Annotated in this window: 60 protein-coding genes and 3 pseudogenes (1 of these 63 cut by a window edge); 27 read left to right on the top strand and 36 right to left on the bottom strand. The window is 68.4% G+C overall.

The window, feature by feature from the left end:
- Together ACZ69M_RS47965 and ACZ69M_RS47960 are read right to left on the bottom strand one after the other, a co-directional pair.
- Window positions 1-1,021, bottom strand: the 5' portion of a protein-coding gene (locus ACZ69M_RS47965) for a SpoIIE family protein phosphatase (protein ID WP_470060012.1). The gene continues 992 nt to the left of window position 1, outside the view; only the first 1,021 of its 2,013 coding nucleotides appear in the window; the start codon lies at window positions 1,019-1,021; the stop codon falls past the left edge of the window.
- A 40-nt stretch (window positions 1,022-1,061) separates the two neighbouring features.
- On the bottom strand, window positions 1,062-1,190 hold the full coding sequence (locus ACZ69M_RS47960; protein WP_470060011.1) for a hypothetical protein: 129 nt from the start codon (window positions 1,188-1,190) through the stop codon (window positions 1,062-1,064).
- Window positions 1,191-1,416: 226 nt separating this feature from the next.
- On the opposite strand from ACZ69M_RS47960, the gene ACZ69M_RS47955 reads away from it, so the two are divergent.
- The 3 genes and pseudogenes from ACZ69M_RS47955 to ACZ69M_RS47945 all read left to right on the top strand — a co-directional run.
- Window positions 1,417-2,088: a TetR/AcrR family transcriptional regulator gene (locus tag ACZ69M_RS47955; RefSeq protein WP_470060010.1), complete on the top strand. Its 672-nt coding sequence runs from the start codon at window positions 1,417-1,419 to the stop codon at window positions 2,086-2,088.
- Window positions 2,089-2,926: 838 nt separating this feature from the next.
- Window positions 2,927-3,310, top strand: coding sequence for an MmcQ/YjbR family DNA-binding protein (locus ACZ69M_RS47950; protein ID WP_470060009.1), 384 nt, complete (start codon window positions 2,927-2,929; stop codon window positions 3,308-3,310).
- Between the two features lie 80 nt (window positions 3,311-3,390).
- Window positions 3,391-3,612, top strand: a pseudogene (locus ACZ69M_RS47945) (GntR family transcriptional regulator); the annotation flags it as partial.
- A gap of 374 nt (window positions 3,613-3,986) precedes the next feature.
- On the opposite strand, the gene ACZ69M_RS47940 reads toward ACZ69M_RS47945, so the two are convergent.
- The 6 genes from ACZ69M_RS47940 to ACZ69M_RS47915 all read right to left on the bottom strand — a co-directional run bounded on the left by ACZ69M_RS47940 (window position 3,987) and on the right by ACZ69M_RS47915 (window position 6,960).
- A complete protein-coding gene (locus ACZ69M_RS47940; RefSeq protein ID WP_470060008.1) occupies window positions 3,987-4,505 on the bottom strand; it encodes a hypothetical protein in 519 nt (172 codons plus the stop codon).
- Between the two features lie 111 nt (window positions 4,506-4,616).
- Window positions 4,617-4,754 carry a hypothetical protein gene (locus ACZ69M_RS47935; protein WP_470060007.1) on the bottom strand — a complete coding sequence of 46 codons (138 nt, stop codon included), beginning with the start codon at window positions 4,752-4,754 and terminating at the stop codon, window positions 4,617-4,619.
- A gap of 20 nt (window positions 4,755-4,774) precedes the next feature.
- Window positions 4,775-5,062 carry a hypothetical protein gene (locus ACZ69M_RS47930; protein WP_470060006.1) on the bottom strand — a complete coding sequence of 96 codons (288 nt, stop codon included), beginning with the start codon at window positions 5,060-5,062 and terminating at the stop codon, window positions 4,775-4,777.
- A 30-nt stretch (window positions 5,063-5,092) separates the two neighbouring features.
- Window positions 5,093-5,473 carry a hypothetical protein gene (locus tag ACZ69M_RS47925; protein ID WP_470060005.1) on the bottom strand — a complete coding sequence of 127 codons (381 nt, stop codon included), beginning with the start codon at window positions 5,471-5,473 and terminating at the stop codon, window positions 5,093-5,095.
- 30 nt (window positions 5,474-5,503) lie between these two features.
- Window positions 5,504-6,100 carry an NADPH-dependent F420 reductase gene (locus ACZ69M_RS47920; RefSeq protein WP_470060004.1) on the bottom strand — a complete coding sequence of 199 codons (597 nt, stop codon included), beginning with the start codon at window positions 6,098-6,100 and terminating at the stop codon, window positions 5,504-5,506.
- A 41-nt stretch (window positions 6,101-6,141) separates the two neighbouring features.
- Window positions 6,142-6,960: a 3'(2'),5'-bisphosphate nucleotidase CysQ gene (locus tag ACZ69M_RS47915; protein WP_470060003.1), complete on the bottom strand. Its 819-nt coding sequence runs from the start codon at window positions 6,958-6,960 to the stop codon at window positions 6,142-6,144.
- A gap of 137 nt (window positions 6,961-7,097) precedes the next feature.
- Here ACZ69M_RS47915 and ACZ69M_RS47910 point away from each other — a divergent pair, with 137 nt between their 5' ends.
- On the top strand, window positions 7,098-8,006 hold the full coding sequence (locus ACZ69M_RS47910; RefSeq protein WP_470060002.1) for a LysR family transcriptional regulator: 909 nt from the start codon (window positions 7,098-7,100) through the stop codon (window positions 8,004-8,006).
- A gap of 85 nt (window positions 8,007-8,091) precedes the next feature.
- Here ACZ69M_RS47910 and ACZ69M_RS47905 read toward each other — a convergent pair.
- The 3 genes and pseudogenes from ACZ69M_RS47905 to ACZ69M_RS47895 form a co-directional block, all read right to left on the bottom strand.
- A pseudogene (locus tag ACZ69M_RS47905) lies at window positions 8,092-8,200 on the bottom strand (LuxR C-terminal-related transcriptional regulator); the annotation flags it as partial.
- Between the two features lie 77 nt (window positions 8,201-8,277).
- Window positions 8,278-8,679, bottom strand: coding sequence for a nuclear transport factor 2 family protein (locus ACZ69M_RS47900; RefSeq protein ID WP_470060001.1), 402 nt, complete (start codon window positions 8,677-8,679; stop codon window positions 8,278-8,280).
- A complete protein-coding gene (locus ACZ69M_RS47895; protein WP_470060038.1) occupies window positions 8,676-9,674 on the bottom strand; it encodes an NADP-dependent oxidoreductase in 999 nt (332 codons plus the stop codon). The genes ACZ69M_RS47900 and ACZ69M_RS47895 overlap by 4 nt, the downstream gene beginning before the upstream one ends.
- 122 nt (window positions 9,675-9,796) lie before the next feature.
- Here ACZ69M_RS47895 and ACZ69M_RS47890 point away from each other — a divergent pair, with 122 nt between their 5' ends.
- Window positions 9,797-10,672, top strand: coding sequence for a LysR family transcriptional regulator (locus ACZ69M_RS47890; RefSeq protein ID WP_470060000.1), 876 nt, complete (start codon window positions 9,797-9,799; stop codon window positions 10,670-10,672).
- A gap of 820 nt (window positions 10,673-11,492) precedes the next feature.
- A complete protein-coding gene (locus tag ACZ69M_RS47885; RefSeq protein WP_470060037.1) occupies window positions 11,493-12,629 on the top strand; it encodes an IS30 family transposase in 1,137 nt (378 codons plus the stop codon).
- A 172-nt stretch (window positions 12,630-12,801) separates the two neighbouring features.
- On the opposite strand, the gene ACZ69M_RS47880 is transcribed toward ACZ69M_RS47885, so the two are convergent.
- Window positions 12,802-13,812 carry an RNA-binding protein gene (locus tag ACZ69M_RS47880; RefSeq protein ID WP_470059999.1) on the bottom strand — a complete coding sequence of 337 codons (1,011 nt, stop codon included), beginning with the start codon at window positions 13,810-13,812 and terminating at the stop codon, window positions 12,802-12,804.
- A 900-nt stretch (window positions 13,813-14,712) separates the two neighbouring features.
- Between ACZ69M_RS47880 and ACZ69M_RS47875 the strand changes: the two genes are divergently transcribed.
- Window positions 14,713-15,345, top strand: a complete 633-nt coding sequence (locus ACZ69M_RS47875; protein WP_470059998.1) for an SMI1/KNR4 family protein — start codon at window positions 14,713-14,715, stop codon at window positions 15,343-15,345.
- Between the two features lie 320 nt (window positions 15,346-15,665).
- On the opposite strand, the gene ACZ69M_RS47870 is transcribed toward ACZ69M_RS47875, so the two are convergent.
- From ACZ69M_RS47870 to ACZ69M_RS47855, 4 genes are all read right to left on the bottom strand, one after another.
- Window positions 15,666-16,382, bottom strand: a complete 717-nt coding sequence (locus ACZ69M_RS47870) for a hypothetical protein (protein ID WP_470059997.1) — start codon at window positions 16,380-16,382, stop codon at window positions 15,666-15,668.
- Between the two features lie 380 nt (window positions 16,383-16,762).
- Window positions 16,763-17,137, bottom strand: a complete 375-nt coding sequence (locus ACZ69M_RS47865; RefSeq protein WP_470060036.1) for a transposase — start codon at window positions 17,135-17,137, stop codon at window positions 16,763-16,765.
- A gap of 36 nt (window positions 17,138-17,173) precedes the next feature.
- On the bottom strand, window positions 17,174-17,758 hold the full coding sequence (locus ACZ69M_RS47860; protein ID WP_470059996.1) for a DinB family protein: 585 nt from the start codon (window positions 17,756-17,758) through the stop codon (window positions 17,174-17,176).
- Window positions 17,759-17,993: 235 nt separating this feature from the next.
- Window positions 17,994-18,584, bottom strand: a complete 591-nt coding sequence (locus tag ACZ69M_RS47855) for a TIGR03086 family metal-binding protein (RefSeq protein ID WP_470059995.1) — start codon at window positions 18,582-18,584, stop codon at window positions 17,994-17,996.
- A 47-nt stretch (window positions 18,585-18,631) separates the two neighbouring features.
- Between ACZ69M_RS47855 and ACZ69M_RS47850 the strand changes: the two genes are divergently transcribed.
- Entirely contained in the window at window positions 18,632-19,471 is an 840-nt protein-coding gene (locus tag ACZ69M_RS47850) for a DUF6597 domain-containing transcriptional factor (RefSeq protein ID WP_470059994.1), read from the top strand.
- Between the two features lie 265 nt (window positions 19,472-19,736).
- Here the strand turns inward: ACZ69M_RS47850 and ACZ69M_RS47845 are convergent, their stop codons facing one another.
- Window positions 19,737-19,877: a hypothetical protein gene (locus ACZ69M_RS47845; RefSeq protein WP_470059993.1), complete on the bottom strand. Its 141-nt coding sequence runs from the start codon at window positions 19,875-19,877 to the stop codon at window positions 19,737-19,739.
- Window positions 19,878-20,255: 378 nt separating this feature from the next.
- Between ACZ69M_RS47845 and ACZ69M_RS47840 the strand changes: the two genes are divergently transcribed.
- On the top strand, window positions 20,256-20,927 hold the full coding sequence (locus ACZ69M_RS47840; RefSeq protein ID WP_470059992.1) for a hypothetical protein: 672 nt from the start codon (window positions 20,256-20,258) through the stop codon (window positions 20,925-20,927).
- Window positions 20,928-21,229: 302 nt separating this feature from the next.
- On the opposite strand, the gene ACZ69M_RS47835 is transcribed toward ACZ69M_RS47840, so the two are convergent.
- The 3 genes from ACZ69M_RS47835 to ACZ69M_RS47825 form a co-directional block, all read right to left on the bottom strand.
- Window positions 21,230-21,967, bottom strand: coding sequence for a transposase family protein (locus ACZ69M_RS47835; protein ID WP_470059991.1), 738 nt, complete (start codon window positions 21,965-21,967; stop codon window positions 21,230-21,232).
- A gap of 69 nt (window positions 21,968-22,036) precedes the next feature.
- Window positions 22,037-22,570 (bottom strand): dihydrofolate reductase family protein, encoded by a 534-nt coding sequence (locus ACZ69M_RS47830; RefSeq protein ID WP_470059990.1) that lies wholly within the window; start codon window positions 22,568-22,570, stop codon window positions 22,037-22,039.
- Window positions 22,571-22,702: 132 nt separating this feature from the next.
- Window positions 22,703-24,199 carry an MFS transporter gene (locus tag ACZ69M_RS47825; RefSeq protein WP_470059989.1) on the bottom strand — a complete coding sequence of 499 codons (1,497 nt, stop codon included), beginning with the start codon at window positions 24,197-24,199 and terminating at the stop codon, window positions 22,703-22,705.
- A 176-nt stretch (window positions 24,200-24,375) separates the two neighbouring features.
- On the opposite strand from ACZ69M_RS47825, the gene ACZ69M_RS47820 reads away from it, so the two are divergent.
- Window positions 24,376-25,362, top strand: a complete 987-nt coding sequence (locus ACZ69M_RS47820; RefSeq protein ID WP_470059988.1) for an RNA polymerase subunit sigma-70 — start codon at window positions 24,376-24,378, stop codon at window positions 25,360-25,362.
- Here the strand turns inward: ACZ69M_RS47820 and ACZ69M_RS47815 are convergent.
- From ACZ69M_RS47815 to ACZ69M_RS47805, 3 genes are all read right to left on the bottom strand, one after another.
- Entirely contained in the window at window positions 25,295-25,690 is a 396-nt protein-coding gene (locus ACZ69M_RS47815) for an MMPL family transporter (RefSeq protein WP_470059987.1), read from the bottom strand. The genes ACZ69M_RS47820 and ACZ69M_RS47815 overlap by 68 nt on opposite strands.
- Complete coding sequence (locus tag ACZ69M_RS47810; RefSeq protein ID WP_470059986.1) at window positions 25,660-26,148, bottom strand: MMPL family transporter; 489 nt, start codon at window positions 26,146-26,148, stop codon at window positions 25,660-25,662. Before ACZ69M_RS47810 ends, ACZ69M_RS47815 begins: the two co-directional genes overlap by 31 nt.
- Window positions 26,149-26,232: 84 nt before the next feature.
- Complete coding sequence (locus ACZ69M_RS47805; protein WP_470059985.1) at window positions 26,233-27,102, bottom strand: SDR family NAD(P)-dependent oxidoreductase; 870 nt, start codon at window positions 27,100-27,102, stop codon at window positions 26,233-26,235.
- Between the two features lie 57 nt (window positions 27,103-27,159).
- On the opposite strand from ACZ69M_RS47805, the gene ACZ69M_RS47800 reads away from it, so the two are divergent.
- The 7 genes from ACZ69M_RS47800 to ACZ69M_RS47770 all read left to right on the top strand — a co-directional run bounded on the left by ACZ69M_RS47800 (window position 27,160) and on the right by ACZ69M_RS47770 (window position 33,290).
- Window positions 27,160-27,624, top strand: coding sequence for a MarR family winged helix-turn-helix transcriptional regulator (locus tag ACZ69M_RS47800; protein WP_470059984.1), 465 nt, complete (start codon window positions 27,160-27,162; stop codon window positions 27,622-27,624).
- Between the two features lie 386 nt (window positions 27,625-28,010).
- Window positions 28,011-28,286 (top strand): hypothetical protein, encoded by a 276-nt coding sequence (locus tag ACZ69M_RS47795; protein ID WP_470059983.1) that lies wholly within the window; start codon window positions 28,011-28,013, stop codon window positions 28,284-28,286.
- A gap of 12 nt (window positions 28,287-28,298) precedes the next feature.
- Window positions 28,299-28,865, top strand: coding sequence for a CYTH domain-containing protein (locus tag ACZ69M_RS47790; RefSeq protein WP_470059982.1), 567 nt, complete (start codon window positions 28,299-28,301; stop codon window positions 28,863-28,865).
- A 459-nt stretch (window positions 28,866-29,324) separates the two neighbouring features.
- Window positions 29,325-30,263: a tyrosine-type recombinase/integrase gene (locus ACZ69M_RS47785; protein ID WP_470060035.1), complete on the top strand. Its 939-nt coding sequence runs from the start codon at window positions 29,325-29,327 to the stop codon at window positions 30,261-30,263.
- Window positions 30,263-31,255, top strand: coding sequence for a hypothetical protein (locus ACZ69M_RS47780; RefSeq protein ID WP_470059981.1), 993 nt, complete (start codon window positions 30,263-30,265; stop codon window positions 31,253-31,255). Before ACZ69M_RS47785 ends, ACZ69M_RS47780 begins: the two co-directional genes overlap by 1 nt.
- A complete protein-coding gene (locus ACZ69M_RS47775) occupies window positions 31,183-32,772 on the top strand; it encodes a hypothetical protein (RefSeq protein WP_470059980.1) in 1,590 nt (529 codons plus the stop codon). The genes ACZ69M_RS47780 and ACZ69M_RS47775 overlap by 73 nt, the downstream gene beginning before the upstream one ends.
- Complete coding sequence (locus ACZ69M_RS47770) at window positions 32,769-33,290, top strand: DUF6262 family protein (RefSeq protein ID WP_470059979.1); 522 nt, start codon at window positions 32,769-32,771, stop codon at window positions 33,288-33,290. The genes ACZ69M_RS47775 and ACZ69M_RS47770 overlap by 4 nt, the downstream gene beginning before the upstream one ends.
- 8 nt (window positions 33,291-33,298) lie before the next feature.
- On the opposite strand, the gene ACZ69M_RS47765 is transcribed toward ACZ69M_RS47770, so the two are convergent.
- Genes ACZ69M_RS47765 through ACZ69M_RS47755 form a run of 3 tightly spaced genes read right to left on the bottom strand, consistent with a single transcriptional unit; the run spans window position 33,299 to window position 34,852 of the window.
- The gene (locus tag ACZ69M_RS47765; RefSeq protein WP_470059978.1) at window positions 33,299-33,715 is read right to left on the bottom strand and encodes an arsenate reductase ArsC; all 417 of its coding nucleotides are present in this window, start codon (window positions 33,713-33,715) and stop codon (window positions 33,299-33,301) included.
- A gap of 31 nt (window positions 33,716-33,746) precedes the next feature.
- Window positions 33,747-34,481 (bottom strand): aquaporin, encoded by a 735-nt coding sequence (locus tag ACZ69M_RS47760; RefSeq protein ID WP_470059977.1) that lies wholly within the window; start codon window positions 34,479-34,481, stop codon window positions 33,747-33,749.
- Window positions 34,478-34,852: an ArsR/SmtB family transcription factor gene (locus ACZ69M_RS47755; protein WP_470059976.1), complete on the bottom strand. Its 375-nt coding sequence runs from the start codon at window positions 34,850-34,852 to the stop codon at window positions 34,478-34,480. Before ACZ69M_RS47755 ends, ACZ69M_RS47760 begins: the two co-directional genes overlap by 4 nt.
- 104 nt (window positions 34,853-34,956) lie before the next feature.
- On the opposite strand from ACZ69M_RS47755, the gene arsM reads away from it, so the two are divergent.
- On the top strand, window positions 34,957-35,871 hold the full coding sequence (gene arsM, locus ACZ69M_RS47750; RefSeq protein WP_470059975.1) for an arsenite methyltransferase: 915 nt from the start codon (window positions 34,957-34,959) through the stop codon (window positions 35,869-35,871).
- Between the two features lie 19 nt (window positions 35,872-35,890).
- Here the strand turns inward: arsM and ACZ69M_RS47745 are convergent, their stop codons facing one another.
- The 8 genes and pseudogenes from ACZ69M_RS47745 to ACZ69M_RS47710 form a co-directional block, all read right to left on the bottom strand.
- A complete protein-coding gene (locus tag ACZ69M_RS47745; protein WP_470059974.1) occupies window positions 35,891-36,472 on the bottom strand; it encodes a recombinase family protein in 582 nt (193 codons plus the stop codon).
- 240 nt (window positions 36,473-36,712) lie between these two features.
- Window positions 36,713-38,365: a glycine-rich protein gene (locus ACZ69M_RS47740; RefSeq protein ID WP_470060034.1), complete on the bottom strand. Its 1,653-nt coding sequence runs from the start codon at window positions 38,363-38,365 to the stop codon at window positions 36,713-36,715.
- Between the two features lie 1,004 nt (window positions 38,366-39,369).
- The gene (locus tag ACZ69M_RS47735; protein WP_470060033.1) at window positions 39,370-40,596 is read right to left on the bottom strand and encodes a PP2C family protein-serine/threonine phosphatase; all 1,227 of its coding nucleotides are present in this window, start codon (window positions 40,594-40,596) and stop codon (window positions 39,370-39,372) included.
- Between the two features lie 405 nt (window positions 40,597-41,001).
- Window positions 41,002-41,169, bottom strand: coding sequence for a hypothetical protein (locus ACZ69M_RS47730; RefSeq protein ID WP_470059973.1), 168 nt, complete (start codon window positions 41,167-41,169; stop codon window positions 41,002-41,004).
- Between the two features lie 41 nt (window positions 41,170-41,210).
- On the bottom strand, window positions 41,211-41,684 hold the full coding sequence (locus ACZ69M_RS47725; protein ID WP_470059972.1) for a DinB/UmuC family translesion DNA polymerase: 474 nt from the start codon (window positions 41,682-41,684) through the stop codon (window positions 41,211-41,213).
- A gap of 116 nt (window positions 41,685-41,800) precedes the next feature.
- On the bottom strand, window positions 41,801-42,457 hold the full coding sequence (locus tag ACZ69M_RS47720) for a hypothetical protein (RefSeq protein WP_470059971.1): 657 nt from the start codon (window positions 42,455-42,457) through the stop codon (window positions 41,801-41,803).
- A gap of 263 nt (window positions 42,458-42,720) precedes the next feature.
- Window positions 42,721-43,212 (bottom strand): aldo-keto reductase family protein, encoded by a 492-nt coding sequence (locus ACZ69M_RS47715; protein WP_470059970.1) that lies wholly within the window; start codon window positions 43,210-43,212, stop codon window positions 42,721-42,723.
- 334 nt (window positions 43,213-43,546) lie between these two features.
- Window positions 43,547-43,774 (bottom strand): annotated as a pseudogene (locus ACZ69M_RS47710) (hypothetical protein); the annotation flags it as partial.
- A 162-nt stretch (window positions 43,775-43,936) separates the two neighbouring features.
- On the opposite strand from ACZ69M_RS47710, the gene ACZ69M_RS47705 reads away from it, so the two are divergent.
- From ACZ69M_RS47705 to ACZ69M_RS47685, 5 genes are read left to right on the top strand one after another with little or no spacing between them, the layout of a single operon-like run.
- A complete protein-coding gene (locus tag ACZ69M_RS47705; RefSeq protein ID WP_470059969.1) occupies window positions 43,937-45,100 on the top strand; it encodes a tyrosine-type recombinase/integrase in 1,164 nt (387 codons plus the stop codon).
- Window positions 45,097-45,366 (top strand): hypothetical protein, encoded by a 270-nt coding sequence (locus tag ACZ69M_RS47700; protein WP_470059968.1) that lies wholly within the window; start codon window positions 45,097-45,099, stop codon window positions 45,364-45,366. The genes ACZ69M_RS47705 and ACZ69M_RS47700 overlap by 4 nt, the downstream gene beginning before the upstream one ends.
- A 26-nt stretch (window positions 45,367-45,392) precedes the next feature.
- On the top strand, window positions 45,393-45,638 hold the full coding sequence (locus ACZ69M_RS47695; RefSeq protein ID WP_470059967.1) for a hypothetical protein: 246 nt from the start codon (window positions 45,393-45,395) through the stop codon (window positions 45,636-45,638).
- 24 nt (window positions 45,639-45,662) lie between these two features.
- Entirely contained in the window at window positions 45,663-47,270 is a 1,608-nt protein-coding gene (locus tag ACZ69M_RS47690; protein ID WP_470059966.1) for a tyrosine-type recombinase/integrase, read from the top strand.
- Window positions 47,267-47,680, top strand: coding sequence for a DUF6262 family protein (locus ACZ69M_RS47685; RefSeq protein WP_470059965.1), 414 nt, complete (start codon window positions 47,267-47,269; stop codon window positions 47,678-47,680). Before ACZ69M_RS47690 ends, ACZ69M_RS47685 begins: the two co-directional genes overlap by 4 nt.
- Window positions 47,681-47,789: 109 nt before the next feature.
- On the opposite strand, the gene ACZ69M_RS47680 is transcribed toward ACZ69M_RS47685, so the two are convergent.
- Together ACZ69M_RS47680 and ACZ69M_RS47675 are read right to left on the bottom strand one after the other, a co-directional pair.
- Window positions 47,790-48,746: a WD40 repeat domain-containing protein gene (locus ACZ69M_RS47680; RefSeq protein WP_470059964.1), complete on the bottom strand. Its 957-nt coding sequence runs from the start codon at window positions 48,744-48,746 to the stop codon at window positions 47,790-47,792.
- Between the two features lie 88 nt (window positions 48,747-48,834).
- Complete coding sequence (locus ACZ69M_RS47675; protein ID WP_470059963.1) at window positions 48,835-49,032, bottom strand: hypothetical protein; 198 nt, start codon at window positions 49,030-49,032, stop codon at window positions 48,835-48,837.
- 476 nt (window positions 49,033-49,508) lie between these two features.
- Between ACZ69M_RS47675 and ACZ69M_RS47670 the strand changes: the two genes are divergently transcribed.
- The 4 genes from ACZ69M_RS47670 (at window position 49,509) to ACZ69M_RS47655 (ending at window position 53,873) form a co-directional block, all read left to right on the top strand.
- Entirely contained in the window at window positions 49,509-49,676 is a 168-nt protein-coding gene (locus tag ACZ69M_RS47670; protein ID WP_470059962.1) for a hypothetical protein, read from the top strand.
- 77 nt (window positions 49,677-49,753) lie between these two features.
- A complete protein-coding gene (locus ACZ69M_RS47665) occupies window positions 49,754-51,793 on the top strand; it encodes a sensor histidine kinase (protein ID WP_470059961.1) in 2,040 nt (679 codons plus the stop codon).
- Complete coding sequence (locus ACZ69M_RS47660; protein ID WP_470059960.1) at window positions 51,778-52,434, top strand: response regulator; 657 nt, start codon at window positions 51,778-51,780, stop codon at window positions 52,432-52,434. Before ACZ69M_RS47665 ends, ACZ69M_RS47660 begins: the two co-directional genes overlap by 16 nt.
- 179 nt (window positions 52,435-52,613) lie before the next feature.
- Window positions 52,614-53,873 carry an alpha/beta hydrolase gene (locus tag ACZ69M_RS47655; RefSeq protein ID WP_470059959.1) on the top strand — a complete coding sequence of 420 codons (1,260 nt, stop codon included), beginning with the start codon at window positions 52,614-52,616 and terminating at the stop codon, window positions 53,871-53,873.
- Window positions 53,874-54,253: the final 380 nt, after the last annotated feature.

The following is a 54,253-nucleotide window of genomic DNA, read 5'->3' as shown; positions in this document are numbered from 1 at the left end:
GCAGCGCGCTGGGGGCGTCCAGCGGCAGGCCTTGCAGGTCGGCCACCGGTATCGGGATCCCGGCATCGGAGGAAACGCGTAGACGGCCTTGCCTGATGAACGCCAGCGCGGCGCCGGTACCACCGAATGTGGCGGCGAGCCGGGTCAGGACGACCTGCCGTACTTCTTGCTCCGTGACTGCAGTCATCACGGCGGAAGAGAAGGCTACGATCTCGTCGGCACGCTGACGCTCAGCACTCAGCGCGTCCTTCGCTCTGCGTCTGCGCGCTTCCCTCTTGGTGTCATCGCGGATCACTCCGAAGACCCGCTCAGGGCCGCCAGACCCCAGAATGAGCCGACGGGCCCGGCAGACCAGAAGGTGCCAGCCATCGCGCTCTGTAAGGAACCGCAACCTGATCCAGGGGGACCGGGTGGCCGTCGAACGCACGAGCCGCCGCAGCGCCCCGCGGTCATCGGGGTGGACTCGCCGAACCACCTCGGACAACGACATGGAGGCCTCCGGGAACAGCGCCGCCAAGGCGGGTGCACCACCCAGCCACTCCAGCTCGCGCTCCTGGGGTGAATACATGCACAGACCGAGGTTGGCGGCCTTGGCTGCCAGACGGAACGGGATCAGCAGGGCGCCCAAGTCGTTTCCCGCGTTCAATGAGTGCACCCACACCAGCGACTCGCCACCTACGGGATCACTCACTGGTCGTGCCTCGACAAGGCAGACGACAGATGCTGTACCTGGCCCGGGGAACTCCAGCACCCGCATCGCAACCGTCTTCGTCGTGGCGGCGTGGGCCACGAGACTCTTGACCGCAGTCAGCTGGCTTGCGGGCAACAGATCACCGAAGCCACGACCCACGCACTGCTCCACGGACCTGCCCAGTGTTCTGGCCATTGCCGCGTTGAGGCTGCGGATCGCTCCGTCCAGGGTCAAAAGAGCCGACGGTGTAGCCATCTGAAGAAGTTCGTCCGAGGCGTCCATTTGCCGCTCACCCTCATCGTCGAGCGATATGACCTCGTCGTCCTTCATCAACTATCTGCCGCAGAGCAGGCTTCGTCCACGCGGCCGGTCACTCTGGGGCGGCACCGGCCGACTGCGTGTATCGACGAACGCCGACGATCGTCCTCCCGGCGATCCGCTCGGTCGGATCGAAGGCGACAGCGGCGTCATCGCGGATCGGGACGTTGCCGATGGTCACGTGCGCCTGGTCAATGGGGAGGGGACAAACAGAGGGGCGGGGACCGCTTCGGCCTCAGAGGCGGCGCCGGGGGCCTGGATCGTCCCGTGGTACTGCCGGCCGGAACCCAGGCGCACTCGGCCGGGTGCGGCTCCGGCCGGTCCCACCGCCCAGGAGGTGCGCAGAAAAAAGGACCTTGAGGTCCCTTTTCAATCCTGCTAGCCTACGCAGCGGTAATCTGGCCTATGTGGCGGAACAGGCGCGCGACAGAAACGACTCCCGGCTGACTGAGCGCGGGCGGGCGACTCGGGAGCGCATTTTGAGGGCTGCCGCCGACATGATGTACGTCAGGGGCGTGTCCGCCACGACCCTCGACGAGGTCAGGGCGGCCAGCGGAACGAGCAAATCCCAGCTCTACCGCCACTACCCCGACAAGGATGCACTGGTGCGGGACGTTGTCGCCTTGCAAGCTGCCGAACTGCTCAAACGTCAGCACCAGCTACTTCAGCGGCTCAACTCCCTCCGCGGGCTGGAGCGCTGGCGGGACGTGCTGATCGAACACAACGCGCTCCGAAACGGGGCGTACGGCTGCCCGCTCGGATCCCTTGCAAGCGAGTTGGCCGATCAGGACGAAGAGGCACGCGAGGCGCTCGCCCGGCACTTCGACAGCTGGGAGGGACTACTCAAGGCCGGGCTCGAGCGAATGAAGGACTCGGGAGTCCTCAGGACCGACGCAGATGCCGAAGAGCTGGCCACCGGCCTCATGGCCGCCCTTCAGGGTGGCTACCTCCTTGCCCAGACAGCCCAGGACGTCAAACCCATGAGGATCGCCCTGAACATGGCGATCGGCCACGTCAAGGCCTATGCCGTGCCCGCCGAGGACACCAGTCCACCGGCGGAAGGCCCTTCAGGGCACTAAGCCGTCTGCGGCAGAGCGGCGCCAAGAAATCCTGGTGCCGCACCGCAGGCGGTCGCGTCGCAGCCTCCGGCACCGGACCTTCACCGCCTCCCGACATCCATAGCCGGGCCGAACGGGGGTTTGCCGGCAGAAGGAGGCGTCCGTCCTCACATTCCGTGCCCGGCGTAGCCCCTTCTGCGCCTGTGCGTAGCCCAGCCTCAAGTCAAAAGCGGAGGCCCTCTCTGCAAGAGAGGACCATTTGGTCCTGAAAAATGGCCGACTTGCGGTACGTTTGGAGAGAGCGGTCTCCTGCGGACAGCTGAGCGGTCAAGCCTCACAAGGATCTCCAGGGCGGTAAGCAAAATGCACGTGGACGTCCAGTGCTCAATGGTCGGTCCCGTCCGGCTACGCAAACAGGGGGTCGAGGCCGGAGCCGGCCGGCCGGGGCAGCGCGCTGTCCTGGCTGCGCTGTTGCTCAGGCCGGGCAAACCGGTGAGCGCCTCGAAACCGGCGGAGCACGTGCCGGCGGCGACGCCCCTCCGGCCGTCGCCGGTTACGTTCGCGCGTACGTCTACCGCCCCAGGTAGGCACTGAGGGAGCAGAGCAACAGTTCCGTGGGCCTGACAGACGGGGGCTGCCCGCGGCGGAGTCAACGGGACGCTCTAGACCTGAACAGGTTCGCGGAGGTGACGGCAAGAGCGTGGAAGGGCCGCAGCGCCGACGGCCTGGCATCCGTGGCGGGCCTTCTCGCCCAGGACCTCGGGAGCGCCGATGCCGCGCCGTCAGGCGGTCACCGGAACCCACCTTGGGGCCTTGGCCGGTCGGCCGGGGCACTCGATTGATAGAGGAGTTGATCACTATGGACGGACAGGAGCTGCAGAAGATCGCGGGCGACTGCACCGTGGAACTGCCCGGCACCGACCTGGAGCATCGTTTCGGCCCCGACTGGGACCTCTACAAGGTGCGCGGCAAGGTTTTCATGCTCATGACCGACATGCCGGGGCACCCTGTCGTGATCCTGAAAGCTAATCCGGACGACGCCGCAGCCCTACGGGAGCGGCACACAGACATCACCCCCGGCTATCACATGAACAAGAGGCACTGGATCACAGTGGAAGGCGGGGGCACCGTCGACGAGGAGCTGGTGAAGGAACTCGTGATCGACTCCTACCGTCTCGTGGTCGGCGGACTTCCCAAATCCGAGCAGCCTGTGGATCCGCACACCTATGGCCACCGGGCCTGACCTCCGCCATGCCCGTCGAGCCCCTCGCCGCCCGCGGTACGACCAGTCCAGCGCGGCTACGGCAGGCCTTTGAGAGTGATCTGATTCGAGCTGGACAGGGTGTGCGCCGCGCGCTGGCCGCAGCCCTGCGCGACGCTGTCCGCAGCGGCCGCCTGGCACCCGGCACACGGCTGCCCTCCTCCCGCCAACTCGCCGCCGACCTCGGGCTTGCCCGCAACACCGTGGCTGACGCCTATGGCGACCTCGTCACCGAGGGATGGCTTACCGCCCGCAGAGGCTCGGGCACACTCGTGGCAGACAGAACGATCCCCGGGTCATTCGTGATGCCGAACTTCCCCACACGGCCGACAGCGCCGAGCGCGGTTTCCAACTGGGACTCGAACGACTCCTCGACGGATGGGAGGCCAACCTCCCCATCCGGCCCTGACGATTCGGCAGCGCCAACTGGAGGTTCCTCGGCGAACTCCGCACTCCGACGTCGGCCTCCGCGCGCGCCGAACCCCCGACGCAGCACGATTCCCAGAAGCGCCCTCTGCCCGGGCAAGATCAAGAACGTGACGCCGGACTGGCAGGCGATGGTGCGCAGGACGGTCGACTTGCCGCCGCCGGTGCCTGCGGAGATCAGGACATGTCGGCGTACACCTTGGGTTGCTCCATGGAGTACAGGTGAACGTGCTCAGGGGTGAATGGGTTGGCCGGGAGGCCGGGTGGGGTCGTAGTGCGTGCGGGCGAAGGCGTCGTTTGCGCGGTGGACTGTGTCAGGTTGCGGCGGTGCCGGCCAGATGCTCAGAAGGTGCTCCTCCACAGGGGTGTCGCCTTCATGCGCATCGCCTTCATCGCGTCCGCGTGCTTGGACGCGGACGCGATACCAGCCCGCCCCGGCCGTGGCGAAGTTCCCGGCATCCTCCTCGACATCCCCGCCCCACCGGAACAGCCGAAGGATGCCACTCGTGCTGCAGATGCTCACGTCCACCACGGTCTCCCACTCCTGCCCTGGCAGGAGTGGTTCATCCCCGCAGTGCTGGGTGGTCAGGCGTATCCAGCCGGTGTGCGTGCCCGCGAGCACCGTGAGGTGTTCTGGGCCCCCGGCTGCCAGGCCGTTTCCCGTGAAGATCCGGTCGACCGTGTCTGTGTCGTCGTACTTGCTGAGGAAGTCGTCGCCTTGCAGGTAGTACTGCCGGTAGGAGACGAACATGCGATCTGAAGTCCACGTTGTGCAGCGCATCCACCGGATCATCCCCTGTCCCACTGACAGCGCTGAAACAGCCCCGCACCTAACTTGGTGGCCTTGGGTGGCTGCGCACGTTCATCTGTACTCGGCCGTGCATATTGAGCCGTACGCCGACAGGACATGCGGGGAGCCGGCGTCCAGGTCGACGGAGACCGCCTTGCCGCCGGATCCGACGCCGACGACAGGTGCGGACTCTTTGGCCTTGGCCATCATCTCCCGGATCTTAGGGCCCTTCAGCAGGGCCTTCGCCGGGGACTTGCGGTCTTCTTCACCATCACGTACGTCTCGCGGCCGGCCACGTGCCAGGAGAACGTCACGCCCTCCAGTGCGAGCTTCTGCGTGATGAGGTCGGCGATCAGATCCTTGGAGAAGTCCAGGCGCCCCGGCACGTCGACGCGTATCTCTGCGGCCTCGTCGGAGAAGTTCTTCGGGATGTGGAGGTAGCGGCGCGGGTCGGTCTGCTCCGGCAGCCTGAGCGGCAGCGCGAGCGCCTCATGCAGCGGAAGGACCCACTCACGCATCAGTTCCCGGCGCTTGCGGGTCAGCAGCCCCTACGTGACACCGCCGACGGTCAACGCGGAGGCCGCGTCGACGCCGCTGGTCTCCAGCGGGGCGAGGGCCTGGTCCCGGTTCTCCCACGGATCCTGGGCCATCTGCCAGCTGGTGTCCGGGTGCCTGCCGACCAGGTAGGCACCCTCCCCCGCCGCTGCGAGCCAGGTGATCCGGAAGGCCAGGCGCTGCCACCCGGCCCGGTACGAGGAACGCCCCACGCGGCCTTCGACCTTCGCCAAGACCCGGGTACCCGAGCGCCAGAACGTGGCGTCGGTCCGCTTCACCCCGTCCATGGGGCGCCCGGCCAGGAGCCGGCCGATACCGAACGTGAGGGATTCGGCGGTCTCTTCCACCTGCCTGTCGAACTTCGTCTGCGCCATGCCGTGCCCCGGCGGTGCACTGTGTGCGGATCAGCGGGCGACCGAGATCGCGAAGGGCGCGAATCCGCTGGACCGGATGACGTGCGGGACGAAGAGGATCGCGGCCTCTGTGGCGCGGGCGGTTTGGATCCCGCCGAGGTCGGTGATCCACTCCTTGCGCCAGCCGAGGTTGATGAGCAGTTCACGGACGGTCTGCTTGGCCTGCAGGTCGTCGCCGGAGAGGAACGCGGTTGGTGTCTGGGTGAGCGTGGCCGGTGCGGTCATCACCGGGAAGAGCATGGTGTTGAGTGTCTTGACGACGCGCGTTTCGGGGAGCGCTTCCTGGAGCTGTTCGGCGAGGCTTGAGCCGGGGTAGATCAGGTGGGCAGGCAGTCCGTCCGGTCCGTCGGTGGTGGAGTTGGAGACGTCGACGAGGATCTTGTCGCGCAGTTCCTCGCGCAGGACGACGAGCCGGTCCAGCGAGCCGGCTCCCGGGGTGGCGTTGATGACGATCTGGGCTGTCCGGGCAGCGTCAGCGGCGGCGCCCGGCGCGCGGTCCGCCACGGTCACCTCATGCCCTGCCCGGGTGAGGGCTGCGGCCAGGTTGCCGCCGACGCGGCCGTTTCCGAGAACTGCGATCGTGGTCATGATGATCTGGTCCTTCCGTGCGTGCAGGTAGTGGTGCGCGGTCAGCGTGAGAGCGTGGCGACGGCCTCGGCGTGGACGCCGGGCGCGGCGGCCAGGAGGCTCTCGCTCTGCGGGGTCCAGGGGCGGCCCTCGGCGTCGGAGATCTGTCCGCCGGCCTCGGTGACGAGCAGCGCCCCGGGCAGCAGGTCCGCGCGGGCGCCGGCGAACTGCCAGAAGGCGTCGATCCGGCCGGCGGCCACGTTCAGCAGGTGCAGGGTTGCGGGCACGGCGGTGCGGACGACGAGCGCGTCGAAGAGCATCGCGGTGATCGAGGAGCCGACGCGCCGCACGACCTTCTCGTCCTCGTCCGGCCGGGCCTGGCTGGTGGCCACGATGCTCAGGCCGAGGTCCGCGGTCTGGGAGACGTGCAGCGGTCGGCCGTCGAGGTAGGCGCCCGCGCCGGTGAGCGCGGTGTAGGTCTCGCCGGTCAACGGCAGGTGGACCGCAGTGAGCACCGGCTGGTTCTCACGCACGAGGGTGGCGGTCACCGCCCACTCCGGCAGGGCGTGCAGGTGGTTGACGTTGCCTTCGGCCGGATCCACGACCCACCATTCGCCAGGCGGCAGCGCCCCGCCGTCCAGCTCGTCCTCCACCCAGCCGGCGTCCGGGCGCAGGCGCGTGAGGCCGGGGCGCAGGATGTCGAGGGCCGTGTCGTCGTTGGCGGCGAGCGCGCGCATCAGCTCTTCACGGTTCCGGTAGCGGACCACCTCGCCGAAGCGCTCGCGCAGCGCCGAACCCGCCTCACGCACGGCGATCGCGGTCTGGGCGAGCACGTCGGCGTCGGAGGCGGCGACGTCAGTGGTCTGAAGCGTTTCGGACATGGTGGTACTCCCGTCTGAGGAGGGGTGCTGAGGCCGGTCGGGCCAAGCTGTGCGTTCCGTCTTGCGCTCTCGTCTCGAAGGTAGCCAGCCCTTTAATTAACTTCAAATGCATGTAAAGCACGGCTAGGATTACTCCCATGCAATTGGATTTGAACCTGCTCGCCGCGCTCGACGCGCTGCTGGAGGAGGGAAGTGTGGCCGGGGCGGCCGCGCGCCTGCACGTCACCGCCCCCGCGATGAGCCGGAGTCTGGGCCGGATTCGGCGCACGACCGGGGATCAGATCCTGGTGCGCACCGGCCGCACGATGACCCCGACGCCGTATGCGATCGCCGTCCGGGAGCAGGTGCACGAGCTGCTGCACCAGGTCCAGGGGGTGCTGGCACCGAGCCGTGAACTCGATCTGGCAACATTGGAGCGCACCTTCACACTCCGCTGGCACGATTCCCTGGTCGCCTTGAGCGGCCCCACACTGCTCTCGGCCGTGCGCGGACAGGCGCCGGGCGTGCGATTGCGCTTCGTCGCGGAATCGAGCATCGACACCCCCGAGTTGCGGCGCGGCGAGGTCGACCTGGAAGCGAACGCCAACCGCCCGAGCGCACCGGACATCCGTGCCGAGAACGTGGGCGAGACCCGCCTCGTCATCGTCGTGAGGCAGGGGCACCCCCTCACCTGCGTCAGGACCGTCACCGCAAAGCGGTACGCCGCCGCTGAGCACGTCACCGTCTCGCGACGTGGAAACCTCAGCAATGCCCTCGACGATGCCCTCGCGCGGCTCGGCCTCACCCGCCGCGTGGTGGCGACCGCGCCCACGGAAGCAGCCGCGATGGAGTTCGCGCGCGGCTCCGATCTCCTGATCACCGTCCCCGAAGCCACCACGCGGTCAGCGGTCGCCGACCTCGGCCTGCTCGTGCTCCCCCTCCCGCTCGAACTGCCGTCGGCACCGATATACCTGTCATGGCATCAGCGCTACGACACCGACCACGCCCACGCCTGGCTGCGCGGTCTGGCGCGAACCGCGCTGGCCATGGGCGGAGCGTCGTCGTAGTCGGCGCCGTCCGGCCGCTTCACCCATACGTCCACGCGACCACCTTGATGCCGGACGGCCGACCGCTGTGCGGACCGGCATCAGATCACCAGCCCCGGCGGGGGGCGTACACGACCAGCCTGAACACGGTCGCGAAGCCCGAGTTTGCCGAGAATGCAGGACACGAACGTCTTGACGGTCTCCTGACTGCTGACGTTGAAGCAGATCGCCGCCGCGTTCGGCGACGTGCCGAGCGACCGCGCCGCTGCGGGTCAATACACCTAGCCCCGCCCTAAAGGGCGTTGTCCAGCGTCAGGGTGAGCTCGGCGATCCGCCAGCCACCGTCGGACCGGCACAGGCCGAACGTGTAGACCCCGGTCGAGATCATCTGGATGCTCTCGCCGGTGTTCCTCGTCTGCACCAGACAGGCCCGCACCTCAGCGGTGGCGGCGTCCGTCGTCGTGACCACGACATTGCCCAGGTGGTGCCGCACCCTTCCGGTCTGGGCCGTGTACCCGTCACGGATAAGGTCGAGCACCGCCGCGCGTCCGGCGACCGGGCCGAGCACTCCCCGTCCGGGCATCGTGAAGGTCCAGGTGGTGTCTTCGGTCAGGACCGCTTCCAACTCGGGCACATTCAGCTCGTCCAGGGCGTAGGCGTAGTTCGCCACCGCCTGCTGGAGTTCGGCGATCACGAGACCACCGTCAGCACGATCTTGCCTTGGAGGTGGCCCTGCGCGGCTCGCGTGTGTGCGCTGCCCACCTCGGGCAGCGGGTAGGTGCTGTCCACCCCGACCTGGAGCTTGCCCTCGTCGAACAGGCGCCCGATCTCGGCGAGCTGGGGGCCGTTGGAACGCACCTGAATGTTCGAGACTGTGATGCCCAGACTCGCCGTCTCTTCCGGGTCGTACTGGGCAAAGAACACCGGAAGCATGGTGCCGCCGCGCTTGAGCACGGTCAGGAAGCGTGAGCTGTCCGGGCCACCGACGGTGTCGATCACCAGGTCGACGCCGCTGACCACGTCCGCGGCCTGCGTCCTGGTGTAGTCGATGAACTCATCGGCGCCGAGCTTGCGCAGGAACTGCTCGTGCCGGCCCGAGGCCACCGCGATTACCTGTGCCCCCTTCCATTTCGCCAGCTGCACCGCGAAGTGGCCCACTCCACCAGCGGCCCCGTTGACCAGCACGGTCATCCCTGGCGTGATCGGCACCGGCTGGTGCACCTGGCCGGTGAAAGGAGACGGCACGTCGTGGCCGAGATCAACCAGGTACTGCCAGGCCGTAAGCACGGCCATCGGCGCCCCAGCCGCCTGCACGTGGTCGATACCGGCAGGCTTGTGAGCCAGATCCGAAGCCGGCGCGGCCACATACTCGGCGTATGTCCGGCCGTCGAATCCGGGGAACCGCAGCATGCCGAAGACCTCGTCACCGACGGCGAACCCCAGCACGTCCGGAGCGACCGCCTGGACCACGCCCGACATGTCCGTTCCGGGGATCAGAGGGAACTCCAGCGCCGGCCTCACCGCGGCCGGCATGACCTTCATCCCCTCACGCAGGTACCAGTCCGGCGGGTTGATGCCCGCCGCGTGCACCCGGACGAGCACCTCGCCCGGGCCGATCTCGGGAACCGGCACCTCGTCATACTGCAAAACTTCCGGCCCGCCCGCTTCGTGGAACTGGATCGCCTTCATCACGCCTGTCGCTTTCTTGGGAGAACGTTGCTCCTTCAGTCAAGGCCCAGGACGGCACGGCCGTCCAAGACCGGTTCGGCAACCCAGTCATTCCGAAACAGCATGGCGCGTACCCTGCAAGGGTGAACGATCTCGGACAGGACCTGGAACTGCGGCTGGTGCGCTACTTCACCGTGGTGGCGGCGCACCAGCACTTCGGCCGGGCCGCCGCCGACTTGCACGTGGCCCAGCCGGCGCTGAGCCGCCAGATCCAACGGCTCGAGAAGTATCTCGGCACACGACTGCTGGACCGCGAACCCAAGGGCACCCGGCTCACTCCGGCTGGCCAGAGGTTCCTCCCCCGTGCCCAAGCCCTGCTGCAGGCCGCCCGCCAGGCCGAGCTGGCCGTGCGTGCACAAGCCGAGACCGAACGAATCGCCATCGGCTACGTTGAAGACTTGGTGATCACTGCCGCCGTACGGGAACTGCGCCGCCGTTACCCGGACGCCGAGATCGCCACCCGGTACCTGAGCTGCCGCGACGTCGGGGCGCTGTCCGACAAGCACGTCGACGTCCTGATCGCGCGGGCCCCGCTGCCGCTCGCCGCCGACGACGTGTTCACCACGCCGCTGTACGAGGAGCCCCGGATGCTCGTGGTCCCGCGCGGCCATCCCTTGGCCGACCGCACGTCGGTGACCGCGGAAGAACTGGCCGGCGAGGAGGCGGCGCCGTGCGCGTTCGAGACCGCGGACTGGACTTCCTACCGAATCCTCGGGGCCGGCGTGCCGCCGATCGAAAGCTACGAGGACAAGCTCGAACTCGTCGCGAGCGGCAGGGCGATCGCCGTGCTACCGGTCGGCGATCGGCGTAGCTCACTGCGTCCCGACCTCGTCACCGTCCCGGTCGAGGGCGCTCCCCCGAGCCAGGTCGTCCTGGTCAGCCGCAAGGACGACCCGAATCCGATGATCAGGAATCTCCGGCTGGCGGCCAAGGCCGTCCTGACCGCCCCGGCAGCCTGACCGGGCCCCGCTTGGCACTGAACTGCCCCCCTTTTCCACGAGGATGGAGGGCTGATGCCTCCGTTCAAAGTAACTGAACGCGTCAGTGGGGCCGAATGTATTGCCGGGGCCCAGGGAAGCGGCGACCCCACCTCTTGGCGCTGCTTTAACCCCAATGGTCAAATTCTGGATCCCTGCTGGTACAAGCCCTGGAATGCGCCAGGAAGCCGCGACATGGCGTGTATCGACTCGCCTTGGGACCACGCGGCGCTCCGCTTGGTGTCGCCCAAACTGTCCGGCACGCCAGCACAGTCCCCTCTGCCTTACCGCAGAAAAGCCCCCTGGGCTCTGCAGCTGCGAGACCCCGTTAAACACAACCGATCACTGCACTGCGTGTGGGTACAAGGGGCCGGCGTGCAAGAGATCTACGGTATGCGCCAAAACTACTACTGCTGGCCCAACGGACATGAGTGGCAGACTTCGCACCTGGTTGCCAACGCCTGGGGTGAACCTGACATGTCGCATCCACTTAACACTGTGGCCTTCACCGAAGCCGGAAGCAGTGAGGTTCACCAAGCGAACGTCACAGACGTGTGGCCCTGCGAGAACCGCGGTTCGAACTGTCGTTGAGGCGATCACGGTGTCGCCTGCTGGTTTGAGCCCTGGCTGGCCTCGAACACGTTTGTTGGCCCCAGGGGAACGACTTGGGTTCTAAAGGTGGTTGCAACACCTGACCCTGTGGGGTGTTGCGATGGCCAAGCCGCGTCGAACATCGAAGAAGCGCGGACCTGCTCCGTTGGCGGACAAGCGTGATCATTACCTTCGCCTCATGGCGCAAGGGATGAGCAACTCGGCGGCGTGCCGCGAGGTGGGGATCAACCGCAGGACCGGGACTCGCTGGCGGTACGGACGCAAGGAAGTCGACCGGACCGGGCACGAGCGCGTCTACGCGCCGATCACCGAGGACCGGCATCGCGACGGGATTTCAGACCGGTTCCTTGCCGAGGACGAGCGGCTCGTCATCGCCGATTTGCTCCGGTCTGGGAACTCGCTGCGAGCGATCGCCCGGGAACTCGGCCGGAGCCCGGCCACGATCAGCCGGGAGGTGCGGCGCAACAGCGACCCGCGCACCGGCAAGTACCACCCCTTCCAGGCGCAGCGCCGGGCGGCCGTACGCCGCGCCCGCTCGAAGGAGGGCAAGATACGACGTGACCCGGAGCTGAAGGAGTTCATCCAGCAGCGTCTGGACCGGCGGTGGAGCCCGGAGCAGATCTGCCAGGCCCTGCGCACCGCTTTCCCGGACGAGTCCGAGCGGCACCTCGCGCACGAGACCGTCTACCAGGCCGTCTATCTGCCGCACCGCGGCGGTCTGGAGCGCGCCTCCGACGTCCTGCGCAGCGGCCGGCCCGCTCGCCGTCGACGCCGCCGGCCCGACGAGCGCGCCACGCGGTTCATCGACCCCGGAACCCTCATCAGGCACCGCCCGGAGGAGCTCAACGACCGTCAAATAGCGGGCAGTTGGGAGGGCGACCTGATCGTCGGCAAGGGCAACCGGTCCGCGATCGGCACCCTGGTCGACCGGTCCACCCGCTACGTCAAACTCCTCCACCTGCCCGGTGGCCGGGGCGCCGAGCAGGTCCGCGACGCGCTCGTCCACGCCCTCGGCGACCTCCCCGCCGAGCTGGCCCGCTCCGTGACCTGGGATCAGGGCAGCGAGATGAGCCGACATCACGAGTTCACCCGCGTCACCGGCATCCCCGTCTACTTCTGCGAGCCCGCCAGCCCCTGGCAACGCGGCTCGAACGAGAACACGAACGGTTTGCTGCGGCAGTACTTCCCCAAGAGCACCGACCTGTCCGTCTTCGGCGCCGAGGACCTCGCCTTCGTCGCCGCCGAACTCAACAGCCGCCCCCGCAAGACCCTCAACTGGAACACCCCCGCGAACCTCTTCGCTAAGCTCGTCGCAACACTGGAATGATCACTGTGTTGCGACGATGACTGGAATCCGCCCCATTGAGACATCGACCCCGTGACATCCAGGCCCATTGACCCCCAGCCGGATTGCTCGCCCGTCTTGTCTCAGGCAGTTGTCAGTGTGCAGCTCGCCGACATGGCTCCCTGACACGATGGATGCGAACGGACAGAAGCGCTCACCCTTGGGGCTGACGAAGTGCCCAGTCGCGGTCGCTCGGCGTCGGCTTGGTTCGCCAACGAGCCCGTAGGACTCCGTCGTTGTCGGACATGACAGCAGTGCACAAAGGCACACGTTCACCCGCATACACAGACAGGAACGCGGCGGCATGAGCACGGGATATCCGGGCGGCCAGTTCGGGGAACTCGTCCTCTTCGGCGATGGCGCTGCGGATGATGCCGTCGTCGTCCTGCCACACGCCTTCGACGAGGCCATCAGCGGGCAGGGCTCTCAGGACGGCGTCGATGTCGGTGGACAGGGACGGCCAGACGGCGAGACGGGCCCGGGGAGCCAGTCCAACGCGAACGGGGTCGATGGTGTCGCTGGTGAGGTGGTGCCATCGTGAGGCACCTTCGAGATACGTCTCTTCCAGGATTCCTGCACGGCCGGTGACGACTGCCCTGTGCAGGTCGGCCCAGAAGTCGTCATCGCCGGGCCGCTGGATGCCCTCCTCTTCCTCCTCGGCCTCGAAAGCGTACGGGGAGGCGTCCAGACGTTCTGGGAACAGTCCAAGCTCCCGGGTGTGGGCCAACGCTTCCTCGCAAGGCCGACGGCTGCTGATGTAGAGGCACTGGTCCCATCCCACATGGACCGCGAACGCGCATTCCGCCTCCAGCCGACACCAGGCGCCGTTGTCGCGCAACATGGCGCGCACCAGCTGCAGCCCGATTTCGAGCGGTACTTCTGCTCCGTCGTGAAAACCGGTAGGGCCGGCAGGGAAGAGCCCGTCCAACCCAAAGCCGTCCACCGGAGGCTCCACACCGAAGTGCGCGAAGGACGGGATCTGTGGTTCCCGTACGGCCAGGTGATCGACGCCGGTGTCCCGGGCGAAAGCCGCGACCGCGTGAAGATAAGACGCCTCGACCTCGCCGTGATCGCTGACGGTGTCCTCACTGCCGGTGTAATAGCCGTGTTCGTCACGGTCGGCGGGGTCGTACTTGGTGACGCGGTAGACGTAGGGGAGCTGCACCGCCCCATCATCCAGCACGCTCGGGTCGCCACACGAGGAAATGCCATGGGAGTTGAGACAGAGGCGTAGGGCAACGTCCTGAGACAGATCAGGAACCTGCTGGTCAGCGCAATGCTCTATGACACGAGCCGCGAGATCCTACAACTAGCCTACGAACCACCACACCCACCGGCACGACGACACCCCACGGACCAGGCCGCCCAACCGTCGCGCTCGTAAGGCCCGAACTGGTGTTGGAAGTCGGCGTCGGCGTCGGCGTCGCCCGCGACGCCTCCGGCCGGTGGCCCCACCCCGCACGCCTGCACCGCGCCCGCCCCGGCCTCTCCCCCGCCGACGTCCACCGCCTGACGTCGCCGCCGCACCGACAGCGGCGCGGTGGCCCTGGCCGACGCCCAACACGGCTGAGCGCGCCCCGATCCCCGGCTGCGTCCGCGCTGCCCATCCCGCCCGTCCCCTCTCCTTCGCTCCAGCCCAGGAACATGGGCGAATGCGGCCGCCACGGGGCTGTCAGGCCCCCGACCACGCCCGTATGACTGTGGCAAGCCGGGCAAACTCCGAGACGTCGTGAGGCTCACGCAACAGATGGCGTAAGAGCAGACGCAGCCGTTGGTGCAACAGATGTCGCAACCCGGCGCGGTTCAGCGCTCCTGGGCAGCACAGAGCGACATTAGATCGCGTGCTCGAATTTCCTGTCATGCTGTCCCGTCTCAGACGATCTGGTCTTGGGGACGACGGCGACCTGCGTCGACCAGATCAATCGAGACGCCGGGCGGTCGAGGATCTCGGTTGATCTGGTCCTCACCGCCTGGATACCGCTCGCTGTCTCCATTGATCTGGTCCGGCGCTATGTCAGACCCTCTGGTTACCGTGAGCGGTCGCCGCACTCAAGGAGCCAGAACCATGACCATTCATGCCGATGTTGAAGCTCTGCTTCGGATAGTCCCCGCGGAGCACCGGGGCGAGGAGCGCATCGACTGGACGGCCGCGGAAGCCGCGCTAGGCACACAACTGCCAAGCGACTACAAGTCCCTCCTGGACACCTACGGCGTGGGCGACATCGGCGAACTAGTCGTCCTCCCGCCGCTGTCCGTGGACGTCCCCGACCTGGGCAACTGCCATATGACAAGCATGGCTCCCGGATTTCGCGAGCTGTGGGAGAGCGAGGGCGGTGCGCCAGGCATCTCCGCTGGCCCGGAGGCCGTACTTCCGTGGGGAACCGGCTGCAACGCCAACGAGATGGGATGGCTCATGACGGACGCAGATCCGGACAAGTGGCCGGTTGTGGCATGGCGTCGCCACGTGTCCTACGGAGACTCCCACTGGGCGCTCTTCGACTGCGGCATGATCCAGTTCCTCACGCGCATGATGCTGGCGGAGTTCGATGAATGCCCGCTTGGCGACGCGTCGCTCTGGGGACGTCCTGCCCCGTTCGTCAGCTGGCGCGAACAGCGCCGCCGACTCGTCGCCGGGCTGGACCCTATGACCGGTGAGCCAGACCCCTATGCCGACATGTACCCAATCTTCGACAAGTGAGTTGCTTGCAGGCGAGACTGAGTCGATAGATCGGGGCGCTCGTGCCCGGCCAGACCAGTTCGTCTGAGACGAGGGACGTCTCGGACCGGTTCATCCGCGACAGGGGCCAGATCGACAGAGACGCGACACATGCTGAATGCGCCGCCTCAACTGATCTGGTCCGGGGCTGGGGCTGTGACCTGCTACGACCAGATCAATTGAGACACCTGGGTGCTGGTGATCTCAGTTGATCTGGTCCTTGGCGGATGAATGCTGACTCTCGTCTCAGTTGATCTGGTCTGCTTCCACCGTGAGCATCAGGGATCCGGCCTCTCGGGCGCTCACGCCCGGCTGGAGAGAGGAGCTCGCAGCTCCATGCGGAGTCGGATCGAGGTGTCAATGGGCAGTCCCATGCTGGAGTAACGAAGATCTGCTGAGTACTTCGCGATGAGGTCGAGATCCCTCAACTGCCGCTGCAGTTCAGCGGCCAGCGCTTCGTCCGGATCAGGGACGAGTTCGTCTCCATCCTGCTCGGCCAGGTACTCAAGGTGTTGATCAACCGCCTCCACCGCCCGGCGACTGGTCCAGCTGGCGAAGTCGTGGCAGCCGAACAGATAGGCGTGCGCGGCATACAACGCCGCCGCTGCGGCGGATTCGTCCGCATCATCGGGCCCGTCCTGGCCGTCGTTGTGGCAGTAGTCGCTGAGCATGTACTCGGCGACACCGCGCTTCACTGCTGAGAAGGCCGTCGTATCACCGAGAACGCCCTCCCACACAGAGTTCAGCAGGGGGCGAAGGGTCAAGGTGAACGGCGCCTGCTCGTCTTCGGGGAGCGCCTCGTGCCGACTCATGAGCCGTTCCGCAACACCGGCAGCGAAAACGCCGCGCTCCCCGGACGACCTCGCCCTCAGCCGCTTCTCCACCAGCGTTGAAAGCTCCTGCCACGTGTTCATACGAGCCACCCCGAGTCGCGAAGCCAGCGTGCTCACACCGGCAAAGGCGATCATGACATCCGCCAGGGAAAGCTCACCGAGCGAGGATCCTTGGGCTCCGATCACGGGATACAACCAACGCGGTTTCCCCATCCTCCGCCCACCCACGGACCACATCAGTTGAGACGCCGAGTGAATTGGACCAGATCAACTGAGACAGGGAACAGATCGCTTGAGACGGGACACTGAACATGCCCAGGCTGCGCTGGACCAGTGTCCTCTGAGACGCCATCCGCTTTCCGAACGTGATCGTTTGGTTCGGGCTGGGTGGGCATGAACTCCGGTCGGCGGCGGGAGAGATGGGCGTAATTCGTCTGTTCGTCTCGCTTGTGGAGGTGGCTGGTGCCGTCGGTGCTCGGTCTGCTGGAGGTCCGGGAAGAGGTGGCACGGCTGCGGGAGGAGGCCGAGCGGGTGGAGGCTGCCCTGGGCGAGGCGGAACGGGCGCTTCAACGTCTGGCGGAAGCCCGCGTGACGGTGGCCAAGGTGCTGTCCGAGCCGCCCGTCGCGGTCGCGGAGCCGGTGGCAAGCGCGGTGACGGGGTCGGTGTGCCGCACCGGCCGACGCCACAGGCCGACCTCGGTCCATACCGTGAAGCGGCGATGCGCGGTGGCGGAGGACGTGCCGAACGTCGGCGGCAGATGCCGCCAGGCACAGCCGCTGGTCAGCACGTACACCACTGCGGTGAACACGGCCCGCTCGTCACACGGAGCGGTCCCACCACCTTGCGGTCGAGCCGCGAACGACGGCAGTAACGGGGCGACCAGCTCCCAGAGTTCATCAGGAACCAGACGCTTAGACAGATCAGCACCCACGGCCGGCATCATGCCGCTCAAACGTCAAGTCACGTGGGCCAGCCTCTAAACCTTGACTGATGCGGCCGATCTGGCGGCCTGCTCGATCTTCGCGCAGTAGGCGACGCGGGCTTCCTCGTCGATCCGCTGCTCGTGTTCGGCGCGCAGCCCGGTCCGGCCGTCGAGGCCCTCGCGCAGGATGTCGGCGTGCCCGGCATGCCGGACGGACTCGCTGAGGACATGGACCATGACGGCGAACAGGTTCGTGTCGGCATATGGCTCCGGCCACCACGGCACGTGGCCGGGGGCGTCGAGGGGAAGCTCGTTGATCGTCGCGTCCGAGTGTTCCCACGTGCGCCGGTAGGACTCGATGATCTGATCGCGCGTCTCGTCCTCGGTCGCCCACTGATCGCTGCCGTCGTGGTCCTGCCACCGGGGTAGCGGTTCCGGGGAAGGGCGGTCGAAGACCTCGCCGAAGTACCTGGCCTCGACGCTGGCCACGTGTTTGACCAGGCCGAGGAGGTTGGTCCCGGTCGCTGTCAAAGGTCGGCGGGCGTCGTATTCGGACAAGCCGTCGAGTTTCCAGAGCAGCGCCTTGCGGTCCCGCCGCAGTCTCCCGTGCAGGTTGTCTTTCGCGAATTCATCGATCATGCGGCATGAGCCTGCCATGGGCTGCTCGTGGCCTCAAGATCCGGTACGTGGTCTCAACGACCGGCAGAGCCGAGGCCTGGCCACGGCCACCGCCCTGAGCTGCCACAAGAGGCTCGCGAAACTTGCCACGTGAGACGCCCGCTTAGACCACTCCGGAGCCTTTGCAATGCCTTGGGGGGTGTACACAACCGCACCACCGGAGCTCCGGTCCGGGCCCGTTCACGTGCGGTCGGGCTCAGTGCTTCCACGACGGGTCGCGGCCCGCCAGTCCCAGAGCGCGATCAAACAGCGGCGCGGTCGGCGGCACGGTCACTTCGGGGCCGTACACCCCGTACTGCCTGGCCATATCGGCCTTGCCAGTGATGTCCTCGTACAGCGCCGCCGCGAGTTCGTCGTCCACGCTCAGCTTCTGCCCGGTGGCCACCGCCAGGTCCCAGCCGTGCAACAGCCACTCCCCCAGCACGATCCCACCGATGAAGCGGGCCGGCATCCGACTGCTCCCGGCCATCGCCGTCTCGCCGGCCCAGGCCCGCGGATCGCTCCAGACTGCGGCCGTCGCCGCCGATCGGGCGGCATACGCCTCGGCCCACCCCGGCTCCGCGGTGAAGTCATGACCTTCCGTCACCTGATCCGGCCGGTCCTGCGGCGGCTGCTTGAGTCCCGCGGCGTGCCCCCGCACACCCGTCAGGAAGATCAGGTGATTCACGAGCGCCCCGACCCCCAGTTCCTGGCACGGTGTCTGCCCGTCGAGCTGGTCCGGCCTGATTCCGCCCACGATGTCCACGGCTGCCTCCGAGGCCCGGGTCATCACCGATCTCAGCTCCATGTCATCCCTTCCCCGCTTCGCGTCAGAACACGGTAGACAGGACGACGATGACGAGTATTGAACAAACGCGACAGCGGGCCATCCTCAACCCTCACACCGCGGCCGAGCGGTTCCGGCTCGATCACGCCCCGGCCCCGCCTGACCTGACTCCATTCGTCGACGGTTACTGGATCCTCCACTGGGACCTGACCGAGCCACACCAGCAGCAAGTCCTCACCCATCCGGTGATTCACCTCACCTTCACCACCGGCGGGCAGGCCCAGATCACCGGCATCGTCAGCGACACCTTCGCCCGAGAGATCTCCGGAACCGGCCGTGTACTGGGTCTGCGATTCCGACCGGGCGGCTTCCACCCCTTCTTCACTGCCCCGATGTCCACCCTCACCAACCGAGTCCTGGACATCGAAGACGTCTTCGGCCCGGCCGCGCGGACAGCCGCAGACGCCATCATCGCCGAGCTCAGCGTGCCGACCGCGCTCGAACTGGCGGCCACGCTTCTGCGTGGCTTCCGGCCCGCTCCCGACCCTGCCATCGACGAGGCCGCGCGGCTGGTCGAAACGATCAGCAACGACCCTTCCGTTCTACGGGTCTCCCAGCTCGCCGCGATCGCCGATATGAGTGCACGCCGGTTGCAGAGACTGTTCGCCGAGTACGTCGGCATCGGACCCAAGTGGGTGATCAGGCGAGCTCGCATACAGGAGGCCGCCACACGCGCGGCCACCGAACCGCAGGACTGGGCCGCTCTCGCCGCCGAACTCGGCTACGCCGATCAAGCCCACTTCACCCGCGACTTCACCGCCTCTGTAGGCACCTCCCCAGCGCAGTACGCGAGTTCAGCGCGACGCCGGAACGCCGCCGATCGCCCGCCCCGGAACGCGGTGGTGTGAGATGCCATGACGCACGAGCGCGCCCCGATCCCTGCCTGCGTCCGCGCCACCCATCCCGCCCGTCCCTTCTCCTTCACTCCAGCCAAGGGACATGGGCGAAAGCGGCCGCAACGGGGATGCCAGACCCCCAACCACGCCCGTATGCCCGTGGTGACCTGGGAGAACTCCGGGAGACTGGGAAGGCTCGCGCAACCGTTGGTGCAACAGAGGTCGCAATCCGGCGCGGTTCAGCGCTCCTGGGCAGCGCAGAGCGATCGGCCGAACCTCATGCAGCCCGCGCCGATTCCCGCGTGCGGGCCAGCAGCCGCAGTTCGGTGCGCGCTGCCGGCACCGACGGGACGGTGTTCCAGTACGGGTGCCGCCACAGGCGTACGGACGCATTGGGCGAGGCTGGCAGTACCGACATGGAAGCGCTCGCACGTCTGTGCGGCCACTCACCCCACCAGATCGAAAAACTCCTCGACCGGCTGCCCGCTTCGCGCTCGCTGAGACTGCCTGGCACCACTTCCGGGATACCGACGAAGTCGCCTGGCACCTGTCTCCCCAGGTCAGGGTGGGCCGTACAGCGGTTCAGCAGTGAAACAGCACACCAGTCAGTCTCTTCCTCACATGCCCCATCTCTGCCGGCTGCTCACCCTGAACCAGAGAGGGAGGCATCACTCAACACGAACATCCAGCTCTATTCATGCGTACTATCTCTAAACTGCCGTCGGCTTCGGCAGTTGTGTCCTGCGGGTGATCCGGTCATCGCAAACGAGGCACCTACCTCTATCCGTTCGCACACATGGCTGCTGCCTTCACCGCCGTGGCCGCGGACTACAGAAAGGCCCGTGTCATGTCTGAAATCAAGGCCCATTCCACAGAACTGACGTCGCAATACATCGCCCGGGTGACGGGTGACCTTGAGCACAACGCCAAGGAGCAGGAACGTATCGGTCAGGAGATCGAGGCCCTGCAGGAGCAGTTGCATGCCCTGCAGCAGGACCACACCGTGCTGGTGAACATGCAGCAGGCTCTCGGCACCGCAAACCCCGCCGCCGGGGCAGCCACGGCTGCGCCGTCCGTGCCTCACCAGGCCTCCGCCGAACCCAAGCAGAGCAAGCGGAAGAAGGCGGCCGCTACGCCCGCGAAGAAGACGGCTTCCAAGAAGCCCGCCGCCAAGGCCTCGTCCATGACGGCGACCGAGACGGCCGCCAAGCCGACTCTCGTCGAGGTGATCCGCGGCCACCTGGAGCAGCAGCGCGAGCCGCGTTCTGCTGCCGAAATCACTACCGCGCTCACGCAGGCCCACCCCGACCGCAGCGTGAAGACCACGGTCGTGCGCACCACTCTCGAAGGGCTGGTCGCCAAGGGGCATGCTCACCGCGCCAAGCAGGGCTCGTCGGTCTTCTACACCGCGGCGGCCGTCTCGGAGCCTGCTCCGGCCGAGCCGCAGCAGGAGGGAGCGGCAGGCTGAGCATTCGCAGGAGCCCATTGCATCGTCACCAGGGGCGGTCCGTGATGCCCCGGCCAAAACGTGATCGTGCGGGTCCGGCTGGTGTGCAGCAGTACGGGACCGGGGCAGTGCCAAGCACATCAGGCGGTCCCATGGCTTGGGCGGGAACAGCGCTGCTGGAGCCGAGCAGGCAGCGCAGCACCGGGGTGTCGTAGTCCAGTGAGCGGTGTGCATCGTGAAGGCGCAGGTCACAGGTGTGGTGTGAAGGGCAGGAGGGGCACCCGGGCAGGTCCGAAGCGGTAGTCCATCGACAAGATCGTCGGTCACCGGGCGACTTCACGGTTCGTCAGGACCAGCAGGGCCCTGACCAGGGTGGTCGCCCATTTCGGGTCGGTGCGAACCTTGACCAGCACGCGCCCGTTCTTGAGGTGCGCGAAGCCGTGCTCGACGGGGGCACGCACGGCGGCCAGCACCGTGTTCGACAGCTTCTGACCGGGGGTGAGAGGCCGGTTGCGGGCGGCCTTGTAGCCGGTGATCACTGTCGGGTCGGCGTCGGGATCGCCTGTGTCGTCGAGGCCGACGAAGCCCAGGTCGGCGACGACGCCGAGGCCGGCCTGGCGGAGGTGGGCGGTGAGTCTGTCGTGCCGGCAAGCGGTGATCTCCGAGGTGCGTCCGGGCCGGGCGGCGGAGACCCAGAGCAGTCGGCCACGATCGTCGATGAGGGCGATCACGAGCAGGCCGTGGCATTTGCTCTTGCCCGAGTAGTTCTTCCGGTTCTCCTGCCCGGTGCGGCGTCGGGTGCATATCAGGGAGCCGTCCAGCAGCACGACTCCGCCGCCCGTTCGGGCGATCTTCTTCAGTGCGCAGTCCAGGCGCGGGGCGCGGGCGGCCAGCGGGCCGACATCCTCTCGCACCCAGCGGCCCACGGTGGTGCGGTGGACCCCGTTGCCGCCGGCCAGATCACCGGGTCGCTGGTCACAGCGCAATACCGCCAGCACGACTCCGGCGATCTTCCCGGCGGGCAGCGCCCGCCACGGTGAGCGGATCCACGCAAGACCCATGACCTGCATCTTCACAATGCACAGTGCTCAAAGGGCGATATGCCGCCTGATCCGGGCCGCCGCGTGAGGTCAGCGCGGCACATAGGTGAGGATGACCGACCCGTTCCGCAGTCGCTTCTCGTCGGTAAGCCTGAGGTCCAGCCTCGTGACGTCCACGTGTTCGAAGAGCCGTTGCCCTGAGCCGGCCACGACGGGCATGAACCAGAAGCGGAACTCGTCGATCAGGTGGTCTTGGATGAGTGTGGCATCGAAACGAGTGGTGCCGTACTTGATGAGGTCCTTCCCTGGCTGCCTCTTCAGTTCCGCGATCACGCTGGACGGGTCGGGACCCAGCAGGGTGGCGTTCCATTTCGTCTCGGCCAGCGATCGAGACGCGACGTACTTGGGCATGGCGTTGATGCGGTCAATGTAGGGGTTGCCGGTGACATGACCCCAGTTCGCGTAGAAGGTCTCGTAGGTCATCCGGCCCATGACGAATGCGTCATAGTTGTCCAGCTGTTGAAGCGACAACGCCGAAGCCTCGGCGTCGAAACTGGCCCAGCGTTCAGGGGCTTCGATGACGCCGTCCAGCGTGACGAGCGTCGACTCGATGAGTTTGCGCACAGTAGTTCTCCTTCTCTGAGTGGTTAAGCGGTGAAGTCACCGCTGCACTGGTGATCTGCTGGGCCGCCGGCAAGCCGACGAGGGTGCCAGGCCAGGGCTGCCGGTCGGCGCTGGCCGGGCGCCGATCAACGGTTAGTCAACGGGGGCGGGTTGCGGGACTTGGCGCTGCCGGGTGGTTGTGGTCTGGGCGATGTCGGTGCGCCGGATGAGGAGGAAGGCGATGGGGATGGCGGACAGGGTGATGAGTCCGCAGACCCACAGGGCGGTGTGGAATCCGCCGGTGAGTGCGTTGGTGATGGCGCGGCCCTGGGTGTGGAGGTCGTGGGTTCGTGTGGCCGCCACGGTGGAGGCGATGGCGATCCCGATCGCGCCGCCGAGTTGTTGGGATGAGTCGATGAGGCCGGAGGCGACTCCTGCGTCCCGTTCGGTGACGCCGACCAGGGCTCCGATGGATACCGGGATGAAGATCCAGGTGACGGTGCCGGTGAGGAAGAAGGGCCCGGCCAGGTTCGCCCAGAAGCTGCCGCGGGCGGGGGCTTGGGTCGCCCATAGGATCCCGGCGCCGGTCAGGGTCAGTCCGGCCGCCATCACCAGGCTGAGGGAGGTGCGGGTGACGAGCATCTGCGCCGGCCCTGCGAGGACTACTCCCGTTAGCCCGACGGTGAGCCAGGCGAGGCCGGTGTTCATCGCGGAGTATCCGAGTACTTGCTGCATGTAGAGGGTGCCGATGAAGATGTACCCGTAGAAGCTGGCGCCGAGCAGGAGCCCGACGGCGTTGGACCCGGCGAGGGTTTTCAGCCGGATCAGCCGCAGCGGCAGCAGCGGCGCTTGTGCCCTGGCCTCGATGGCCACGAACGCGGCCAGGAGGACCGCCGACGACGTGAGCAGGGCCAGGGTCCCGGTGGCTGTCCACCCGACGGTTGGTGCTTGTGCGACCGCGAAGACCACGATCACCAGGGCACCTGTCACGGTGATGGCACCCAGCGGGTCGTAGCGGCGGCGTGCTCCTTGCAGCCTGCTTTCCGGCACCACTCGCCGGGTCAGGAGCAGCGCGGCCCCGCCGACGATCACGTTCAAGTAGAAGATGTACGGCCAGCCCGCGTACCGGGTGAGGGCGCCGCCGGCCAGCACGCCGACGGTCGCGCCGCTGGCGCCGATGGCGCCCCACAGGCCGAGTGCCTTGTTACGCTCGGCGCCCTCGGGAAACATGTTCATCACGATCGACAGCGCGGCGGGCAGCACCATGGCGGCGCCCAGGCCCTGAACGCCGCGCATGATGATCAGAAACGTGCCGCTGGCGGCCAGCGCGCAGGCCAGCGAGGCCGCGGTGAACAGAGCCAGCCCGGCTGTAAACACGCGCCTGCGCCCGAGCAGGTCAGCGGCTCGGCCGCCGAGCAGCAGGAACCCGCCGAAGGTGAGAGCGTACGCGGTCACCACCCACTGCAGGTCCGCCTGCGCGAAGTGCAGCTTACGGCCGATCGTCGGCAACGCGACGTTGACGATCAACATGTCGACCGCCGTCATGAAGTACGCCACGGCGAGCAGCGAGAACGCCCGCCACTGGCGCACCTGGCCGGATGCGGCGGCCAGGCCGCCGCCGATGTCGTTGCTGGGGTCTACCGCGGTCACGTCTGCCTCCGCTCGTTGCTGATCAGGTCCGCACGTTGAAACACCGGCCGTCGTGGCGATTCGCCGATGAATTCGCGCCGCAGGCGGTGTTGCACTGTCAGGAGGCGCAATCCACCGGCCCAGGTGGGTAGTCAGATGGCCTTTGGACAGGTGACAGGTGAAAGGACGGGTCCGGCATGACCGAGATATCCCTCGCCCGTGCCCAGGCTGGCGACGGCGAGGCATTCCGCGAGCTCATCGAGCCCTATCACCGTGAGTTGCAGGCGCACTGCTACCGGATTCTCGGATCGGTCCAGGACGCCGAGGACGTGCTTCAGGAGGCTCTGTTGGCCGCATGGCGCTCGATCGGCCGGTTCGACGGCCGGTCACTTCGGGCGTGGCTGTACCGGATCGCCACGACCCGCTGCCTGAACTACCTGCGCGGCGAATCCCGCCGCCCGCAACCGGCCGACCCGCTTGATCAGGGCACGCGCTGGAGCGGGCCGCTGCGGTCCGACGAGCCGTGGTGGCTGCAGCCCTACCCGGACGACCTGAGCGGCCTTGCCCCGGGCCCCGAAGCGCGGTACGCGACACGTGAGTCGATCGCTCTGTCGTTCGTGGCGGGCCTGCAGCACCTGCCACCCCAGCAACGAACCGTCCTGGTGCTTCGGGACGTGCTCGGTTTTTCAGCCGCCGAGACCGCCGGCATTCTCGGCACCACTCCGACAGCCGTCAACAGCGCGCTCATCCGAGCCCGGGGCAACCTCCCGCCCACCCCTGACCCGGACGAGGTGCCGTTGCCGCATTCCCCCGCCGAGGCCGCCATCGTCGACCGGTTCGTCACCGCGTTCGAGCGCCTCGAACTGGACGAACTCGTGGCACTTATCACCAGCGACGTCAGGCTCACCATGCCACCCGAGCCTCTCGAACTCCGCGGACCCCAGGCCGTCGGCGGATTCCTCCTGCAAGCCCACCTGGGCCACGACCTCAAACTGGTGCCCACCCGCGCCAACGGCCAACCCGCCCTCGTCCTTTACCTCCCAGATCCCGCCGCACCCCTCTGGCGGGCCAACAGCCTGGTTGTACTCACCCTGCGAGGCAAACAGATCAGCGCACTCACCCGCTTCGGCAACCTAGGGCTACTCGCCCTCTTCGGATTTCCCCGCACGCTCCAAAGAGCGTGAACACTCCGTCCGTGCGGTAGCGGGAGACAATGAACAGGGCGTAGTCGATGGCCACCGCCAGGCCCAGCATCAGCGCTAGGGTCTGCGCGTTGGAGGCCATGTCCACGAACGACGATGCGACGGTGATGGCACACAGGGCGACGCCAACGCCGACGATCGCGGACAGCAGCGGCAGTCCGGCCGCGACGAGCGATCCGAAGGTGACAACGAGGACGAAGGCGGCGACTAGCAGACCAATCAGCTCGGCTGCGTTGCCTTCTTCCTCCTCCAGCACGGCGTTGCCGCCCAGGCTGACGTTCAGACCTGCCTTCTCGCCCTTGCCCGCCACCTCGTGCAGGGCGTCCGACGCCGCGGGAGTGATGTCGGCCTGCGGGACGGCGTCACCTGGGTGTAGGCGATGCTGCCCGAGGAGCTGACCAGGCCGCTGGTGAGGGGGTCGGCGACGCTGGCCACCTGTGGCGCCTGCTGCAGATCGGCCACCAGGGACTCCACCTGCTGCTTGTGCGCGGCGGACGTCAGCTTCTGCCCGTCCTTTGCCTCGATGACCACCCGGACCGTGGCGCCGGATGCCGAGGCCTGCGGGAACTCCTTCTCCAGCAGGTCGATGGCCTGCTGCGACTGAGTACCGAGAAGGGTGAAGTCATCCGTCGTAGTGCCGGACACGCTGCTGACGCCGATAACCGCGGCGACGAGCACCGCGATCCACGCCAGCAGCACCAGCCGGCGCCGCCGGAAGGCGAGCCGGCCGAGCCGGTAGAGAAAGGTGGCTACGAAAGTTACTCCCACCAGGAGAAGAAGGGATGTGTGAGGGCGGGCCCGACAGGCTCCGCCGATGAACTTTCCGTCCTCCCTGAGACGGACGCCCCAGGCTCAGCCGACCGAGCGGCCAGCGGCGAGGAGCGCCACCGTCTCGTCCCACAGCTCGCGCTGCATGCGCGGGTCCCGTCCAGGCTCGGGGCACTGCAGCGGGCGGGCGTCGCGCACGGAGAAGTAGCCGCCGCTGGTGCGGCCGAGGGCCGGGTCGGTGGCGAGCCGCACGATGATGCCGGCGCCCTTGCGGGGGTCGCCGATCTTCAGGGTGTTCAGCACGCGCTGCAGTACTGCGGAGCCTGGCAGGTCCCGGCCGAGGCCGGTCGCGTTGAAGCCGGGGTCGCAGCAGTTCACGGTCACCTTGTCCGCGTCCAGGCGCCGGGCGAGTTCCTGCGTCCACATGATGGTCATCAGCTTGGTGCGCCCGTACAGGGCCATCGACTCCCGGCGACTGTAGGGGACGGTGCTGCGCAGGTCCTCGGCCGGAGCGATCGTCTTCGCCTGCTGGGATGCCTCGGAGGCGACGTTGACGATCCGGGCGGGGGCGGAGGCGCCGAGCCTCGCCGTCAGCGCCCCGGTCAGGACGAACGGGCTCAGGTAGTTCACCGCTGTCATGTCCGCGAAGCCTTCAGTGGTGACCCGCTGCGCAAAGGCGTGCAGACCCGCGTTGTTGATCAGAACGTCCAGGCGCGGGTAATACGCGGCGATCTCCTCACCCACCCGGCGCGCGTGCGCAGTCAGGCCGAGGTCGGCGTGGAAAACGTCCACGGGCGCGTCGGTCACCTCCTTGAGGCCGGTGACGAGCGCTTCGGCCTTGCTGCGGGATCGGGCCACGGCGCCGATGCGGTAGCCCTGGCGGGCCAGCTCGAACGCGGCAATGCGGCCCAGTCCGGAGGTAGCTCCGGTGATCACGGCGACGGGGCGGTCCATCTCGCAACTCCATTCATGAGGTACCTCACGATCATGTTGTGCGAGGATACCCGAACCATGGACCAGCCCGAAGTAACAACCACGGCCAGCACTCCGGAGCAGGTGGGGCTCTCCTTCCTCACCCTCGCCCACGGCCTACGCGAACAGGTCGACCGGTACATGACGTCGACCGCCGGCCTGTCCCTGTCCCGCACCAAAATCCTCCAAGTACTGGCCGACCGCGGCACGCTCCACCAAGCCGAGCTCGCCACCACGCTCGGACAGGCACCCCGCTCCGTCACCCAAGCCGTGGAAAGCTGTGAACGACTCGGCCTGGTCGCCCGGACCGGCGACCCCGAGGACCGCCGCCGCAAAACCGTCTCCCTTACCGAGACGGGCCGCGCGACGCTGACAGCCGCAGAACAAGCCGGAACGCACGCACTCCGCCGATGCTTCGACTCGCTCGAACCGCAACAGCTGGCAACGCTCGACGCACTGCTCAAGCGCCTCGGCACAGCCCTCACAGGCAACAACGCCAGCTGACGCGCATCACAGAAGTAGCCGTTCCACACAACCGGCATCAGGCATCAGACCCCCGAGGCTTGCTCATCGAGGGCCCCGACCGCAGAGCCATAGATGCCGCGAGAGGCCGACCGGGCGTTGCCTCGCAGAGTGTGACGCCCTGCCTCGCAATCCGGCGTACCCAGCCAGGAGGTGGCGTCGACAAGTTCTTCTCGGAGTTCGTGCAGGGCAAGCAGACGCCCGAGCCCGGCACCACCTGCACCAACAGTGAGGCAAGTCGAGTGTCGGCGCTGCGATGGCCGTTGTGACGCTCGTGGGCGCTACAGCGGCGTACTCGCTCCCTGAGGTTCTGCTGCGGCAACCCAGACAGAGACTTCGGCACCTTGGGGGTGCCAAGCGGTGTCCAGTTGGATCCGGTCGCATTCTGTCCGGACGCGGCACCTGCCGCACAGACCGAGAGTCAGCACCGGCCGTCCGCAGGACTTGCCCGCGCGGCCCGGGCAGGTGCCACCCTCACTGCGTTCGGCTTCGATCTGCGTGTGATGGAGGGCCAGTTCGCATGGCTGGGGGAGATCGAGGGCATCGACCTGACGTTGACGTTCCTGCGGACCAAGCAAGCCGACGCCATCCGCTCACGGCGACGAACCACTGTCGACCTTGAGTTTCCGGGCCCTCGCGGCTGAGAGGCTGTCCTCATGATCGACAAAAGAGGTGGGGTTGAAGGCCAGGCGGTTCACCCAGGCAAGTACGCACGTGTCGAACGGGAGAGGCGGTTCCTGCTGGCCGAGCCACCAGCACCGTCGGCGGTGACCGTCAGTCGCGTGATCAACGATCGGTATGTGACAGGAACGCGCTTGCGGCTGCGTCGGGCCGACTTCTCAGATGGCCGCTGTGAGCTCAAGCTCACCCAGAAAGTCCCGATCTCTCAGCCCGGGGCCATCCAGGGCCTGATCACGAATACGTACTTGTCGCCAGCCGAGTACGACGTGATCGCCTCACTGCCGGCCGCCCTGCTGTCGAAGACCCGTTTCAGCGTTCCCCCCTTGGGTGTCGACGTCTTCGACGGCCACTTGCAGGGCCTGGTACTCGCAGAAGCCGAGTTCACTGCAGATGACGAGGCACAGTCCTTTGTTCCCCCGGTCGAGTGCGTCGCAGAGGTCACCGACGACACCCGCTTCACGGGAGGGCGCCTCGTCCAGGCATCCCGCCACGAGCTGCTCGGGTGGCTAGCCGAATACGGACTCCACCCGGAAGCCTCCTAGCAGCACACCCCATGCCACCCCGAATCCCCTCGCCGCCCATTCAGGTGGAGTGCAGAGAAGCCAGCGCAAGACGCACAAGTACGGCAGTGGCGGCTGTCCGCTTTCTCTAGGGGTGGACCAGGTGTGGTGTGACGTTGGGTGAGGTGCGTTCGTTGAACCTCTGAGGCTCGTTCTCGGGGGGTGTGGCTCTGCGGCGGGTTGTTGCACGACTCGTGGCAGGAGTTGATGATGCGGGCGTTTCCCGTGGTGATGCCGTCCGGGCAGAGGTACTGGACGGTCCTTGATGACGACCTGGAGGTCGTCCCTGTTGCTGATCGGTGGCTTCGGAATCTGCGGTTCGGTCGGGACCGCGCCGAGCTGACCACGAAGGCATACGCCGAGGGTATTGCCCTGTACCTGAGGTGGTGCAGGGCGACAGGCCGGGAGTGGCGGGCCGCGGGCCGGGACCTCGGCCTGTTCATGGTCTGGTTGAAGTACACCCCGGCGCCTTCGGACGGGGTGGTGTCGATCGTGCAGCCGGGGCCGGGGGCGAAGCCAGTACGTGGTGAGCGGCGCATCAATCGGGTGCTGGTCGCGGTGCGGGGCCTGCTGTCGTACGCGGTGTCGGAGAGCGAGGCGCCGCGGTCGGTGCTCGGGCAGATCTACGAGCTCGCCGACAGCCGGGACCTTCCGGCGGAGGCACAGGGCGAGGACGGCGGCCTGTTTTACCGGCTTCGGCCAGTGCACTCGCTTCGCGAGCCGGAGACACAAGTGGACCGGGCCGAGGACGCCGAGCTGGTGGCGATGTTCGTCGCCTGCCGCAACGCGCGTGACCGGCTGATCGTCCTGCTGGTGGGCCGGGTAGGGCTGCGTCGCGGTCAGGTGGCGGGTCTGCGGCGCAGTGACGTTCATCTGCTGCCGGACTCCCGGGCGCTGGGCTGCGATTACCCGGGCGCTCACGTGCATGTGCGGCGGCGGGAGAACGTGAACGGGGCCTGGTCGAAGTCGCGGCAAGCCTGGGTGGCGCCGTTGGACTTCCTGGTGGTGTCCGCGTTCGACCTGTATTACGAGGAGCGGCACCGACTGCGCGGATCGGGCGGGAGCGACTTCCTGCTCGTGAACCTCTTCCGGGCACCGCTTGGAGAACCGGTGTCACCGGAGGCGATTGGGGAGTTGCTGGAACGGCTCAGCGACCGGGCCGGTCTGGCCCGGCGGGTGGGAGCACACATGGCCCGCCGGGCCTTCGCGTCGAACGTCGCCGACGCCGGAGGTGCTCCGGACGAGGTGCAGGCGGTGCTCGGGCAGAAGAGCCTGGATTCGCAAGCGCCGTACCTGTTCCCGGATCCGAAGCGCGTGCGGGCGGCGGTCGAGCGGGTGCCATCGCCGCGTGGGCTGGGCGGACCGGAGGCCGGCCGGTGATGGCCGCGAGCGCCGCAGCCCTGCTCGGGAGCGGAGCGCCGACGGGGAACCAGGCGCGGACGGGGAACGAGCGGCTGGAGGAGATCCTCACAGCCCTGGACAGCGACTTCCTCGTCCTGTTGGGGTGGGACTGGGAACGGCGGGTGATCACGTGGCCGCGGCAGCATCCGGTGATCGGCCTGCCCGACTGCCCCGTACCCGGCTGCCCTCTGGCGATCACCGTCTTGACGCGGCCGATGTGCGGGGGCTGTATGGAGCGGTGGCACCGCTCCGACCTCCAGCTGGAGGAGTTCCTGCTCGTGCCGAAGGAGACCAGCCGCGGGGTCGGCCAAGGCCCGTGCACGGTTGGAAGTTGCGAGCGGCCCCGCATCACCGTCGCCAGCCAGCTCTGCCTGGCCCACCATACCCAGCACACCAAGACCGGCCTCAGCGCTTTGGCCTTGGAGGAGTTCCTCGTCCACCCGAGAGTGACCGGGTACGCCTCCTTCGGGCCGTGCGAGGTGGCCGCGTGCTACCTGGACCGCGTCAGCCGCCAAGCCGCGTACTGCAAGGCGCATCTCAACCGCCTGTACCAGGCCCGAACAATGCCCGGGTTCGGCGAGGCGCACTGGCGCCGGACGGACAAGGCGATCTGCACCACTCGCGAGGTCAGCCTGCGCGGCCTGCCGGACCGGCTGGTCGCCGAGCTCCTCTACGGGCTGTGGGCCCGCACCCAGGATGGATTCAAGGCACGCCCGGAGTGCCTGCGCCCGCTGTATGACCGGCTACGCACCCACCAGGTGCAGCAGCTGGCGGAGGTGACGGATCCGGCAGGTCACGGGCACAGCCGCGAACAGGTCACGATGATCCGGGCCTGGCAGCGGGCGCTGCGCCTGCTGAACATGACGCCGGAAGCCGAACGCGTCAAGGACGTCTGGAAATGGCGGTCTTCGGCTACACCGGCCACATCTCGTTCGCGCCCGTGCTGCAGGAGCCGCTGCGGGAAGCGATGAAGATCTGGGTCTACCACGACTTGCCCCGGCGCCGGAACAAGAACGCGGTCCAGCGCTCCCGCGCAATCATCGCGGCCGTGGGCATGCTCTCGGAGAGCCTGCGCGTGCAGCGCCAGGACCGTGGCACGGTGCCTGCGGCCTGGGGACGCAGCGACATCGTCGCCTTCATCAATCGCATGGGCTACTTCACCTCGACCGGGAAGATCAGCCCATCCCGACGGCTGGCCTTCACCCGGTTCGTCCGCCGAGTCCTGCACCGCTTCCGCACTCTCGGCCTCACCATGCCCGGGCAGCTGCTGGAGGGAATGCCGGCCGACTTCTCTATCTCGCCGGAGGACATGCCCGATGAGCCCGAGGACACCGAGGCTGGACGCGACCTGCCAGAAGAGGTGCTGCGTGAGCTGTGCGCCCACCTGGACGAGTTGGAAGCCATGAGCAGCATCGAGGTCCGCGTCGCCGCCGAGCTTCTCATCGACACCGGACGGCGTCCAGACGAGATCAACACCTTGTCTCTCAACTGCCTGGAGCAGGACCCGGACGGCTCCGACGTCCTGGTCTACGACAACCACAAGGCATATCGACTCGGCCGACGCCTGCCGATCGGCAGGGAGACCGCCGGGACCATCCGCCGCCAGCAGCAGCGCGTCCGCGGACGCTTCCCCGCAACCGACCTTGCCCGACTGCGACTTCTTCCGCGCCCCAAGGCCAACCCGGAGGGCACCAAGCCGCTCGTGGACATCTCCGCCCAGCACCGGGCCTGGGTGGGCTCCTTCCCCGACCTCTTGGTGCCGGTCGCCGTCGCCGAAGGAGACACCCGCGTCACACGACTCGTGCCGTTCGACAAAACCCGGATCTTCCCCTACGCCTACCGGCACTGCTACGCCCAGCGACACGCCGACGCCGGCGTCCCGGTCGACGTCCTCAAGGAGCTGATGGACCACCGGCTGATCACCACCACCCAGGGCTACTACCGCGTCGGCGAGGAACGCCGCCGCGAAGCCGTCGACCGCGTCACCGCCCTGCAGTTCGACCGCCGCGGCAACCGGGTGTGGCGCAAGGCCCAATCGCTGCTGGACTCCGAGCACGTGCGACGGGCGATTGGCGAGGTCAGTGTCCCCTACGGCGTGTGCCAGGAGCCCTCAAACGTCGCGGCCGGCGGACAGAGTTGCCCCATCCGGTTCCGTTGCGTGGGTTGCGATCACTTCCGCACTGACGTCTCCTACCTTCCCGATCTGCAGACATACCTCGCTGACCTGCTGCGCAGTCGTGAGCGGCTGATGTCCGCGTTCGAGGCGGACGACTGGGCGCGCAGCGAGGCCATGCCCTCGGATGAGGAGATCCGACGAGTGCGGCGCCTGATCACCCGGGTCAAAGCCGACCTCGGCGACCTGAGCGCGGAGGAACAGGCGCAGATTCAGGAGGCCGTCGCCGTGGTCCGCCGCAGCCGCAGCGTGATGCTCGGCATGCCCCGCATCGGCCAGCCCCTTCCCGACGTCCGCCCCCGGAGGGCCGAATGACCACGATGCACCAAGGCCGCCAGGACGACACCGACCGCCGCCGTCAGCGGGTGGCCAGCGCCCTCAAGACAGCGGCTCAGAACGGCTCGCCCATCAGCGTCTCCGGCATCGCCCGGCAGGCCGGGGTGGACCGCACGTTCCTCTACCGCCACCGCGACCTGCTCGCCCTGATCCACGCCGCCGAACTCGAACCCGCCGCACAGGATTCGGCGGGCGCCACCCCCGTCAGCCGTGCCTCACTCCAGGCCGATCTCGCCAACGCACAGGCGCGCAACACCCGGCTCGTCGCCCGCGTCCAGCAGCTGGAGAAGCGTCTGTCCGAGGCGCTGGGGGAGCAGGTCTGGCGCGAGTCCAGCCTCGGTGCCCCCGCCGATGTCGAGGAACTCCTGCGGACAATCACCCGCCTGGAACAGCAGTCCGTCGAGCTGAAGGCGTCCCTGGAGGAGCGCGAGGCCGAACTTGAAGCTGCCCGGGAAGCCAACCGGCAGCTGACCAGGGCCTTGAACCAGCGCGAGTGACCGGGCCGTCAGCCCCGCGCCACTTCCGAGATCAGCACCCGGACACGGGTCTCGATCGCGTCGCGGATAGGGCGCACCGCCTCAACACCTTGCCCGGCCGGGTCGTCGAGCTGCCAGTCGAGGTACCGCTTGCCAGGGAAGACGGGGCAGGTGTCGCCGCACCCCATGGTGATGACGACGTCGGATGCCTGGACGGCCTCCACCGTGAGGATCTTCGGGGTCTCGGCGGAGATGTCGATGCCAACCTCGCGCATCGCTTCGACCACGGCCGGGTTGACGGTGTCTGCGGGAGCCGAGCCGGCGGAGCGGACCTCAAAGAGGTCGCTCGCGAGGTGAGTGAGGAAGGCGGCGGCCATCTGGGAGCGGCCGGCGTTATGGACGCAGACGAACAGCACCGACGGACGCGGCGTGGCGGAAGAGCTCATGGGCGGGGGCTTTCTCGGGAGAGCGGATCGGTCAGGAGACGGCGGGTTCCGGCTCGCCGTGCGGGACGACGACCTCATCCGGGACGGGAGCAGGGCGGCCGTAGACGACAGCGAAGGCCGCCAGCCCGAGCACGGCTCCCAGCAACTGGGCCGCGATGAACGGGGCGACAGAGACAGGGGCGATACCGGCGAAGGTGTCGGTGAACGCCCGGCCGATGGTCACCGCCGGGTTCGCGAAGGACGTGGAGGAGGTGAACCAGTAGGCGGCGCCGATGTAGGAGGCCACCGCGGCCGGGGCGAGCGCGGCGCGGCCGATTCGGTTCAGGCCGAAGATCAGCAGGATCAGCCCGGCCGTCGCGACGATCTCGCCCAGCAGCAGGTGACCGGCGGACCTGTCGTGGGCGGAGAACTTGACCAGCGGCTTGGCGAACATCGCGTCGGCCAGGATCGCCCCGCCAATCGCGCCCGCGATCTGGGCGGGTACGTACGCGGCGACGTTCCGCATGCCCAGGCCATCCGGATCACGACGGCCGGTGAACCAGGCGGCGAGCGTGACGACCGGGTTGAAGTGCGCGCCGGACACGGGCCCGAGCAGCAGGATGAGCACGCCTAGGCCGAAGACCGTGGCGAGGGAGTTGGCGAGCAGCTGCAAGCCGACGTCGTGCGACAGCTCGGTGGCCTGGATGCCGGATCCGACCACCACCGCCACCAGCAGTCCGGTGCCGATCGCCTCGGCGGCGACGCGGCGGCCGAGCGGTGCGTTCACGCGGTGACTCCGGCGGGCTGCGTGGTGGTCAGGAACGCGGCGAGCTTGTCGAGGACCCCGGGCAGCACCCAGTAGTAGACCCAGGTGCCGCGGCGCTCACAGTCGATCAGGCCAGCCTGGCGCAGGAGCTTGAGGTGGTGGGAGATCGTCGGCTGGGACAGGTCGAAGGCCGGAGTCAGCTCGCACACGCACACCTCCCCGCCCTGGCCGCGGGAGGCGATCATCGACATCAGGCGCAGTCGGACGGGGTCGCCCAGGGCCTTGAAGACTTTCGCCAGGTCGGCGGCCTGGTTCTCGTCCAGCGGCGCGGCTGACAGGCCCGGGCAGCAGGCTGCATCTTGGCCGATCACCTCAAGCTCTTGTTTCGACATGCCTCTATGTTGACGTTTTTCGATTCAAGGCGCAAGGTTGCATCAATGAACGTCAATACAGGCCAGTTCCGGGGCTTGCCATGCCCGTCACCTGGGAGTGAGTCATGACCGAGCAGTCCACCGACCTGCGTGAAACCGTCCGCCAGCGGTACGCGGCGGCAGCCGTGAAGGTCACCGAGGGCGGCACCGCCTGTTGCGGACCCGAGCCGGTCGAGGTCGACGAGAACTTCGGCTCCGCCCTCTACGCCGCCGACGAGCGCGACGCCCTGCCGGCCGGGGCCGTCGCCGCCTCGCTCGGCTGCGGCAACCCCACCGCCGTCGCCGAACTGCGCGAGGGTGAGCGAGTCCTCGATCTCGGCTCGGGCGGGGGCATCGACGTCCTCCTCTCCGCCCGCCGCGTCGGGCCGACCGGCAAGGCGTACGGGCTGGACATGACCGAGGAGATGCTCGCCCTGGCTCTCTCCAACACGGCGAAGGCGGGCGCCACGAACGTCGAGTTCCTCAAGGGCGCCATCGAAGCCGTCCCACTGCCCGCGAACACCATCGACGTCGTCATCTCCAACTGCGTCATCAACCTGTCCACCGACAAGCCCGCCGTCTTCGCCGAGACCTTCCGCGTCCTCAAGCCCGGCGGCCGGATCGGCGTCTCCGACGTCGTCGCCGACGACACCCTCACCACCGAACAGCGTGCCGAGCGCGGCGACTACGTCGGCTGCATCGCCGGCGCACTGTCCTTCGCCGAATACCGCGCGGGTCTGGAAGCGGCCGGGTTCACAGGCGTCGAGATCACCCCGACCCACCCGGTCGCCGACGGCATGCACTCCGCCATCGTCCGCGCCACCAAGCCCGCTGCCTCCGTGCAGGACGCCCCCGCGACGGACGACTCCTGCTGCGGTGTCACCGCCTGCTGCACCCCGGCCGAGCAGGCGGCCGACCCGTCCGTCACCGTGAGCGAGGCCAAGACGGGTGCCATTAACGAACGTGTCACGAGCCCCAAACGCAGATGTTCCCGCTGGTGAGGGCGGTCTGTCGCGAGTCTCAGGGGCCGATACGGGAGCGTTCGAGTACCCGATACACCGTCGCCCTCGATACAGAGAACAACTCGGCGAGGTCGGAGATGGAGTGCTCGCCGGTGGCGTGCTGCTCGACCAAGTGGGCCTGCTGCCGGGCCGTCAGCTTGGGTTTCTTGCCCTTCAGCTGCCCCTTCGCCCTGGCGACGGCCATGCCCTCCCGGGTCCGCAGCCGCAGGAGGTCAACCTCGAACTCGGCGAAGGTGGCCAGGATGTTGAAGAACATCTTGTCCATGGGGTCGGCCGGGTCGTAGAGGCTGCCGCCGAGGGAGAGCTTGACGCCGCGGGCGACGAGTGAGTCGCCGATGTCACGGGCGTCGGGCACGGGGCGGGCGAGGCGGTCGAGCTTGGGCACGACGAGGGTGTCGCCGACGCGCACGGCGGCGAGGGCTTGGTCGAGGCCGGGCCGGTTGCGGTGGGTGCCGGTCAGTCCGCGGTCGAGGTAGATCCGGTCTTCGGGTACGCCGAGGCCGGTGAGGATCTCCCGCTGGGCGGTGAGGTCCTGGGCGTCGGTCGAGCAGCGGGCGTAGCCCGTGAGGAGTCCGGTCACAGCCGAGGAGTGTACGGATAGCCCCTGTTGACCGTACAGATCACCGGACACCCTAAATGAGACGTCGTTCGTCCTGGTCGAAGATCCCTGCCGAGCAAGATCACTTCTGTTCGTTGGGGGATCCTCTTACGAACAGGGGCTGTCGGCCTGCCCGTTGAAACAGGGGCGGGGCTCGCGGTTCATCCGCGTGAGCCCCGCCCCGGTGTCACGCCGTCATCCGTGGCGGCTCCAGTGCCAGTGTCAGTGGTGCGACTGGTGCCGTTCGTGGTGGCAGTGGTGCTTGATGGTGGTGGGGTCGGTGGCGGTATGGGGTTTGGGGTCGCCGCCCCCGGTGACCGTGGTGGTGTTGGTGACCTGGCGGGGGGCGTGGCAGGAGACGTCGACCTTCAGCTTGATCGGCGGGTACTTCTGCCCGGCGGCCAGGACGTCACTGCGGGTGCAGGTCAGCGTGGACCGGTTGCAGTTCCAGCCCGAGCCGCTGATCTTGTCGGCGGTAAGTCCCTTCGGCAGGGTGTCGTGAACCGTAACCGTGCTGCCGCCAGTTGGGCCGGTCCCGTTGTTGCCGACCGTGATGGTGTAGGTGCCGTCCTTGCCCTCGGTGAAGTGCCCGATGTGCCTCTTGGCGATGGTCAAGGAGGGCTTCTGGCAGCCGGGCTGGATGGTCGTGGAGTCGGTGGCGGTGTGGGTGGTGGGGTCGCCGCCTCCGGTGACGGTGGCGGTGTCGGTGCCCTGAGCTGGAGCCGTGCAGGACACGTCGACCTGCAGGGTGATGGGTTGGTAGCTGCTTCCGGCGGCCAGCACGTCACTGCGCGTGCACGTCAGCGTGGCCAGGGTGCAGGTCCATCCCGTGCCGGTGATGCTGGCCGCGGTGAGTCCTGCCGGCAGGGTGTCGTGCACGGTGACCGTGCTGCCGTCAGTTGAGCCGGTCCCGTTGTTGCCGACGGTGATGGTGTAGGTGCCTTGCTGGCCTTGGGTGAAGTTTCCGGTGTGGGTCTTGGCGATGGCCAAGGTGGCCTTCGGGGTGAGGTAGCTGATGGTGATGCCCGCGGCGGCGCTGGTCACCGTGGGGCCCGTGCCGCCGGCCGGGACCAGGGACGAACCACCGCCCCCACCACCCGCGCTCCCGAACGGGCTGATGTTGATGTTGAGGTCGCCACCACCACCGCCGCCGTAGTAGCCGCCGCCTCCGCCGCCACCCGTCCGGAAGCCGCCTGGACCGCCGCCGTCGCCGCCGGTGCCGAGTGTGCCGGAGGCGCCGCTGGAACCGCTGGGGGACGTGCCGCCAGGCCCGCCCTGGGTGGCCGTGCCGGCCCCGCCGCCGGTTCCCCCGTTGCACACCCCGTTTGCGCCCGGCTGGCCGGCGTCCCCGCCCTGGCTGCCGCCCGTGCACGACGAGCTGAATACCTCACCGGCTCCACCGCCGCCTGCGGCCACGATCAGGCGGGAGTCGGTGGTGGTGAGGGGCGTGGTCCGGGGCTGGGTACGGACGTCGGAGGCCCCGCCTCCACCGCCGCCGTAGTGGCTGCTGCCGCCGCCGTTGAAGCCGCCGATACACGGCGAGAAAGGGTAGCAGGTGGGGGTGGTGAGCGTGGGGATGCCACCGACCTCGACGTAGAGGGTCTGCCCGCCGGACAAGCCGGTGAGCGTGCCCGACACCTGGGCGCCCCGGCCGCCGGGCGTGGTGTTGACACCCGACAGACCGCCGGCCGCGCCGATCGCCGTGACGTCGACCTGCGTGACACCGACTGGGACGGTGAACGTCTCCTCGGCGCCAGTGAAGGCGAACGTACAGGTGGTGGTGGGACCGGAGACCGTACAGGTGCCCTGCGCGTGGGCGGGCACGGACAACGCCACCGGGGTGACGGCCGCGGCGCAGAAGACACCGGCCGCCATGGCCAGCACTCGGCCCCGACTCCTGGCCGAACCGGCACGATACCTGCGCGCTGAGCCTGGCAGGCTGGCAGCCGCCGGCAGTGAGAATGTCACCGTAAACTCCAGAAGACGGAAGAAGGCCTTGGCGAGGGATCGCCTTCGGCCATTGTGGATCAGGCACCCCAGGCCCCTGACCGGCGACAGGCCCGACACACTGTCGGTTCACACCAGCGGCCCCCGGGCTTGGCTTTCAGCAGCACCCAGGCCCGAGCGCACAATCACAGTCCCGAAGCAAGCACCCAGGCGCTCTCGAAACTCGTGAACATGACCCGTCCGTCATGAAGGCCTTGGGGGTCGAGTAGGAACCGCGCAGAGAGTGCAGTTTGCTGTCACATGATTTGACACCCTGGCTCCCGCCACGAACTCCGTCTCGTCGTCCAGCACCGTCCAGTGCTCGACCAGCTCGTCCATCCCCACCGGCTGCCGATTCATGGCCGCAGATCATGCCGGAGAGAGATCCAGGTCACAACGGCCTCTCCAGTAACCGTTTGGGGCTCATGACACGTTCGTTACCGGCACCCCCAAGAGCACCGCCGGGTGCGCCTGCCAGGACTGAAGATGTGCCCATAGGGGGTGGCGTTGTCGCTCGATTCAGCGATGGCGTCACATCTGTCGCATCCGCTAGCGTCAGTCGCACCGGCGCTGAGCTGCACTGAGTTGTCGAACTCCGCCTCACGCCACACTGCTTGCCCCAGAGAATCCGCTGTGCCAGTGGTGCATGGCGCCCGTGATGGAGCGGTGGGGTCCGACCGTGCGCTACGTCAGCACGCGCGCGTAGCCGCGCACCGGCCGGGTGAAGCCGCTCGGACGGGAAAACCTCCCGGGGCGCCGGCACGTCGTGCCAGGCATGAATACCTGTTTTCCGAACACTCCCCTTGGGAGGTCAGTTGGCCAGGCGTGGAAGGGTGACCGTCGTCCGGGTGGGCGGCGCTGTCCGGTTCGGATTCGGGTGACGTCAAAATTGCTCAGTCAAGGACCGCGAGGTGGTCGGTGGCGCCGCCGCGCCACTCGATCATGAAGAGGGTGGCGTCGTCGCTGGTGTGTCCGTCCCGTTCCCTCTTCAGGGTGTGGGAGAGCCGGCGCAGATCCGCCCGTACCCCCTGTGACGGCTCTTCTCCCAGGCGGTTGACGCAGTGGATGAGGCGTTCCTCGCCGAACGGCTCGCCGCCGGTGACGTGTTCCTCGATGATGCCGTCGGTGTAGCACAGCACCCGGTCGCCCGGCTGGAGTAGGTGCTCTCGGATCCGGGGCAACTCGCCGCCGAAGCCGACGGGCAGCGTCGTCGCGCTCTCCAGCTGCCGGTCGACCCGGCCTTCGCGGATCAGCAGCGGCGCGGGGTGGCCCGCGTTGACCAGTTCCAGCTCACCGGTGGCGATGTTGATGTGCATCAGCTGGGCGGTGACGAAATGGTCGGGACCGAACTGCCGGGAGATGGCGTCGTCCATGAAGGCGTACTTCTCGGCCAGGCTGACGAACACGCGCCGGGCATGGCGGTAGGCGCCGATGGCCACGGTCGCCATCACGGCGGCGTCCAGGCCGTGGCCCATCGCGTCGATCACGGCCATGTGCAGGATGTTGCCGTTGAGGGCGTAGTCGAAGCTGTCGCCGGCGACCCGGTAGGCGGGCTCCAGGACGCCGGCCACCGCGACCTGCGGCAGGGTCATCGTCAGCGGCGGCAGCAGGTTCCACTGGATCTCCGCGGACACGCTCATCGGCTCCCGGCGCCGGGCCAGGAAGAACTGGTCGGTGTAGGCGTTCTTGGTGACCAGCATGTCGGCGACCAGGCCGGCGAGCCTGCGCAGCAGGCGCCGGTCGTCGTCGCCGACGGCGTCCAGGGTCAGGGCCATCACCCCCACCTGGTCGCTGCCGTCCAGCAGCGGCAGATACATCCGCACGCCGCTGGGGGCCTGCGGCACCTCGACGACGTCCTCGCTCAGGAAGGCCCGGCCGGCAGGGGAGTCGGCCATCGGCTCGGGCTGGCCGACGTGCAGCTTCCTGCCCGCAAGCGGCACCAGCACCTCCTGCGCGTAGTCCTGCAGCAGGATGGAGACGTCCCGACCACCGATCCCGGCCACCTCCTCCGCAATCAACGGGGCGATCAGCTGCGGCGGCATCAGCCGCGCCCGATCCAGCAGCAGACCGAGCAGCCGCTCACCGAAACCCTCCGACCGATCCACGCTCTCCTCGCCCATAACCCGCCTCGCCACCCCCTCCCTGCCGCCCATACCGATCACTGCCTCCGCACAACCTGAACCTGGAGAAGCCGCAGGAGCGGCTCATTACGCCATGCGCAGCATGTCGGCCCGCGCTGTCCGCGCGGAGTGATCAGGCGGCCCGAACCAGCGAGGCCGCCGTTCCGGCCGGCGGTGAGGGTCGGCCACGGGCCAGTCGCCTGGTCGCCAAAGATCCAGAAGGAGGGCTGAGAGACGGGCGATCAGCCGGATTCACATCCGGCTGATCGCCCAGGTCGACGCGGACGGTGCCCGGCGGGAGACCGCGGTGGCGTACGGCCAGTGCGAAGGGTGTGGGGCAACAGGCCTGGAAGTCCTGGCGGTTGGAGGAGCACGGGTCTCGCCTCCGCGGCGGGGCCGGGCGGGTCAGGAGACGCGCAGGAGTGTGGTGGCGGGGCGGATCGCGCCGGGTCCGAACTTGGCGCGGATGCGGTCGCTGACTTCTTCGGCGACCAGCCGGGCTTCGCGCGCGCCGTCGAAGCTGATCCGCTCGGCGACCTGGTCGGCGGCGATCGGGTCCTCGCCTTTCAGCATGATTCCGGTGAGGCGGCCGTGCTGGAGTCCTGCCGCGTCGATCAGCCGGTAGGCCGGCGTGCGGAGATCGTCGTCGTGTGCGGAGATCGTCGTGGTGGGCGGAGATCGTCGTGGTGGGCGGAGGCCTCCGGTAGCCGGCGGGTCTTCTCCCACGTGGCGCCCCCCGCGAAGCGCAGGGTCAGTGTCAGACCGCGGGCCGCCTGGCCCCGGCGGCGCAGCTGGACGGCGAGGGTGACGACCAGGCCGAGCAGGGCCGCTCTGACGGCGGCGCCATCCAGGGTGTGCCGGGGGAAGGTGTGGCTCACGCTCGCCGAGGCCGGCAAGGCGCGCGGGGTGACGGGGCGGGGGCCGATGCCGCGGGCCCGGTCGGCCACCTGGCGTCCGGCCCGGCCGCCCAGGAGGCGCTGCACGGTGGCCGACGGGATCGCGACGAGCAGGCCGACGCAGTGCACGCCGTAGTCGCGGAGCGTCTGGGCCTGGCGGGGGCCGATGCCGTGGAGGGCTTCGACGGGCAACGGTGTCGGTGACGGGTGCGCCCAGGGCGTCTTCAAGGCGGGCTCGGAGCGGCGGGGGACGTCGGTCCATTGCAGACGGCCGGTGGTGGGCGGTACAGGTATGGTTTCCGATCCGGTCAGCGGTGGCGGAGTTCCCCGGACCAGTTCCGGAGCTGGTCTTCCAGCACCAGGTTGTCCCCGCGGGCCACGGTCTGGAGCAGCTGGGCACCCACGGTCGCTTCAGCGGCGAGGCCAGCCGGGCTTCCCAGGATGGGGAAGGCGGTGCGGACGCGGGCGGCAACGTCCGGCTGGTGCAGCGAGTAGGCGTAGAGCGTAGCGGCGTCGAACCCCTCCGGAGCGCGGCCCCATCCCTCCCAGTCCAACAGCCGCAGGGGCGCGCTGACGTTCGCCCCGTGCAGGTCCGCATGGGCGGTGGTCCAGCAGGTCACAGCGGGTGCCGGGATCCCGAGGAACTGGGGGATGGCACGGTCCATGTACTGCTCGCGCACGGCGACGCGATGGGTGTCGGCCGCCGCCACCTTCTCCAGCGACTCCGTCAGGTCGGTCCACCAGGCGGTGGGCAACTCGAGGTCGCGTTGCAGGATCGGGTCGTCGGACAAGACCGCCTGATCGACGCGGGCCGACAGCTCCGCCCGGTAGGCGGTGCCGTCATCGAAGGCGTCGTGCACCGCCAGGAGTGCGGGCCGGTGCCCGTCGAGGTCGCCGAAGACGCGTTGTGCGTCCAGGGCGCCCTCCCACCGCTTCCCCGACGCCTTGTCCTCCGGTGCGGCCACCAGGCGCAGCCAGGCCGGCTCTCCGTCGGCGGTGCGGGCCGGGGCGCCCAGCCCCAGAACGCCCCGCCCGGCTCCGTGTGGACCGCCAGAGCCTGGGCGGCGCGCGCGTGGTGGGCACGCATGCCTTGTTCGGTGTCCGGGTCAGGGGGAGGCGAGTACCCCAGTGATCTCCCGCAACTGGGCGGCGGTCAGGGAGGGTTGAGCGACGGCATCGGCCGCTCCCCTCCAGTGTGGCGTACTGGAAGCGGCCACGAGGACGTCTGTCACTCCTTGGCATGAGGCTGTCGCCAGGATGCACGCCTGTACGAGGGCAAGCCCGGCCGGATGAGGTCGGCGAGCTCATGGTCGACCATGGCAGGCAGTTCCCCGCTGTGCATCGGCGCGGAGGCCATCACTCGCAGCCCCGCTCTGGCGGCGGCCGGGAGGGGCTCCTGCCGTCCAGGGCCCGCGTGATCGGCGTCCAGCACCAGGCTGACCGGCAACTGCACCGCGACCAGGTGGTGGTACTGCTGTCCCCCGGCGGCTTCGCCAGCCAGGGCGAGCAGTTCCTCCACTGTGAACGCCCCCTCTTCCAGGCCCGCCCCGGTGGCGATGCCGTACCCGGCCACATGCCCGGCCGCCGTCTCCTCCTCCAAGACAGCGAACGCGTCCCGGATCGCACGGTGCAGGCCCGGCCGGTCGCCGGTGTGCGCCCTCTCCGAGTTGTGCAGCAGGACCAGGTCCAGCCGCTCGCGGATCGACGGCGAACCAGCCACCCGCGGCCGCTGGCGAGCCCTGGTCACCACACGGCGCGAGCACCTGGGCTCACTGCGATGACAGCTGCGGGACGTGCCTCACCTCACACCGCCCGCAGCGGCAACACCGGGACAAGCAGAGGAAGTTCACGGTTCATCTATATGTGGCTGCGGAGGGGACAGTGTCCCCGAGCCTCACCTACAGCCCATGGGGACGATCGTCCGGCTGAAGCCCCATGGAGCCTTCCGCCGCGCGGCGACCGCCCTCCGCACGCCACCACCTGCGGCCCCGGCTGGTCTCCCCCGTCCAGCCGGGGCTTTCACCCACGCACGCCCCCGTCCAGCCGCCGCACCTTCACCCGAGGCCGAGGCTGCTGAGGGCCGTGGTCCAGTCACTGACGATGGCCTTCTGCGCGGCCGTGAGCGTGACCTTGCCGGCGCAGACAGCGGTGTGCAGCTTCGTCTCCACCGGGTCCTTGCGGTTGTTGACCTCGCCGCCCTTCTTGTGGCCCGGGTCCGGCGGCTCGACCCACAGGTTGCGGGGATGATTGGGGTCGCCGCCGAGCTGAAGGCTGATCAGGTGACATCCGGGGTTGCCGATGAGTGCCGCTGATGTCGCTGACAGACGGCAAAGTACCGGCTTTAGGCCCGCCGGTTGTCACTATCTGGGGTTGTTCGCTCATGACGGTGACGCTGCTGACGATCGGCTCTCGCCCTGTGCGGACGAGCTCCTACGGTTGCGGACATGGCAGTTCGACAGCGGGTCACGGTCGGTGACGAGGTCACGTATGTCGTTCTCGACCGGCAGTGGCGGGTCGTGGAGCCGGCCGAGGAGTACCTGGAGCATCTGCGGCAGGAGCAGTACTCGCCGCACACCGTCCGCTCGTACGCGCACGGCCTGGCGTTGTGGTGGTCGTTGCTGGAAGATCGGGGCCTGGACTGGCAGTGTGTCGGTGTGGAGGATCTCGCCGGGTTCGCGCGCCGGTTGAGCAACCGAGGTACCGATCCGGCGGTGCTCGCGCTCAGGCCGTTCACGCCTGTGCCGGCGAGCACGGTCGATGCGGCCCTGACCTCGGTGATGAGCTTCTACCGCTATCAGGCGGTGGTCGCCGATGTGCCGGCCGCGCACACGTTCTACGTGCACGTCAAGGGCGGCACGATGGAATCGCGCGGCCGCTACGCCTCGTTCCTGGGGCATGTCGGTGGCGGTCAGGACCGCCGGGTGATCGGCCGGCGCCGTGACCCGCGTCTTCCGCCGCCGTTCCTGACGCCACGGCAGATGGCCGTGATTAAGGACGATGCCGCCGTGTTCGACCGGGACCAGGGCGGCTGGATGGGTGACTTGCGGCTGCGGCTGTTGTGGACGCTGCTGGAGGAGACCGGACTGAGGTTGGCCGAGGCCTTGCTGCTGCGACACCACGATTGGCAGCCCGGAACCGGCACCACCGCGCACGTGGACGTTCAGCCACGCGAGGACACCCGGCGGCGGCTGCGGGTGAAGAACCAGCAGTACCGGCGCATCTACATCAATGACGACCGGTACGGCGAGTACCTGTTCCTGCTGATCGAGTCGGGCATCGACTTCGACGATGACGATCCGGTGTTCGTGAACCTGTTCCGCGGTCGGCTCGGCAGGCCGCTGCGGCCGGAGACGGTCTACGACTGGATCGACGCCTTCAAACGTCGGCATCCTCTGCTGCCGGCTGCGTGGACGCCGCACTGGTTCCGCCACTCGCACGCGACGGCGCTGTTGCTGGCAGGGGTGCCCGAGCACGTGGTGCAGCGGCGCCTGGGGCACCGCGACATCCACACCCTGATGACGACGTACGCGCACGTCACCGAGGACGCGGCGATGCGGGCGGCGGCCGACTGGAAGACCCTGGCCGCCCGGTGGGGAGCGATGGCATGAACGGCGCTGCACGGCATCGTCCCCGCCGCACCGCCCAGTCCGACCCGCTCCTTGGGCACCGCCGCCTGTTCGACGCCGAGATCAACGCCCAATTGGCCGCCAGCCTCCCGCAGGATGCCCGGCAGGCGTACTTCACCCGGGCGACGATGCCGGACTGCTGGCTGGAAGCGGTGCTGGAGAACCAGCCGTCCTACCGGGCACGCGAGAAGAGCGTCGCGATCGACCTGCGGGGCCTGCCGACGAGCATGCGCACCGAGTTCGCCTGATCCCCGAGCGGCAGGTCCAGCTCGGCATGCGCATCCAGGCGCAGAACACCACGAAGCTGACCCGCCAGATCGCCCTGGTGCTCACCGACTCCGCGCACGCACGGCTGTCGAGCCTGACGGACCTGCCGCACGAGGACTGGCTGCGCGCCATCCGCAAGGCCCGCATCCGGATCGGCGATCCTCTTGCCGCCAACCAGATGGCGATCGTCGGGCGCATCCTGGCGCGCGCCGTCGACTTGCTGGTTCACGTCTACCACCGCGGCCCGTGGTGAGAACTGAACGTGTGGAACCCGCTGTTGGACACCCGCATCCCGCTGCGTGAACATGAGCCCAAGCGCCACAACCTGATCTACTTCCGCCACCTGACCACCCCGTGGCTGCGTGAGGCGGCCAAGTGGTGGCTGTCGCGCCAGCTGGAGCGCGGCGTCTACACCTGGAGCACGGCCTTCACCCGGCAGGTGAACCTATGCTGGTTCCAGCGCTATCTCGACCTGGTGGGCTGCGACGGCCCGCACTTGGTCGACGACCCGAGCCAGCTCGGCCAGTGGGTCCAGGGCTTTCGGCAGTGGCTGAACCAGCAGCGGTGCACCGCTGGGGCGAACAAGGGCGAACGGCTCGGGCCGATTCATCGCCGCGCCGCCATGACGGGGCTGGAGCAGCTATACCGCTTCGTGTTCGAGGAACGCGACGAGGCCGCCAAAGTCCTGGCCGGGGCCCGCTGGCAGCGGCTGGGGCCGCAGCACGCCGTGCTGTTCCGCTACGGCGACAAACCCACCGGGCCGAAGGCGCCGCCGCCCGACGCCGTCCTCAGCGATGCGGTGATCAGCCGGATCGCCGAGCACAGCGGCTTGCTCGCCCAGCCCAAGGCCGAGGGTGGATTCGCGGACGAGCAACTGGTCCGCATCGTCGGCCTGCTCATCAAGACCGGCAGACGGATCAGTGAAGTCACCCTGCTGGACTTTGACCCGATCCTCGCCGTTCCCTTCCCCGACCCGGACGGCCACGTCGCACGACTGCGCTACCAGCAGACGAAGATCATCACCGAGGACAGCACCATCCCCATCGACCAGGAGACCCTCGATCTGGTCCGCCGACAGCAGGACTACGCCCGCAACTTCATGACCGGCCAGAACCGGCCCGGCGTCGCCCCCAAATACCTGTTCCTGGCCGAGCGCAACAACCGCAACGGCGACCGCCCCTATCCGTCGACGACGGCCCGCCCGCGGCTGACGGACTTCGCCTCCGCCATCGACCTGCGCGACGACCAGGACCACCTGATCAAGATCTCCAAGACCCACACCTTCCGGCACACCAAGGCCACCAGCCTGCTCAACGCCGGCGTCCCCCTGCACGTGGCTATGCGATACATGGGCCACAAGACCCCGGCGATGTTCCTGCACTACGCCCGCACCCTGTCCACCACCGCAGAACAGGAATTCCTGCGCTACAAGAAGCTGACCGCCGACGGCCGGGCCTACGAGCGTGACCCGCGGGAGATGTTCGAATCCCTCGCCCTCGACCAGCGCACCGACCGGATCCTGCCCAACGGCTACTGCACCCTGCCGCCCCGACAAGCCTGCGACAAGGGCAACGCCTGCCTGTCCTGCACCAAATTCGTCACCGACGCCACCTTCGCCGACGTCCTCACACAGCAGCGCGACGAGACCACGAACCTGATCGACTGCCGCCAGCATGCCCACACGCAGCGGTTCGGTGAGCCCATGACCGACGACAACATCTGGCTTCGCGGCCGCACCGAGGAAGTCGCCGCCCTCGACGGCGTCCTGCTCGCCATCGAACGCATCCGCCGCTTGGACGGCACCACCACACCGGTCCGCGGCGCGGGCACCCCACAACGCCGACTCTCCCCCGACCCCACCGAGAACACCACGGACAGCTCATGAACCCAAGCACCAAAGCCCTGGCAACAGCCGCCCGCCAGCGCCGCGAACGAGCCGAGAACGCCGTCGAGAAGGCGCTGAAAGAAGCCCGCAAGACCCGCACGCTGGTGAGCGTGACCTCCATCGCCAAGGCGGCCGGCGTATCCACCGACTTCATCTACCGACACCCCGCCCTGCGCCCGCAGGTCGAGGCCCTGCGCCGGGCACGACGCGATGTCGGCCCCGACGACTCCACGCACCACCCCGACACCGAGGCCGCCGCCAGCACACTGGTCCGCCGCCTCACCCAGCAGCTCGCCACCGAACGCCGCAAACACCGCGAAGAGCTCGCACAGCTACACGCCGCACTCGCCGCAGCACACGGCGAACTACTCGCCCTGCGACGCAAGCTGGAGACGCGAGGAGGCGACTGAGCACACCCTTGCAGCACCATGCCACGTGGTGCCGCCTCGAAGAACTACGTGGCAGGGAAGCGCCGGCCAGCCCTCTCAGCCCGCTGGACACATTGAGGGGATCAGGCGCTCAGTTGTAAAGAGCGATATCACCCTCGCGTGACCCGGTCGCGAACACCGCGCCGCCGTCGGCGCGGACCAGCACATCAAAACTGATCCCGGGCATGGCGACTTCGATCGGCTTGCCTGTCACGGGATCCCACTCCCACACCATGCCGTCGTCCGTCCCTGAGATGAACATGCGCGCGGCGCCATCCACGACAGCCGTGGTCACCCTCGGATACGCCGACTCCGAACCCAGCGGAACAGGCTCTCCGACCAGCTCGCCGGTGGCCGCATCCCACCGCCACAAGAGTCTGTCGCGATCCACACACACAAGAAGGGTGGATCCTTCAGACAGGCTCACTGGCACGATCTGGCGGACTGCATCGCGAGGCCCAGTGATCGCTTCCCCGATCCTCATGCCAGTCGCCGCGTCCCAGCGGAGGACGACGCCCGCCTCATCACCAGAGGTGATCACCGTGTCCCCGGTCTTGCTCGCGGGGACAACCGCCATGGACATCACACAGGTCCCGTGCCCGGCCAACGGCTCACCCAGTGGGTCGCCGGTCAGGGCATCCCAGCGATGAACTCGGTGGAGGTGGCCGGCACCCGCGAAGAACGAGCGCCCATCGGGCAAAACTCCTGCCGCCACGTCCCAGACTGTGCTGACGTTCTCCATGTGAGCGCTCGGCAATGACGTGCCGGTCAATGCGTCCAGACGCTCGACACCGTCCTCGGACGCGACAGCGAGTATCGTGCCAGCTCCGTTCGCTTGGGCGACAGCGCACTCGCCGCCGCCGGCCAAGAGGTCCATCTGCCACATTTCTCGGCCGCTCTCGGGATCCCAACGGGACACTCTGCTCGCGCCATCGGCAAACGACAGCAGCACCAGCTGTCCATCCGACTCAGTAAGCACGGGCCAGGCCCCGTATTCGCGACCAGTCCGGATCATCGACATCGACGTACGCTTCGGCAACGGCTTCACGACCTGACCCTACGGCTCGCCCCACGGACTCCTCAGCCCGGCTGGTCGTCAGCGGCATGCCGCCTACGCTGTCACCACCACAAATCCGTCACATTGCCGCCGCGACGCCGGATAGCAGGTGGTCGTACTCGGCATCACCCATGCGGCCCTTGTAACCGTACGAGGCCGCGTTCAACGCCTTCTCCTTGCCGGTGACGGACGTGGACGGCCTGATGTCGGAGGTGTAGCCGCCCTTGCGGCAGATCGTGGACTTCAGATTCGCCAGCGTGACCGCTGGGGAGATCACACCCGGCGTGCATGCCGGATCCTCCAGCGACTCCCCCTTCTCGTACCTGAAGTGGCAACTGCCCGCTGGAGGCTGCTTCTGGACGGTGTAGGTGCTCCGCGGACCGGGCCCGCGCCAAGAAGCACGACAGAATGCGGAGCGCGCCACCGCGCAGTCCGTCGTCTGCGTCCGCGCTCACCGAAGCTCTCAGTACCTGTCCCGACCAGCCCAACCACGTCACCCTCGCCCGCCGACCCCCGCACCACCCCGCACGGCCCGAGGTCCCTCGCCCGAGTCCCGCGCCGGGCTGTGCACGACGCCGTAGGGGTCACGGTAGTTCTCGTCGAAAAAACAACGCCAAGTGGCTGCGGCCCAGTTCAGGGCAGCCGCAACGGGCGAAGGGGCCTGGTCGATGGCCGAGGGCGCTGACGCGGTTCGCGTACTCGCGACGGCAACGAGGCGTTTCTCGCCTTCAGCTGGTTGGTTAGTCTGCTGGGATGGGGATCATCGAGCCGCTGGTGCCGGATGAGATGGACTGGCTTGTCGGCCTGAGGCGTTCTGGGGTGCTGGCAGTGCCCACCGGCCCTGAAGGAGTGCTCGCACGCCGCACCATCCCTGGGGAAGAGGCGGCCGAGGGGCTTCTCGGCGCCGATGCGGGTCGGTGATCCGGTTCATGTGGTCGGCATGGGACGGTCTCTTCGCTGGACACGCATGGGTCCTTTCCGTCCTTGTGGCGGTCTGTGTGCTGGTCGTGCTCCATCTCCTGGCCGTGCACCGGACCGCTGGAGCCTCCCTCGTGGGAGCGGTCATCGCCGCGCTGGCCGCCGCCGCAGTCGCTGCTGCCCGCGGTGAACCGCTGCGCTATGTCGCAGGGGTCGTGCTGGTGGCCGGTGGCGGGGTGGCGATTGCCTGGGCGACGGGCCGCTCACGCCGGCACAGGTTGGCCCGTCGGTCCGCGCTGGCCGACTACGAGGCCGGCACCGCTGCAGTCCCTCTGTTCGCGGCGCTCGCCGAACGGGACCGGCTGGCGGCAGAGCTGCACGATGTGGCCGCGCACCGGCTGACCGGGGTCGTGGTGTCCGCGGGCGCCGCGCTCCGGCTCGGCGACCAGGAACAGACAGCCGCCGCGTTGCGGCATGCCGACGAAGCGGGCCGCCAGGCCGTTCGCGAGCTGGAGCGTCTTACCGAGCTTGGCGAGTACGCGGCCACCGCCACCTTCGCCGATATCGACGAGCTGGCTGCCGCGCACGCGGTGGACTACCGGCGCACGGTGGACACGGCGCCGGTAAGCAGTACCGAGGCGGCATACCGCGTTGTCCGAGAGGCGTTGACCAACGCGGCCCGGTACGCGGGGGGCGCGGTGGTGCGTGTCCGGATCGAGGGGGCCTTTGACCGGGCCAAGCCTCCCGGGGGCGGCAGAGCGGCCCATGATGATCCCCTGCTCACCGTCACCATCACGGACGACGGCGGTACGGCTGCCGAGCCGGGCCTCGGGACCGGGCACGGCCTCGCGGGGCTGGCGGCCACGGTCTCCGCGGCGGGCGGGACGCTCTCTGCCGGACCGGTGGGGCAGGACAGCCGAGGGGGTGCCGGCTGGACGGTTCGGGCTCAACTGCCATCGGCGACAACACCTCACATTCGCCGGTGGCCGCTCTGGCGTGGGATGTTCGCACTCGACTATGCGCTGGTGGTCCTGGCGATCGCGCTCTCCCTCGGCGCGAGCCTGTTGTCAGCCGACGCGCCGGATTCCTTCGGCGGCGTGCTGCCCGCCGTACCGACGGTCGTGCTGTCGGGCCTGCACGCCGTGCCGCTGGGCTGGCGCTCGCGTGCGCCCGGACGCGCGCTCGCGGCGGTGCTGCTGGCCCTCGTGCTGTGGCAGGCCTGCGACCGGGCCGCCTGGACACAGCCGCCGGTGAGCGACATCTTCCTGGTGTACGGATGGGTCGAACTGACGCTCGTGTACAGCGCCGCGGTGTATCTGCCGTTCCGGCGGGGCCTGTTCGCGCCGCTCTCCGTCGCGGCCACTGGTGGTCTCGCGCTGGCGGGCGGCAGGGGTATCACCGGCAGCCGTGTGGGGGCCTGGGCCGTGCTGACGTGCGTGCTGGCCCTCCCGGCCTTCGCCGTCTGGTCGTGGGGGCGCCGGACCGCCCGGCGTCGTGACCGGCTGCGGGCTGCCGACGCCCGGCGGCGGGTACTGCTCGATGGGGACGCCGACGCCGCGGTACACGAGCAGCGTCTACGGTTCGCCACCGGGCTGCGGGGCACGGCGCTGCGCCACGCGCAAGCGGTGGTCGCCGCGGCCGAGGCGGGGAACCTGCGGACCGTACGGGAGGAGGCCCGTGCCGGTCTCACCGCTCTGCGGGAGCTGCTCTCCGAGCTGCGCGGACACGACAGTAACGACGTCAGGGACGAAGAAGACAGGAGAGACGGGAGGGGATCGGGGGACGAGGAAGACGCCCCGCCCCCTACTGTTTCCGGGATCGCCGCACTGGCCGGGCGCTACGGCGGTGCTGTCCAGTACATCGGCCCGCGCCATCCGCTGCCCGCCGCCGTGGAGGTCTTCGCGTACCGGATCGCCTCCACGCTCATGGCCCTGGGCGTCACTCTCACCGTGCGCAGAGTCCACGACGGGGTGGAGGTCTCCGGTCCGGCACCCGCCGTTCCAGGGGTGGAGCGGCAGCTGCGCGCAATCGCGGACGCCGCCGGCGGTACCCTCTCGACGACCGACCGCGGAGCGGTACGAGTATGGCTGCCGGAGGTCCACCCATGGCGATCAGAGTGACTGTCGCGGACGACCAGGCCGTCGTACGGGCCGGGATCGCGGCGATTCTCGACGCGGAACCCGACCTGTGCGTCGTCGGGCAGGCCGCGGACGGCGACACGGCGGTGGAACTCGCCCTGTCGTCGCGGCCGGACGTCGCCCTGATGGACATCCGGATGCCGGGAATCGGGGGCCTCGCCGCGACCGCGAGGATCACTGAGCGGAGCCCCGCGACCCGTGTACTGGTGCTCACCACCTTCGATCTCGACGAGTACCTGTTCGCCGCGCTGCGCGCCGGAGCCGCCGGCTTCCTGCTCAAGGACGCCGAACCGGAGCGGGTGATCGACGCGGTGCGGGTGATCCACAGGGGAGCCGCGCTGCTCGATCCGGCGGTGACCCGCAGACTGATCGACCGCTGCGCCGACGCGCCCGGCCCGCTCGACACGGCACGGCTCGACCGGCTCACTCCGCGCGAGACCGAGGTCCTCCGGCAGGTCGCGCGTGGGCTGTCCAATTCGGAGATCGCGGCAGAGCTGGGGGTGAGCCCGCCCACCGTGAAGGACCACGTCTCCGTCCTCCTCGGCAAGCTCGGCGTACGCGACCGGGTACAGGCGACGATCGCCGCCTACGAGACGGGTCTGATCCGCCCAGGCACCCGCTGACGCCCCCGCGCGGCAGCCGCTGTCGCCCTCGCCGCGGCAGCCGCTGACCCCTGCCCCGACGACCGCTGACACCCGCCGCGGGGCGGGGGTGACACCCCGCCGCAGGGCGGTCGGCGCGTGCTGTCGGACCGTCCCTGAGCTGGATGGATCGCCCGCGTCGTCTCCCTAGCCTCGAACGTATGTCACCCACACTTTCCCGCCGTATCGTCGGCGGCGCCGTTCTGTTCCTGGCGATACCGCTGACGCCTGTCGTGGCGACGGCCGGTTTCCTCGCCACGGCGTTCGTCACCGCGAGCGTGCCGGTTCTGGCTTTCGCCGCTCTGGCCTTCGCCGCTCTGGCCGGCGGGCTGCTGGGCCGCGCGGCGTTCGCCCTGCTCGGCCTCGAACGCCGCCGCGGTCTGCGGGCGTCCGCGTTCGTCGCGGTCGGCCTGACCGTGGCGGTCGCCGCCCTCGGCGGTGTCACCGTTTTCCGTCCGCTGCCCACCACCGCGGCTGCCGCCGCCCCGTCCGGTGTCAGATTCTGGAATCTGCCGACCGGATCGCGCATCGCCTATGTCCACGCCTCCGCCGTCGGCAAGGCCAGGCCGACACCGGTGATCTTCCTGCACGGCGGCCCGGGTACACCCGGTGAGGGCATCCCCACCGGCGGCCGTGAACTCGCGGCGGACGGCTTCGACGTCTACGCCTACGACCAGCTCGGCGCCGGCCGGTCCACCCGACTCCGGGACATCACCGGGTACACCGTCGCCCGCCAGGTCGCCGATCTCGAAGCGATCCGGCGCACGCTCGACGCCGAGCAGATCATCCTCGTCGGCCAGTCATGGGGAGGGTCACTCGCCGCCCAGTACCTGGCGGCCCACAGCGAGCACGTGGCCAAAGCGGTGTTCACCTCGCCAGGCGCGCTGTGGGGCCGCGAGTACCCCGGCTCCACAGCCGGGGAACCCTGGAACCGGCTCGCCCCCGCCCAGAAGGCACGGCTCGACCGGCTGAACAGCACACCCCGGATGCTCGCGGCGAGCGTGCTGCTTCAGGTCAACCCCGGCGCCGCGCACGCGCTGGTCGGCGACCGCGAGGTCGACCACTGGATGCACGAAGTCGCCCTGCAGGGCAAGGACAGCACCTCCTGCAAGGGCGCGCCGCCCACCACGGCGCACAACAACCCCCAGGGCTTCTACAGCAATCAGATGACCCGCAAGGACTTCGAGCAGATCCCCGACCCCCGGCCGAGTCTGCGCACCGCGCGCGTCCCCTCTCTGATCATGCGAGGGGAATGCGACTTCATCAAACCCGTCGTGACCGCTGAGTACCAGCGCATCCTCCCGGACTCCAAGCTCGTAACCGTCAAGGGGGCCGGTCACTCCATCTCAGGCGGACAGCCACGCCGCTACACCGCGTTGCTGAGAACCTTCCTCCTGGGCAAACCGCTGCCGGTGGGCTGAGGTGTACGTCCAGCAGTCCGAGACATCGGACGAGAACGAGCTCTGATGTCCATCGGGCGACAAGCTCAGGGCAGCCAGCCGGTGCGAGTCCGTCCGGGAGACGCCAGAGTCCTCGGGAGCGGGGCTCTCGGCGTTGATCGAGAGGCCCGTGGCTTAAAGAGCGTTTTGTCCCGCCAAGGTTGTTTGGCGTCGATTCGCAGACCGAGCCGGTATGGGGCTCTCGGGGCAGACGTGCCTGATGCGGGGCAAGAGATTCATGTCGTCGTTCGGCGACCCGTTTCGGTCGGGTCGCTCCTGTCTGATCCCAACGCGCCCCCGGTTGACCTCGTTTGCGCCCTGGGGAGGCGGCCTGCTCGACGGTACTACCGAAACATGACGCG

The organism is Streptomyces sp. NPDC107454, assembly GCF_055582885.1.
Note: the sequence above shows the minus strand (reverse complement) of the source record. Positions and strands in the feature narration are given on the sequence as shown.

What these genes read in the sequence shown, in the direction of transcription:
- ACZ69M_RS47705 (WP_470059969.1), top strand. Translation starts at nt 43,937, where the DNA reads ATGGCAGTTCGACAGCGGGTCACGGTCGGTGACGAGGTCACGTATGTC.
- ACZ69M_RS47930 (WP_470060006.1), bottom strand. Translation starts at nt 5,062, where the DNA reads ATGCGTGAGTGGGTCCTTCCGCTGCATGAGGCGCTCGCGCTGCCGCTC.
- ACZ69M_RS47655 (WP_470059959.1), top strand. Translation starts at nt 52,614, where the DNA reads ATGTCACCCACACTTTCCCGCCGTATCGTCGGCGGCGCCGTTCTGTTC.
- ACZ69M_RS47660 (WP_470059960.1), top strand. Translation starts at nt 51,778, where the DNA reads ATGGCGATCAGAGTGACTGTCGCGGACGACCAGGCCGTCGTACGGGCC.
- ACZ69M_RS47685 (WP_470059965.1), top strand. Translation starts at nt 47,267, where the DNA reads ATGAACCCAAGCACCAAAGCCCTGGCAACAGCCGCCCGCCAGCGCCGC.
- ACZ69M_RS47735 (WP_470060033.1), bottom strand. Translation starts at nt 40,596, where the DNA reads ATGGGCGAGGAGAGCGTGGATCGGTCGGAGGGTTTCGGTGAGCGGCTG.
- ACZ69M_RS47805 (WP_470059985.1), bottom strand. Translation starts at nt 27,102, where the DNA reads ATGGACCGCCCCGTCGCCGTGATCACCGGAGCTACCTCCGGACTGGGC.
- ACZ69M_RS47740 (WP_470060034.1), bottom strand. Translation starts at nt 38,365, where the DNA reads ATGGCGGCCGGTGTCTTCTGCGCCGCGGCCGTCACCCCGGTGGCGTTG.
- ACZ69M_RS47700 (WP_470059968.1), top strand. Translation starts at nt 45,097, where the DNA reads ATGAACGGCGCTGCACGGCATCGTCCCCGCCGCACCGCCCAGTCCGAC.
- ACZ69M_RS47860 (WP_470059996.1), bottom strand. Translation starts at nt 17,758, where the DNA reads ATGATCGATGAATTCGCGAAAGACAACCTGCACGGGAGACTGCGGCGG.
- ACZ69M_RS47950 (WP_470060009.1), top strand. Translation starts at nt 2,927, where the DNA reads ATGGACGGACAGGAGCTGCAGAAGATCGCGGGCGACTGCACCGTGGAA.
- ACZ69M_RS47670 (WP_470059962.1), top strand. Translation starts at nt 49,509, where the DNA reads ATGGGGATCATCGAGCCGCTGGTGCCGGATGAGATGGACTGGCTTGTC.
- ACZ69M_RS47850 (WP_470059994.1), top strand. Translation starts at nt 18,632, where the DNA reads ATGACGAGTATTGAACAAACGCGACAGCGGGCCATCCTCAACCCTCAC.
- ACZ69M_RS47780 (WP_470059981.1), top strand. Translation starts at nt 30,263, where the DNA reads ATGGCCGCGAGCGCCGCAGCCCTGCTCGGGAGCGGAGCGCCGACGGGG.
- ACZ69M_RS47915 (WP_470060003.1), bottom strand. Translation starts at nt 6,960, where the DNA reads ATGTCCGAAACGCTTCAGACCACTGACGTCGCCGCCTCCGACGCCGAC.
- ACZ69M_RS47785 (WP_470060035.1), top strand. Translation starts at nt 29,325, where the DNA reads ATGGTCTGGTTGAAGTACACCCCGGCGCCTTCGGACGGGGTGGTGTCG.
- ACZ69M_RS47775 (WP_470059980.1), top strand. Translation starts at nt 31,183, where the DNA reads ATGGCGGTCTTCGGCTACACCGGCCACATCTCGTTCGCGCCCGTGCTG.
- ACZ69M_RS47885 (WP_470060037.1), top strand. Translation starts at nt 11,493, where the DNA reads ATGAGCAACTCGGCGGCGTGCCGCGAGGTGGGGATCAACCGCAGGACC.
- ACZ69M_RS47855 (WP_470059995.1), bottom strand. Translation starts at nt 18,584, where the DNA reads ATGGAGCTGAGATCGGTGATGACCCGGGCCTCGGAGGCAGCCGTGGAC.
- arsM (WP_470059975.1), top strand. Translation starts at nt 34,957, where the DNA reads ATGACCGAGCAGTCCACCGACCTGCGTGAAACCGTCCGCCAGCGGTAC.
- ACZ69M_RS47935 (WP_470060007.1), bottom strand. Translation starts at nt 4,754, where the DNA reads ATGATGGCCAAGGCCAAAGAGTCCGCACCTGTCGTCGGCGTCGGATCC.
- ACZ69M_RS47845 (WP_470059993.1), bottom strand. Translation starts at nt 19,877, where the DNA reads ATGTCGGTACTGCCAGCCTCGCCCAATGCGTCCGTACGCCTGTGGCGG.
- ACZ69M_RS47800 (WP_470059984.1), top strand. Translation starts at nt 27,160, where the DNA reads ATGGACCAGCCCGAAGTAACAACCACGGCCAGCACTCCGGAGCAGGTG.
- ACZ69M_RS47770 (WP_470059979.1), top strand. Translation starts at nt 32,769, where the DNA reads ATGACCACGATGCACCAAGGCCGCCAGGACGACACCGACCGCCGCCGT.
- ACZ69M_RS47765 (WP_470059978.1), bottom strand. Translation starts at nt 33,715, where the DNA reads ATGAGCTCTTCCGCCACGCCGCGTCCGTCGGTGCTGTTCGTCTGCGTC.
- ACZ69M_RS47925 (WP_470060005.1), bottom strand. Translation starts at nt 5,473, where the DNA reads ATGGCGCAGACGAAGTTCGACAGGCAGGTGGAAGAGACCGCCGAATCC.
- ACZ69M_RS47730 (WP_470059973.1), bottom strand. Translation starts at nt 41,169, where the DNA reads ATGCTGAAAGGCGAGGACCCGATCGCCGCCGACCAGGTCGCCGAGCGG.
- ACZ69M_RS47940 (WP_470060008.1), bottom strand. Translation starts at nt 4,505, where the DNA reads ATGTTCGTCTCCTACCGGCAGTACTACCTGCAAGGCGACGACTTCCTC.
- ACZ69M_RS47875 (WP_470059998.1), top strand. Translation starts at nt 14,713, where the DNA reads ATGACCATTCATGCCGATGTTGAAGCTCTGCTTCGGATAGTCCCCGCG.
- ACZ69M_RS47695 (WP_470059967.1), top strand. Translation starts at nt 45,393, where the DNA reads ATGCGCATCCAGGCGCAGAACACCACGAAGCTGACCCGCCAGATCGCC.
- ACZ69M_RS47755 (WP_470059976.1), bottom strand. Translation starts at nt 34,852, where the DNA reads ATGTCGAAACAAGAGCTTGAGGTGATCGGCCAAGATGCAGCCTGCTGC.
- ACZ69M_RS47820 (WP_470059988.1), top strand. Translation starts at nt 24,376, where the DNA reads ATGACCGAGATATCCCTCGCCCGTGCCCAGGCTGGCGACGGCGAGGCA.
- ACZ69M_RS47865 (WP_470060036.1), bottom strand. Translation starts at nt 17,137, where the DNA reads ATGCCGGCCGTGGGTGCTGATCTGTCTAAGCGTCTGGTTCCTGATGAA.
- ACZ69M_RS47895 (WP_470060038.1), bottom strand. Translation starts at nt 9,674, where the DNA reads ATGAAGGCGATCCAGTTCCACGAAGCGGGCGGGCCGGAAGTTTTGCAG.
- ACZ69M_RS47910 (WP_470060002.1), top strand. Translation starts at nt 7,098, where the DNA reads ATGCAATTGGATTTGAACCTGCTCGCCGCGCTCGACGCGCTGCTGGAG.
- ACZ69M_RS47840 (WP_470059992.1), top strand. Translation starts at nt 20,256, where the DNA reads ATGGCTGCTGCCTTCACCGCCGTGGCCGCGGACTACAGAAAGGCCCGT.
- ACZ69M_RS47920 (WP_470060004.1), bottom strand. Translation starts at nt 6,100, where the DNA reads ATGACCACGATCGCAGTTCTCGGAAACGGCCGCGTCGGCGGCAACCTG.
- ACZ69M_RS47790 (WP_470059982.1), top strand. Translation starts at nt 28,299, where the DNA reads ATGATCGACAAAAGAGGTGGGGTTGAAGGCCAGGCGGTTCACCCAGGC.
- ACZ69M_RS47835 (WP_470059991.1), bottom strand. Translation starts at nt 21,967, where the DNA reads ATGGGTCTTGCGTGGATCCGCTCACCGTGGCGGGCGCTGCCCGCCGGG.